We start from the raw sequence: 57671 nt of genomic DNA, 5'->3' as shown, positions 1-57671 counted from the left end.
GCGTTCCATCGAGCTTTTGGCGAGGCCGAGACTCGAACTGCTTTGCTCACGCTGCGCCAATGCCTGCGCGAGTTCCTGATCGATTTCCGGCGTATCCAGATCGGCGAGCAGTTGCCCCTGCTTCACGCGTGTGCCGATATCGGCATACCAGTGCAGCAGATAACCCGTGGAGCGCGCGTAAATCGGCGATTCGACAAAACCGCGCAAGGTCCCCGGCAACAAGGTGTTGCCGCCGCCGTCCGTTTGCGTCGGACTCACCACGTTCACATACTGCGTGGCGTTCTGCTTCGTCGTTTCAGCAACCGAGCGGCTTTGCAGAACATCCGCGATCACCGTGCGCAATGCGCCCACGGCGAGCAGCGCGAGCACGATCCAGATGGCGATTTTGGCGCGTTTCCATTCGCGACTACGCGGCGGCAAGGCGTGGCCGCCTTCGGTCTCTCGCGAGGGAATCGCCAGCGATGCATGAGTTTTTTCGGTCATCTCAGTCAGCCATCTCAGTCAGCCGTCATTTACATTTAATGTTACGCGGGTTTGCCTTCGCCGCCGTGGTCCGGCGCAGGGCTGTCGTTGCCGTGGCCGCCCGTCGTGTCTGCGTCGTCATCGTCGCGGTGGCTCCGCGCGAGCCGGGTATGAATGCCCGCGAACACCAGTGGCACGAAGAACAGCGTAGACACGGTGGCGAACAACAATCCACCGATCACCGCGCGGCCAAGCGGCGCGTTCTGCTCGGCACCCTCGCCGAGACCGAGCGCCATCGGAATCATGCCGATGATCATCGCGAACGCGGTCATCAGCACCGGCCTGATCCGGCTTGCACCGGCTTCGAGCGCGGCGGTGAGCGGCGGTGCACCGGCAGAGAGCCGCTGGCGCGCGAACGACACCATCAAAATACTGTTGGCGGTGGCGACACCCATCGTCATGATCGCGCCGGTCAAGGCGGGCACGCTCAAATGCGTACCGGTCAGGAACAGCATCCACATGATGCCTGCCAGCGCCGCGGGCAAGGCGCTGATGATGATCAGCGGATCGACCCACGACTGGAAATTCACCACGATCAGCAGGTACACCAGCACGATCGCCATCGCCACGCCGATCCCGAGACCGAAGAACGAACTGCGCATGGTCTGCACCTGCCCGCGCAAGATGATCTGACTACCGCGCGGCAGCGAGGCCCGCGCGTAGTTCACCAGTTTGTCGACCTGAGCGGCCACGCTGCCCAAGTCACGCTTTTCAACGCTCACGTACAGGTCGATCACCGGCCTGATGTTGTAGTGCGTGACTTCCGCGAACTGATTCTGCGGCGAGACCCGCACGAGGTTGCCGAGCAGTTGCGTCGGACCGTTGGCCGAGCCCGAGACAGGCGTGCGCAACAATTCATCGATCGACGACACCTGATACTGCGGCGTTTGCACCGCAACGCTGTATTCGACGCCGTTCTTGTTGTTGAACCAGAAACCCGGCGAAGTTTGCGAACTACCTGACAGGGAAATGAGCACATTTTGCGCCACATTGCTCGCGCTCAGATTGAGTTGTTGCAGCCGGGTGCGATCCATCTGAAGATTGATCGCCGGCTCGTCCAGCTTCTGCTGGATGTGGGTATCGACGGTGCCGGGAATCATCCGCACCTGTTTCAGCAGCTTGCGCGCAACGTCGAAGTTGCCCTGTTGATCCGCGCCGGAAATCTGCACGTCAACCGCGGCGGGCAGGCCGAAGTTAAGAATCTGCGTGACGATGTCGGCCGGTTGAAAGAAGAACTCGACGCCCGGAAAGCGCTGCGGCAGGATCGCGCGCAGCTTGTCCATATAGATCTGCGTCGGCTTGTGGTCCTCTTTCAAGGCCACCTGAATTTCGCCGTCGAGCGTGCCGATCGTGCCCGCGTTGCTATACGAGAGATTGATACCGCTATACGGCAAGCCGAGGTTATCGAGAATCGTGCCGAGCTCCTCGGCCGGCACGACCTCGCGGATCACGTTCTCGACCTGGTCCGCGAGACGCGCGGTTTCCTCGATGCGCGTGCCGGTCGGCGCACGCATGTGGAGACGAATGTCGCCCGCGTCGACGCTCGGAAAGAAGTCTTCGCCGAGCACGAAAACCAGTCCCATCGACACGACGCAGAAACCGAGGAACAAAGTGCCGAACCGCCCCCGGCGCACCAGCACGCTGCTGAGAATCATGATGTACGCGGCACGCATGCGCTCGAAACCGGCGTCGAAGCGATGATAGAGCCGCATGAACAGATTCGGCCTGGCACCGGCTTTGGGCTTGTGCGCGTGGCCCATCAACAGCATCGCCATAGTCGGCACCAGCGTACGCGACAGGATGTACGAGGCGAGCATTGCGAACACCACCGCTTCGGCGAGCGGCACGAACAGATAACGCGCGACGCCGGTCAGGAAGAACATCGGCACGAACACGATACAAATACATAACGTCGAGACGAGTGCCGGGATCGCAATTTCGCCGGCGCCGTCGAGAATCGCATCGTGCAGATTCGTGCCCATATGCAAATGCCGTTCGATATTCTCGATCGTCACCGTCGCATCGTCGACCAGAATCCCGACCGCCAGTGCAAGGCCGCCCAGCGTCATGATGTTGATGGTTTGCCCGAGCGCGTGCAGTGCGATCAGCGAGGACAGAATCGACAGCGGAATCGAAATCGCGATGATGCAGGTGCTGCGCCAATTGCCGAGGAACAGCAGAATCATCGCAGCGGTCAACGCGGCGGCGACCAGCGCCTCACGCACCACACCCTGCACCGCCGCTTTCACGAACACAGACTGATCGAACAAGGCCGTGATGTTCAGGTCCGGCGGCAACGCGGCGCGCGCGCTCGGCAGCAGGCCTTGCAGCGTATTGACGATCGAGAGCGTCGACGCACTGCCGTTCTTCAGCACCGATATCAACACACCTCGGTGTCCGTCCTGCCGCACGATATTGGTCTGCGGAGAGAAGCCGTCGCGCACGTGAGCCACTTCACGCAGATAGGTCGTCGCGCCATTGAGCGTGCGCACCGGAATGTCGTTGAGCCCTTCCACCGTAGCGGGCGAGCCGTTCATATTGATCGTGTATTCCTTCGGCCCGATCTTGGCCGTGCCGGTTGGCAGAATCAGGTTTTGCGCATTGAACGCGTTGACCACATCCGAAGGCGTCAGGCCTTTGGCGAGCAACGCGCGCGTGTCGAGGTCGACCGAGATCAGCCGCGATTTGCCGCCGTACGGATACGGCACGGCCGCGCCCGGAATCGTCACCAGTTGCGGGCGCAGGAAGTTCAGCGCAGTGTCGTTGAGCGCCTGCTCGGAGAGCTTCGGGCTCGACAAGCCGAGCTGGATCACCGGGATGCTGGAAGCCGAGTAACTGATCACCAAGGGCGGCGTCGCGCCCGGCGGCATCTGCTTGAGCTGTGCCTGCTCGACGGCCACCGTCTGCGCAATCGCGGTCTGGATGTTCGCGTTCGGCTGCAGGAACACCTTGAGGATCGTGATGCCCGCCAGCGACTGTGATTCGATGTGCTCGATGTCGTTGACGGTGGTGGTCAGACTGCGCTCGTTGACGGACGTGATGCGGTTGGCCATGTCTTCGGCCGACAAGCCCGTGTAATTCCAGATGATGCTGACCACCGGAATATTGATTTCCGGCAGCACGTCGACCGGCGTGGTCAACAGCACGAATGGCGTCGCCAGCAAGATCAGAATGGCCATCACGATGAACGTGTATGGCCGCTTAAGCGCAACGTTGACGATCCACATGAAACGCGCCCGAGAGAATGCCGATAAGGAAATGAACCGCCGTGACTGGAAGGTCGCGCTATTTCAGCATTCGAAATGCCGAAGCCGGCGAACATGAAGACATGTTGCCGGGGATAATACCCGCGCCTCTCCCGGTGAATCAGATCGTATGCTAGATCGGTAGCACCAACGCCTGCATGGCGCGAAAATGGCTAAATTGTCAGGAAGGCTAATGTAAGGATTGGCTACACTTCAAACACCCGCTGCCTCGGGAGACGCAAACGTTTGATGAAGTGTAGATAGGCGATTTTAAGGGGGCAATTAAAGGTATGCCTCGCCAAAGTAACGCGAGACACACCTTTATAATTTATTGCGCAATGCTAATACCTTACGCGCAGATTTGAGTCATGCAAATACCTTACGTTCGACTCGCGCCTAGGCGATCACCGTCCACTTGCCGTACTTCGCGACCTCACGCTCGTCGAAGTCGAAGCCGAGGCCCGGCGTCTGATGCAGCACGATGCGCCCGTTCTTGTGGTCGAGTTGGCGATCGATCAGGCGACGAAAATTGAGCACCTGATCGTTCCAGAAGTACTCGACATAGCGAGCATTAGGTGTGGCCGCAACCAACGGCGCATGCACGTCATGGAACCAGTGCGGGCACATCACCACGCCGTAGCTCGCGGCAGTCGCCGCAATTCGCCGCCATTCGCTGATGCCGCCACACACCACCGCATCCGTTTGCAGAATCGCCGCGCCGCCCTTGTCGAGCAGCTCCTTGTGATACCAGCGGCCATAGCCGATTTCACCCGTCGCCACCGGCACGCGCGTGAGTTTGGCGAGGCGCGCGTGGTTGTCGATATCGTCAGGGGAAAAAGGCTCTTCCACAAAGTAGGGATCGTATTGCTCGATCCGCCGCAGATGCTGCAAGGCCTGGGTGGTGTCGGTCCAGCCGTTGTTGATGTCGATCATCAGCTCGACATCCGGGCCGATCGCTTCGCGTGCGGCGCGCACGCGCGCTTCTTCTTCGCGTGGCGAGAGGCGGCCGCCCTTCATCTTCACAGCCTTGAAACCCATCTCGACGTAGCTCGCCATTTCTTCACCGAGCATGCCCGCGGACTTACCGTCGAGGTAATAGCCGCCGCTCGCATACGCGGGTACGGTATCGAGTTCGACCGCGCCGAGGTACTTGTGCAGCGGCACGTTGTGGCTGCGCGCATTCAGGTCCCACAGCGCCGTATCGAGAATACTGATTGCGCGCATCACGGTGCCGGCGCGGCCTTGCAGTAACGCCTCCTGATACATCGCCTGCCAGAGGCCCTCGACCGCATACGAGTCCTTGCCGATCAATACGGGCGCCAGCAATTGCTCGACGGCCACGCGCATGAGCTCCCCTCCCGCACTGCCGACATAGCAGAAGCCGATCCCTTCCACACCATCGGTCGAGCGCACTTTCACCAGACCATAGTGACGCGTCGAGACCGTGCGCGTCGCAAACGAGGTCACACGATCGAGCGGCACAACCGCCGCGCAAACCGACACCGATTCAATCTTAGGCATTTCCACACTCCTCCATGTTTGCTGGCCGTCCGCGTCTGATGCGGGTTCGGTGAGATCAAAGTGTGATAGCCGCGAGGCGTCAAAAACAGTATCCTTTGGCTTCTTCAAAAGATAAAAATTCTATTCGATGGACTCGCGCTATCTGCAGAGCTTTGTCTACGTGGTCGAACTCGGATCGATCGCTGAAGCCGCGCGCAGGCTCGATCTGACGCCTGCGGCGGTCGCGCAGCGCGTGAAGATGCTCGAACAGGAACTCGGCGCGAAGCTGGTGCGCCGTTCGGGCCGCACCGTGGGGACCACCGAGGCCGGCGAGCGCATTCTGGAGCGCGCCCGCGCGGTCCTGCACGATATCCGCGACCTGAAGTCCGACCTGAACGACGAATCGGTGCTCGCAGGTCAACTGCGGCTGGGCGGCACGCCCACCATGATGACGAGCCTGATTCCCGACGTACTGGCCGGGCTGCTTGCGCGGCATCCACAGATCGATATCTACCTGGAGCCGGGCAACTCGGTCGACCTCTATCGCAAGGTGGTGAGCGGCGATCTCGATGCGGCGATGCTGGTGCAGCCGCTCTTCGATCTGCCGAAAAGCTGCGATTGGCACACGTTTCGTGAAGAACCGCTGGTGCTGCTGACGCCCGCGTCGATGCAGGTAGACGATCCGCACGTCGTGCTGCAACGCGAGCCGTTCGTGCGCTACGACCGCAACGTGGTCGGCGGGCAACTGGCCGATGGGTATTTGCGGCAGCACGGTATCCAGCCGCATCAGCGCTGCGAGCTCGATGGGCTCGACGCAATCGCGGTGATGGTGGACCGCGGGCTCGGCGTGTCGCTGGTGCCGGACTGGTTGATGACGCGCTTCTCCGGGCTGTCGCTCGCGAAATGGCCATTGCCGCATGCGTTTCCGAAGCGCGTGGTCGGTTTGTTGTGGGGGCGCTCGTCGGCGCGCATGCGGCTCGTCCACGCGTTTCTCAAGGCCGCGCAGGAACTGAACGCCACGCCCGGCGAGACACAAAAATAACTAAGGTTTGAAGCAAGCGGCTCGCGCTTCTTCGCTGTTCACGGTCACGCAATACTGCCTCGGCGCCTGAGTGCCTCGCACCGGCCTGCCGGGCATTCAAGGACGCGACCAACATAAACATCGAAGGAGACATTCCCATGAGCACGCCCACGCCTGGCTTACGCGGCGTCCTGTCGCCGGTACTCACGCCGTTCAACGCCGACCGCTCGCCCTCGCCCGCCCATTTCGTCAAACATTGCCGCTGGCTGTTACGCCAGGGCGTGGGGCTGGCCGTGTTCGGCACCAACTCGGAAGCGAACTCGCTGACCGTGAGCGAAAAGCGCGCGTTACTCGACGCTTTGCTCGACGCCGGCTTGCCGCCCGCGCGAATGATGCCGGGCACGGGCGCATGCGCGCTGCCCGATGCGATCGAACTCACCCGCCATGCAGTCAGCGGCGGGTGCGTCGGCGTACTGATGCTGCCGCCGTTTTTCTACAAAGGCGTGAGCGATGAAGGTCTGTTTCGCGGCTTTGCCGAAGTCATCGAAGCGGTGGCCGATGCACGCCTGCGCGTCTATCTGTATCACATCCCGCCAGTCGCTCAGGTGGGTATCAGCTTCGGATTGATCGAGCGTTTGCTCACGCGCTATCCGGGCGTGATCGCCGGCATCAAGGACAGTTCCGGCGACTGGAATCACACCGCTGCGCTGCTGAAGGAATTCCAGAGCTCCAGCTTTGACGTCATCGCCGGCACTGAAACGCTGCTGCTGCCGACCCTGCAGAACGGCGGTGCCGGTTGCATCACGGCGACCGGCAACGTCAACGCGGCCGCAATCGTGCGTCTTGCGCAGACATGGCGCGAGGCGGACGCCGCCGATCAGCAGCAACGGCTCAACGACACGCGCGCGATATTCCAGCGCTACCCGATCATCGCCGCGATGAAGGCCGCGATCGCGTGGCAATCGGGCGATCCGCAATGGGCCACGATGCGCCCGCCGCTGATCGAGTTCGACGACGCACAACAGCACGAACTGCAACAAGCACTCACGCAGGTCGGCTTCGAAATCGAAGACGCTTCAACGCTCGCAGCCGACCCTCAGGAGACCAGCCCAGCCTAGCCATAGAAACGCGGGTTGCCTGCCCGTACACTCTCACATCGTTCGCCCGCCCCAGCCTTCAAAACAACCAGCACGGCGGGCCAGGAGACAAGCCTTGTTAACCCAAACGTCCTACCCTGCGACGGTCGATGCGAATCCGGCCGATCAACTATTCCGGCGTGTCGCGTGGCGCTTCATGCCGCTGCTGTTTGTCGGCTACGTGGTCGCTTATCTGGATCGCGTCAACGTCGGCTTCGCAAAGCTGCAGATGCTCAACAGCCTGCATCTCAGCGAAGCGGCTTACGGCCTCGGCGCCGGCTTCTTCTTCATCGGCTACTTCCTGTTCGAGGTGCCGAGCAATCTGCTGTTGCATCGCTTCGGTGCGCGGCGCTGGATCGCCCGCATCATGATTACGTGGGCGCTGCTGTCGATGGTCACCGCCTGGGTGGACACCCCTTTAATGTTCTACGTGGTGCGTTTTCTGCTCGGCGTCGCCGAAGCGGGTTTCTTTCCCGGCATGATCCTGTACCTCACCTACTGGTTTCCCTCGCACCGGCGCGGCAAGATGACCGCGCTGCTGATGGCCGGCATTCCGGTCTCCGGTTTGCTAGGCGGCCCGCTGTCCGGCTATCTGATGCACGCGTTCAACGGCACGTGGGGCCTCGAAGGATGGCAGTGGCTGTTCATCGTCGAGGCGCTGCCGTCGATCGTGCTCGGATTCGTCATCTATCGTTGCCTCGATGACCGCGTCGCTGACGCGAAGTGGCTCAGCAGCGAAGAAAAGCGCCTGATTCAGGACGAAATCGACGCCGACGCCGTGGTGCGCACACATGCTTCGGTGCGCGCGGTGTTCGGCTCGGCGCGCGTCTGGCTGTTGTGCCTCGTTCTGTTCGGCGTGGTGATGGGCTCGTACGCGATCGGCTTCTGGCAGCCCACCATCATTCGCGGCACGGGTATCGACGATCCATTGGTGATCGGCTTGCTGACAATGATTCCCTACTCGGTGGCGCTGATTTCGATGATCACGGTGGGGCGCCACGCGGACCGCACACGCGAACGGCGCTGGCATATCGTCGTGCCTGCGTTGGTGGCGGCGAGCGGTTTCAGCCTGTGCGCGGCCAACGGTGACAGTTCGCTGCTGTCGATGATCGGGCTCACACTGGCCGTCTCCGGCGTGGTCACCGCGTTGCCGATGTTCTGGGCGCTGCCCACCGCGTTCCTCGGCGGAAGCGGCGCGGCGGCGGGGATCGCGCTGATCAACTGCACCGGCAACCTGGCGGGCTTCATCAGTCCGACCGTGATCGGCTGGCTCAAGGGCTACACGCATACGCTGGCGTCCGGGCTCGTACTGACGGCGTGCACGCTGACCTTATCCGCGGTGCTCATTCTCGTGTTCATTCCGGCGCGGTTGGTGAATCGCTGAGGCGGTTTTGTTTGGGCCGGTTTTGTTGACGACGCTTTGTTTCTGGCGCGCTGGTTTCGGGCGCATCGGTTTGGAACAACAAAAAGGCCGGTCAACTGTCAAGGTTGACCGGCCTTCCTATTTGAAACCGCCGGCTTATTTAGCCAACCTGGTTCGCAATCCAATTCGCCGACATCGCGGCGCGCGCATTACTTCGCAAACAACGACGCCATATCCGCAAACGCCTTGAACTCCAGCGCGTTACCCGACGGATCGAGGAAGAACATCGTCGCCTGTTCGCCGACCTCACCCTTGAAGCGGACATGCGGTTCAATGATGAAGTCGATGCCGGCCTTTTGCAGCTTGTCCGCTGCCGCCTGCCATTGCGCCATCGAGAGCACCGCGCCGAAGTGGCGCACCGGCACCGCGTCGCCGTCGACCTTGCTGGTCTGCCGGTGACCGATCTCCTCCGGCGCGAGATGCGCGACGATCTGATGGCCGTAGAAGTTGAAGTCGACCCACTCCGGTGAGCTGCGCCCTTCCGGACAGCCGAGCAACTCGCCATAGAACTCGCGTGCGGCGGCGAGGCTATGCACAGGAAACGCCAGATGGAACGGCGGCAAAACGGTTTCGGCAACGCTCATGATGGGAAAACTCGCAGAGAGGAAAGTGGAATCACGCGTTGGTCCATGAAGTGGTCCATGAAGCAGTCCATGAAGGCGCACGCGTGAGGCCAATTCTAACCATGACCAAAAATGGTGGAAAACGATATATATTTGACCTGACCAACACCAAAATCGATCAATCGACCATGCTCAGCGAACTCAGAACCTTTATCGCCGTCAGCCAGTACGGCACGTTTTCCGGCGCGGGCGCGCGCATCGGCCTGACGCAATCCGCTGTGAGCGCGCAGATGCAGCGGCTCGAAGAGGAACTCGGTTTCGCGCTGTTCGACCGCACGGGCCGTTCCGCCACGCTCAACGACGCCGGCCGCGAAACGCTCGCACTCGCCGAAGAAATGATGACGCTGTACAACCGGCTCTCGGAACGCGGCGCAGGAGTGGCCGAAAGCGGGATGCTGCGGGTGGGTGCGATTGCCTCCGCGCAAGTGTCGTTTCTCGCCGACGCGCTGGCCCGCTTTCGCGACGACCGCCCCGGCTGGCGGATTCGCGTCGTGCCCGGCGTGTCGCTGGGTTTGCTCGGGCAGGTGGACTCGGGCGAGCTCGATCTCGCCGTCATTATCAAACCGCCGTTCGCGCTGCCGTCTGAACTGGAATGGCGCACGCTCGTCACCGAGCCGTTCGTGCTGCTGGTGCCCAAGGCGCTCGCGCGTGACAAGCGGTCCTGGCGCGATCTGCTCAGAAGCGAACCGTTCATCCGCTATGACCGCGGATCGTTCGGCGGCAGGCTGGTCGACCGCTTTCTACGGCGCGCGCGGCTGAATGTGCACGACGTGATCGAGCTGGACGAGTTGCAAGGTATCGCGCAACTGGTCGCGCGCGGCATCGGCGTGGCGCTGATACCGAATACGGTGGGACTCAGCAGGTGGCCCGCCAACGTCACCGCACTCGAACTAGGCGACGCGACGTTTCACCGTGAAATCGGGCTCGTGCAGCGTCCACGGCATAGCCGGCAGGCAGTGGCGGGGGCGCTGGCGGATTGCATCGGCGCAGCCGCGGAGCCCTGAGTTGGCTGAGTTGGCTGAGTTGGCTGAGTTGGCTGAGTTGGCCGGGTTGGCCGGGTTGCCTGAATGCCTGAGTGCCCGGCCTGATTTGCCGGCGTTACCCGGACGGCCCCGCAAACACCCGATTGTGCCGCTTCACAGGCCATCAACTGTATCTGTGAAATTGGCTCGTGGGCGAGCAGAATCGTTGTTCGCGCATCGATCCGCGCTATCCGCCAGTGCCGTAACGAGCGGCACGGTTTGCCTGCCTCCAAGGTTTATCAGCCCATGACCGCCAGCACATTCCTCACCGCCGATGTCCTGATCGCCTATAGCGCCTACTTCGTCGGCACGGCGAGTCCGGGGCCGAGCAATCTCGCGATCATGTCGCTCGCCATGAGCGCCGGCAGGAAATCCGCGCTGACCTTCGCGCTCGGCGTGGTGTCCGGTTCGTTCTTCTGGGCGTTACTGGCGTCGCTGGGTTTGTCGGCGGTGCTCGCCACCTACTCGGAATGTCTGGTGGCAATCAAAATTGCCGGCGGACTTTATCTGCTGTGGCTCGGCTTCAAATCCGCGCGCTCGGCATTCAGCGCGGAAAAGCTGCCCACGAATACCGCACGCGAAGGCGAACCGCTCAACCGGCTCTATCTGCGCGGCCTGCTCCTGCATCTCACCAATCCGAAAGCGATTCTGGTGTGGCTCTCGATCGTTTCGCTGGCTATGTCGCCGGCAAGCGGTCCGTCGCACACCGCGCCGGTGGTGCTCGGCTGCATGGTTATCGGCGTATCCGTGTTCAGCAGCTACGCGGTACTGTTTTCAACCGCGTCCGCACGGCGCATCTACGTCGCGATTCGCCGCTGGCTGGACGGGTCGCTAGCGATCATGTTCGGCATTGCGGGGGTCAAGCTGCTGACTTCGAAAAGTTAGCCGCGCCTTCAGGGTGCGCCCGCTCTGCGATACTGTCACCCTGATGACTCGAGCGGACACACGAACACGATGAGCGGTGGCAATGACCTGAATCCGGCAGCGAATCCAGCAGCAAAGCGCTCGCCATTGCAAAAGCGGCTTTATCTGGCAGGCGCCGTCGTGCTGCTCGCCAGTCTGATCGCCGCGGCGATCATCTATGCCATGGCTCCGGCGCCAGACAGCGCCGTCGCCATGTACAGCATCGCAGACCCGCGCTATCAGATCGAATTGCAGCGCATCGGCGGCAACGCGGCGGTGCTGATGGCCCAGCTTCATCAGTGGTTCGACGGTCTTTGGCACGGTACGGCGCTCGCTTATACAGTGGCCGCGCTTGGCATTGCGCTCGCCGGCGCATGCTTCTTCATCGGCCATTTCTTCGCCGATGAAGAACCGCAGGGCTAAATCGTTCCGCACGCCCGCGGCAAAAAACACGCATCTACGTCGCTTCTTTCACGTGTTTGCCAGGCTGCTCCACTCCTGCCGTGCGCAGCGCTTCATGCAGGGTGCTGAAAATACATCTTGCTTCAACGATCGGCGTAATCCCATGCCGATCCATATCCGAGCGCAAATACTGATTCACGCGCGCGAAGATCACTTCGATGCCGCTGCGCTTTAGCGTCTCGCACAACTCGCCGACTGAACGCGCCGCCGAATAGTCGAGGTCGGTGATCGCACTCGCGTCGATCACGAGCCACCGCGCCGCGCTCGGCGCATGATCGATCAGGCGGCGGACGTCTTCGACGAAAAAGTGGTCGTTCGCGTAGAACAGGTCGGCGCCAAAGCGATAGACGATCAGCCCCGGCGCGGTCTGGAGTCCTGGCGCGGCCGGCACCGGCACCCAGATGCCGTCTTCGCCGGGCGCGAGAATCATGGTGTGCGGCCGGTAGCTGTGCCGCACATGCCGCAGCAGCGATAACGCCACCGCCACCAGAATGCCGTGCTCGACACCGATCAATACCACGGCCGCCGCGGTGAACACGGCCAGCGTGAATTCGCCGGGACTTTCGCGGCGAATTGAAAACAGTGTCTTCAGATTGATCAGGCCGATGGCGATCGTAAACACGATGCTGGCCAGAATGCAGTGCGGCAGGTACTGCAGAAAACGGCTGAAAAACAGCAGCACCACGACCACCACCACCGCGAACGCAACCTGCGCGAACTGGCTGCGCGTACCGGCGCGATCGGCCATGGCGGTTTGCGTCGGACTGCCGTTCACCACGAAGGCGCCGGAAAACGCCGCCGCGGCATTGGCGGCGGCAAGCCCTAATAGATCGGCATTGGTATCGACGGTTTCGTGATAACGCTCGGCGAATACGCGGCTCGCGGCGGCGCTTTGCGCGACGATCATCACGAAACACGAGGCGGCGACCGGCAGCAGATCGAGCATCTGCTGCCACGTGACCGAGGGCATGCGCAGCGGCGGCAATCCGCCCGCTACCGGTCCCAGCACGGCAATACCGTGCGCGGCGAAACCGTAAACATCGCTTGCGGCGATACCCGCCACCACTGCGATCAACGGCACCGGCACACGGGGCAAAAAGCGCTTGCAAACCAGAATGGAGACCACCACCAGCGCAGAAATGGCGAGCGTCTGCAGATTGATCTGCGCCGAATCGCGTACCACGAGCGCGAGCTGGGCAATGCTGCTCGCGGCATGCCCGGACAAGCCGAGCATGTCGCCTAGCATGGCGATGCCGACCTGCACGCCGACGCCGGCAAGAAAGCCGACCAGCACCGTGCGCGAGAGAAAGTCTGCGAGAAAACCGAGCTTGAAGATTCGCGCGATGAACAGAAGCGCGGCGGTGAGCAAGGCGACCATCCCGGCGAGCGCCGCATATTCCACGCTCGATGCCGGTGCCATGGTCGAGAGCCGGCTGGCGAAAATGGTAGCGGTGGCGGAGTCGGCAGCCACCACGAGGTGCCGGGACGCACCGAAGAACGCGAACGCGATAAGCGGCAGAAAGACGGTGTAAAGGCCCGTAACGGCAGGCATACCGGCAATGCGCGCGTAGCCGAGCACCTGCGGAATATCCATCGACGCCAACTGCACGCCGGCCAGCGCATCGCGCGCCGCCGCAGCACGGCTCAAAGGAAGTACGCCTTTCAGTACGCCAAGGCGTGTGGTCATGTTTGCCAGAAAATCTCGCATGCGCGATGGCGCCCCAACTTAGGTTATCGCGCATCGTGCCGTGACTCGGCACAGAAAGGCAAGGATTGGGGCTTTGATCGGCTAAAGAAAATGGCTAAACCCGGCGATGGCTCCGAACCCACCGCTGAAACTGTCCCACTTTGGCTTAACGCCTGAACTGCCCCGTCAGCGGATCCACATGCCGCGCAAAACCGAAAAGCGCGGCGATGCAGATCGGACAAGCGATGATGAACACAGCCAACATCTCGCACCCCGTAACAATTTGTTACCGCCAAGTTTAAGCGATTGCCGTGCGAATTGAATGAGGGAAAACGCAAAACACTGTTGCTAGGCATTACAACGTCCCTACTGCCGTACGGCAGGCAGCTCGTGAAAAATACATCTGAAAACGCGGCAAATAACGAGGAAAAAGCGCGCTCGACAGGACGCGCTATGATGCGCAAACCTTTGCCCGCCTACCAACCCGTTACACCATGTACACGTCAACTTTCATCTTCGCGACCAGACAATTAGACGAACGCTTCTACCACCTCGACAAAACCATCGCCGCCGCCGCCAAGGGTATGCCCGGCTATCTCGGGGAAGAGGCATGGGAAAACCCGTCGACTGGGCTGACATCGAATGTGTACTACTGGGCGTCGCTCGACGCATTGCAGGCGCTGATGCAGCACCCCGCGCATCTGGAAGCGAAAGCCGCCCAAGCGAACTGGCTGAATGGCTATCAGGTGATCATCGCCGAAGTGCTGCGCACTTATGGCGATGCGGGTTTCCCACATCCCGCTGCGGCGCATGAAGCGCAGGATGGGCCAACTGCCCGAGCAGCGTCGCCCGCGCCGTGAAAATGCCGCCCTACTCGCCGTTGCAGTTGTATCTGCTGTCACCGCAAGAATCGCAACTGACGCGGCCGGCGGAGTATTTCGTCCACTGCGTCGAGCAGGCGCTCAGGCCGTTATTTAAAGGGGCGGCGGGGCATGCAGCGGTCTGAAGGACTGCACGCTGGTCGTTGCCCACTCTATTTGTACGATACTTTCGTCAAAAAACATATATTTGCCTAAAGTATCGTACAAATATCTCATTTTTATGATGCCGCCAGTACAGCGCAAGATAGCCCGAGCAGATTACTTGTCCGATACTTTTGACATTTTCAGCATCTGTGCCTAATCTATCGGACATGCCCCGCACCTTTCAACGTCCCTTTCCGTCGGTCGAGAAGCAGATGCGTGCTCTTGGCGAACGGCTGAAACTCGCCCGCCTGCGGCGCGAACTCCCGACCGTCCTGTTCGCCGAGCGGTTGGGCATTTCGCGCGACACGTTGAGCCGTCTCGAGAAAGGCGATCCGAATATCGCGCTTGGCACCTATATGCGAGCGCTTCGAGTGCTGGGGCTCGACAAGGACATGGACGCCATCGCCCGCGACGACGAGCTCGGCCGCAAGCTGCAGGATCGCAAGCTGCCGGGGCAGCGAAAACCGCGTACGAATACGCCCGGCGCCGCCCTCATCAAAGCGGAACCGCCGGCAAAAAAAACCAAGAAAACCGATGGTCAGCAATAAACCGCGAGATGCGTTCAAGGTATTTCTCGACGCGACAGAACTGAGCAGCATGCAACAGGTCGGCACCTTGTATCGTCAGACTGCACGCACCGACTTGCCCGCATCGTTTGCTTATGCGAAGAGCTGGGTAGACGGGCGCAATGCATTCATGCTCGATCCGCGCCTCGAGTTATGGACCGACGAGCAATACCCGCCTGCGAAGTCCGCCGCATTCGGCGTCTTCATGGACTCAGCGCCGGATCGCTGGGGCCGCGTGCTGATGGAACGCCGTGAAGCCGTGGCGGCAGATCGCGAAGACCGGCCCATGCGTAATTTGCAGGAAATCGATTTCCTGCTGGGCGTACACGATCTGACGCGAGTCGGCGCGCTACGGTTTCAGAACATGGAGGGGCATTTTCTCGACAACAGCGCCGACGCCGCGCCGCCAGTCACCGATCTCGCGACCTTGGCGTATATCAGCCTGCGCATTGAAGAGGCAGATATCGAAAAGCTGCCCGAGTACGAGCAGTGGCTCGCCATGCTGATCGCGCCTGGCACATCGCTCGGTGGCGCTCGCCCGAAAGCCAACTTCACCAGTCTGGGCAACGATCTCTGGATCGCCAAATTCCCCGCAAAAGACGACCGTTACGACATCGGCGCGTGGGAATACATCGCTCACCGGTTGGCGAGGAAAGCCGGCATCTGGGTGCCGCAGTCCGAACTCAAGTACGTCGGCGCACGTTATGGCACATTCTGCGTCGAACGATTCGATCGCCGTGCAGGCAGCAGGCGCATGTACACCTCCGCCATGACGTTGCTCGAACGTCAGGATGGCGAATCGGAAGCAAGCTATCTGGACATTGCCGAGTATCTCGCCGGCAACGGCGCGCAAGGTCATATCGACGAAGATCTCGCCCAACTCTTCAGAAGAATCGTTTTCAATGTACTCGTGGGCAACCGGGACGATCATCTTCGCAATCACGGCTTCATTCGCGAGGCCTCCGGCTGGCGGCTCTCGCCAGCGTTCGATATGAATCCAAACCCGGGCAAGCGGGAACACGCGCTCACGCTGGACGGCATGAGCGCCCTGCCGAGCCTTGAAACCGCGATCGAAACCGCTGAGTTTTACCGACTCGACGACACGCAAGCGCGCCGCGTCGTTACGGAAGTTCAAGACGCCGTCGACACATGGCGGGAAGAAGCCGCCGCACTGAATCTGTCCCGGCCCGAAATACAGCGAATGGAGAATGTCTTTCAGATTTGATGCCCTCGATTGGCAGCGAGGCGTACGAGGCGCGCCGGTCACATCTGGCGCCTTCACGCCGGCGTTCGGCACATGGCCCCGCACCCCGTATAATCCGGCATGATCCGAATCTCCCCCCATACGCTTTCGCAAGCGGCCACCCATAGCCGCCGCGCCGCCCTCCACCCCACGGCGGCCGCATGAAAACACCCAAACGTCTGCTCCCGCTGGTCGAAGAAGGCCTGATCGACGAAGTCATCTCGCAGTTGATGAGCGGCAAGGAAGCCACCGTTTACGTGGTCCGCAGCGGTGAATCCACGCGCTGCGCGAAGGTCTATAAAGACGCCAAACAGCGCAGTTTCCGCCAGGCCGCGTCCTATCGCGAAGGCCGCAAGGTCAAGAACAGCCGCCAGCAGCGCGCGATGGAGAAAGGCAGCCGCTATGGCCGCGAAGTGCAGGAACAGGCCTGGCAAAACGCCGAAGTGGATGCGCTGTTCCAGCTTGCCAATGCCGGCGTACGCGTACCGCAGCCATTCATCTGCACCGACGGCGTGTTGCTGATGGAATTGGTGACGGATGCGGACGGCAACGTCGCGCCGCGTCTGAACGATGTGGAGATGACTGAAGCACGCGCCCTCGAATTGCACGCGCTGCTGCTCAATCAGGTGGTGCGCATGCTGTGCGCCGGGATGATTCACGGCGACCTGTCCGAATACAACATCCTGCTCGCGGCAGACGGCCCGGTGATCATCGACCTGCCGCAAGCCGTGGATGCGGCCGGCAATCTGGAAGCACCGGCCATGCTGGAGCGCGACGTGAACAACCTCGCCACGTATTTCGGCCGCTTTGCGCCCGCACTGCTCGACACGAGCTACGGCAAGGAAATCTGGTCGCTGTACGAAGCGGGCGCGTTGCACGTGGATGCCGAGTTGACCGGCCGTGTCGAACTGGATACCACGCCGATCGATCTCGAAGGCGTGCTACAGGAACTCGAAGACACACGGCTCGACGAAGAAGCGCGCCTGCGCTATGAACAGTCGCTGCGCAGCGGCACCTAAGCAGCACCTAAGCAGCACCTAAGCGGAACCTGAGCAGCGCCTGCGCAATGCGTAAACGGTCAGTAAGCGGGACCCGGCACACCTGCGCACCGCTTCGAGAAGAGGCTACGACGCGCTACGCAAACTGGCCGCTTTGACCTTGATCGACGAAGCTGCCACACCGCGTGCCGGCCCCACCGACTCCCGCACCGTCACGCTCACCGGAAACTCGCGGAAGATCTCCCACGAAGTCCGGTAGCATTGATTGACCAGCCAGCGCACGGCATTCTGCGTCAACTCCGCCGTCGGGATATGCACCGAGGTGAGTCCAGGTGCGGCATAAGCGGCCGAATAGTCATCGTCGTAGCCGATCACGGAAACTTCGTCCGGTACGGCAATACCCGCCTGATGGAAGCGCGCCAGCGCGCTCACGGCCATCGTGTCGTTCGCGCAAAAGAGCCCGGTGAAGCGCCGCTTCGAATCGAGCAGCTTCTGCGCGGCAGCGTAGCCGCCTTCCGGCGAGAAGTCCGATTCGATCAGCGTGACATCCTCGCGTGCGATACCCTCGCGCAACAGTTCGGCAAAGAAGCCTTCGAGCCGGGCCTGATTGTCCGAAGCGCTGAACGGCCCGGATATCACCGCGATATCCCGATGCCCGTGATCGAGCAGCGTGCGCGCCGCCAGTTCGCCGCCGCGCCAATGATCCGCGCAAAACGACGCCTCCGGCAACTGATCGAACGCGCGATTCAGAAACACCATCTTCGGATGCATGCGATGCAGCATGTCCAGATCGTCGTCGTGCAGATCGTGGCTGATTACCACCACACCGTCGCAATCGCGGCCGATCAGAAAGCGCACCGCCTCGATGGCCTGCTCGCGCGGCGACGCTTCCCCGCAACCCGTCGCAACCACCACGTGGCGCCGTACCGCGCGCAGTTCGGCGTCGGTCTGCTTGAGAATCGTGCCGTAGTAGGAGCCGAAGAAGGTCGGCACGAAAATGCCGATCATGCCGAGCGATTGCGTCGCCATTGCCCGGCCGATGGAGGACGGCCGGAAGTTCAGTGCTTCGATAGCGGCCTTCACACGGGCGGCGGCATCGGCTGAAATGGGGCCTTTGCCGGAAATGGCCCGTGAGGCAGTCGACATGCCGACGCCGGCCAGTGCCGCGACATCTTTGAGTGTTGCCACGCGGTTCTCCGTCAAGCCTGTTGTATTCAACGCCACTGCGTCCCGTCACTATAGACGCGCGCCGCTTTCTTCCTCGAACAGCGAAATATGCGCGCCATCGAACGAGAATGCCGCGGCATCTCCTATCGCCACCGGTGTCTTCGTCTGGTCGATCGACGCGATTTGCACTCCATGATAGTCGAGCCAGACGACACGGTGGTTGCCCATCGGCTCGATCAGTGAAATGTTGGCATCCTCGGTCGTTGTCATGCCCGAGTCCTCGCCCACGTGCACGTCTTCGGCCCGGACGCCGAGCACGCACGGCAGACGATCCGCAGGCAGGCTTTTGAAAGGATATTGCGACACATCGAGCCGCACATGCGCTGTGCAAAAGTGTAGCGAGCCGTCGCGCGCCTCAAGCGTGCCCTTGAGCAGATTCATCGCCGGCGTGCCCAGAAACGTCGCGACGAACAGATTGTTCGGCCGCGCATAGACTTCGGCAGGCGTGCCGAACTGCTGGATCACGCCGCCGCGCATCACCGCCATACGCGTGGCGAGCGTCATGGCTTCCACCTGGTCGTGGGTCACGTAGATCATCGTCGCGCCCAGACGCTGGTGCAGTTGCTTGAGTTCGCGACGCAATTCGGTGCGCAATTTGGCGTCGAGATTCGACAGCGGCTCATCGAACAGGAACACGTCGGCCTCGCGCACGATCGCCCGGCCGATCGCCACGCGCTGCCGTTGCCCACCAGAGAGTTGCGCCGGCTTGCGTTTGAGCAGCGGGCCGAGTTGCAGCATCTCGGACGCCCGCGTGACGCGCCGCTCGATTTCCGCCTTCGGCGTGCCGTTGATGCGCAACGCAAACGACAGATTGCGCTCGACACTCATGGTCGGATACAACGCATACGACTGAAACACTAGCGCGATACGGCGATCTTTCGGGTCGGCCCAGGTCATGTCAACGCCCGCAATTTCGATGCTGCCGTCGGTCACGTCGATCAAGCCCGCAATGCTGTGCAGCAAGGTGGATTTGCCACAACCCGAAGGTCCGAGCAACACGACGAACTCACCCGCCCGCACGTCGAGATCGAGATTCTCGATCACCGTGTTCGCACCCAGCTGGATCTTCAGATTGCGCACCGATACGTTGGCCGGATTCGACAGACCCACAGCATCCGCCACATTGCCGAGGTTCGCCACTTCTGCCGGGTTAGCCGCGGCCGCCGCATTTGGCCCCGTATTTGCCACCGTATTTGCCACCGTATTTGCCGCCGTATTTGCCGCCGTATTTGCCGCCGTATTTGCCGCCGTATTTGCCACCGCATTTTCCGCCGTATTTGCCACCGCGTTTGCCACATTGGCCAGGTTTGCCATGCCTTATTGCCCTATCCCTTGACGGCGCCGGACGCAATGCCGCGCACAAACCAGCGGCCCGAAATGAAGTAGACCGCAAGCGGCACCATGGAGGTGAGAATAGTCGCCGCCATATTGACGTTATAGAGCCGCTCACCAGTCGTCGTGTTGATGATGTTGTTCAATTGCACCGTCATCGGCAGGTTTTTCGTGCCGGCGAACACCAGCCCGAGAATGAAGTCGTTCCAGATGCCCGTCACCTGCATGATGACCGCGACGACGATGATCGGCGTGGACATCGGCAGCATCAATTGCAAAAAGATGCGCCAGAAGCCGCCGCCGTCGATGCGCGCCGCCTTGAACAGCTCCTGCGGAATCGACGCGTAATAGTTGCGAAACAGCAGCGTCATTACCGGCATGCCGAAGACGGTGTGAATCACCACGATGCCCGGCAGCGAACTGAACAGATGCACGCTCGCGAGCACACGCACGAGCGGATAGACCATCACCTGCACGGGAATGAAGGCGCCCATCAGCAGCACGCCGAACAGCAACCCGGCCCCGCGCGGCCGCCAGAACGACAGCGCATAACCGTTCACCGCGCCGATCACGATCGACAACACCGTGCTCGGCACGACGATACGCACCGAATTCCAGAAGCCGACCTGAATGCCGTTGCAATCGAGCCCGGTACACGCGGATTGCCATGCGGCGCTCCATGCGTCGAGTGTGAAATGGGTGGGAAAAGCGAGCAGATTGCCGAGGCGAATCTCGCTCATCGGCTTGACCGATGTGACGAGCATCACATACAGCGGCAACAGGAAGAACAACGCGGCGGTCAGGAGAAATGCGTAGACGCCCATGCGTGCGGGTGTAAAAGCCCGCCGCCGCCGGCGGCTACGGCTCGGTGTGCCGCCTTTCAGTGGAGCACTGAGCGTGTTCATCACACCTCCTTGCGCAACGCAGCGCGGCTACGGGCATAGAAGAACGGCGCGAGAATCGCCAGCACCGTTGCCAGCAACACGATCGACGCTGCCGACGCGAGGCCGATATTCGCGCGGCCGAACAGGTAATCCATGATGAACTTCGCCGGCACTTCGCTCGCGGTGCCTGGGCCGCCTTGCGTCATCGCGACCACGGCGTCGTAGAGCTTCACGACCATCACGAAGAGCAGCACGAAGGCGGTGGACATGGACGGCCCGAGCATCGGCACGACAATGCTCACATAGACGCGCCAACGCGGAATCCCGTCGATACGCGCGGCTTTCCACAGTTCATCATCGATACCGCGCAAGCCGGCCAGCAGCAGCGCCATGACGAGGCCGGACGCCTGCCACACCGTCGCGATGACGATCGTGTAGATCACCCAGTCCTGATCGACGATCCAGTCGAAACGCGCATGCACGAAACCGAGCTTGTGCAACACGGCCTGCGCACCCAACTCAGGATTCAGGATCCACTGCCAGGCCAAACCGGTTGCGACAAACGACATTGCATACGGATAGAGAAACACCGTTCGCAAAGCGCCTTCGGCCACCACACGCTGATCGATGAAAATCGCCAGCAACAAGCCGATCACCATGCACGCGACAATAAAACATGCGCCGTAAATCACGATGTTTTGCAGCGACAGCAACCAGCGGTCGTTGTTGAAGAGCCGCGTGTATTGCGTGAGGCCCGCGAAGTCGCCGGAAGGAAACGTGCGCGAATTGCTGAGGGACACGCGCGCGGTCCAGACCATCGTGCCGAGATACGCGAACACGACGGTCAGGACCATCGGCAGCAACGCCACCCATGCTGCTATCGGCAAACGCTTTTTTAGCGGCTTTTTCAGCGGCCTTTTGCGAGGCTTCGAATCGGCGGCTTGCAGCTTGAGCGCGTGCATGGTGAGCCTAGCTCTTCAACGCACTGGCAAACGCCTTCTGCGCATCGTCGACCGACTGGTTCTTGTTCCAGAAGTTCGTAATGACGTCGATCAACGCGCCCTGCGTGTCGGGCGAGAGCAGCATCTCCGGATTCGGCAACTGCCGCGACTTGTCCTTCATGATCGCAATGCCCTCCTTCGCGCAGATGTCGAGACTGCTGGCGTCCACATCGGGACGAATCGGAATCGAACCTTTCTTCGCACTGAATGCGATTTGCGCGGCCGGCGAGGTCATCACCGTGGCAAGTAGATTTTGTGCCTTGATCGCGTTGGCGTTGTCGGTTTTCGGAAACACGAATACGTCGCCCGCGACCAGATACGGCGAGTGCGGACCGAAACCCGGGAAGCAGCCGAAGTCCTTGCCGGCAGTCTGGTTGGCCGCCGAGAATTCGCCCTTGGCCCAGTCACCCATGATCTGCACACCCGCCTTGCCGGAAATCACCAGCGCGGTGGCATCGTTCCAGTTGCGGCCAGGCGAGCCCGGATCGACGAAATCATGCAAGCGCTTGAACTGCGCGAGCACCTTCTTGAACGCATCCGACTTGACCGCGTTCTGGTCTCGATCGCGGTACACCTTCAGATAAAGATCGGGACCGCCGACGTCGGCGAATACCGCGTCGAACGTGATCTTTTCCTGCCACGGCTGACCGCCGAGTGCGAGCGGAATCACGCCCGCGGCTTTCAGCTTGCCGAGATCGGCGAGGAATTCGTCATAGCTCTTCGGCTCGGCGGCAATGCCGGCCTTCTGGAACACCGGCTTCGAGTAGAAGAACCAGGCCGGCATGTGAATATCGACCGGCGCGGCGTAGTAATGGCCCTTCACCTTGATACTGTCGATGATCGACTGCGGGAACACATTGTTCCAGTTTTCTTTCGCGGCGACGTCGTCGACGTTGTTCAGCAGGCCCTGATCGATCAGGTCGTGAAACTGTTTGGACGTATTGAACTGCGCGGCGGTGGGTGGATCGCCGCCGACGATCCGGTTGATCGCGGTGGAGCGCGCCTGATCGGCGCCGGCCACCGCGTTGTCGACCCACTGGCCACCGGCTTTGTTATATGCATCGGCGAACTGGCGGATTGCAGCCGATTCGCCGCCCGAGGTCCACCAGTGAATCACGTTGGCCTTCAAGGGTTCAGCGGCATGCGCGACGACGCCAATCAACGCGAGTGTTGCAACCACGCCTCGCAGGACCATTTTTTTGCTGTTCATTCCGTCTCCTTCAGGCTTTGCGCCCGTGTTCCAAGTCGACATACAAACCAGCTTCACCTGCCCTTAAACCCGCGCCTTCCGCTCCTTCAAAAATTTCGCCACTAGCTCCGCACTCCGTTTGATTGTGCGCTTCTGGGTACTGTAGTCGACGTGTACGACACCAAAGCGACGCTCATACCCGAACGCCCATTCGAAGTTATCCATCAGCGACCACAGGAAATAGCCGCGAATATCCACGCCGGCCTTGATCGCCTGATTGACCGCCGCGAGATGCAGCTTGAGGAATGAGATGCGCTGCGTATCGTCGACGTGGCCGTCGATCACCTTATCATCCGAGGCCATGCCGTTTTCAGTGATGTAGATCGGCGGCAGGTTGTGATACGTACTCTTGAAACCGGTCAGCAGATCGCGCAGTCCATCGGGATATACCTCCCAACCCATCTGCGTTCGCTCGACGCCTTCGAGCGGCACGTCCCGGAATCCATGCGCGCCGTCGCTCGCCACGTTGGTGCGGAAATAATAGTTGATGCCTAGGAAATCGAGCGGCGCGGAAATGGTCTGCATGTCGCCGTCGAGCACCAGCGGCTCGGTGCCCGGCCACAGTTCGAACAGGTCCTGCGGATACGCGCCCTTGAGCAACGGATCGAGAATCCACGCGTTGTGCTGGACTTCGAACAGATGAGCCGCGCGCTGATCCGCAGCGCTTGCGCTATTGGCCGTACCGCGGCCGATGTTGGCGACGATCCCTTTCTGCGATGCCGGATCGTTGGCGCGCAATACCGGCAGCGCGAGGCCGTGTGCCAGCAGCAGATGATGCATCGCCTGCGTCGCGAAGCGTCCATCGGCGAGGCCCGGCGCGTGATGCCCGTTGCCATAGCCGAGATAGGCCGAGCACCACGGCTCGTTGAGCGTCGCCCATGCGTCGACCGTGCCGGCCAGTTCGCGGCTCATCAGGTCGGCGTAGTCGGCGAAACGGTAAGCGGTGTCGCGATTGAGCCAGCCGCCGCGATCTTCCAGATGCTGCGGCAAGTCCCAGTGATAGAGCGTCACGAAAGTCGTGATGCCCTTCTCTTTCAGGCGGTTCAGGAGGCGCTTGTAGAAGTCGAGCCCTTTGCGATTGGGCAGGCCTGCCGCGTCCTTCACGCGCGGCCATGCAATCGAGAGCCGATAGCCTTCGAGGCCCAGCGAGGCCAGCATGTCGACGTCCGCTTCCCACCGGTGATAGTGATCGCAGGCGACCGCGCCGGTGTCGCCGGCTAGCACCTTGCCGGGCTTCGCCGAGAAGGTGTCCCAGATCGACGGCAGACGGCCGTCTTCATCCACCGCGCCTTCAATCTGATACGAAGCCGTGGCGGCGCCAAGCAGGAAGTTTTTGCGCCACAGCGAAGAGTCCGCGGGCGGGGTGAAGGGATCGGCGAGCTTGTCGTTGGAAACTGCTGGGGAGCGTGCGTCGGAAACTGCAGATGCGTCGTTTGCCACGGATTCTCTCCTGCGCTGAGGTCGTTGAACCGGGTACGGCGGAGGTCGAATGTGGAAGCGGGTTGGACGCCGCCTTCAAGCCAAAGTGGAAGCGCTTCCACACAGACCAGCGAACGATAGCAGTGGCGGATTCAACGGAGCAATCAGGGTTTGTCTGGAGAGCGGGATGGCATGCGCGACGCTGGGATGCGCCGCGCATGGGTCCCCCCTGCGCCATGACAGAGCGTCGGTCAGCCATGGCACTCGACCTTTAGCCATTTACTGTCCTGAAGGCCGGTCGATTGGCTCTTGCGTGACGGTCATGTATTGCTTGATGTCAGGCTGACCCAGCGCAATCGCATTGAGCATTGCGACGCCAAGCCGACGCGCGAACTCGTCGTCAAGTCTGAAATCGAATTCGTCTAGCAGGATCGGTACTGCGAAGTTCCCAGCCAGAAGCGGAGCCAGCTTGGCCGGTTCAACTAACTGTACATTCAACCGCTGACTGCCCTAGTCGTAGTTCAGAACCACGGAACGGGGTGGATCAATAGCCATCAATACTCCCTGCACTCTTGATAATCTAGGAATGCCTGCTGTTTGCACAGCGCGACACCACGCTTGTCGCCCATCGAGTCAGCAATCGAACCGCACAAATGCATGCGCGCGCGTGCGCCGCAAAGTTATCCCCAGTTTTTGTTCAGAAGGCTGTGGATAACACCGCCATAACCACCCCAAACCATTGATCTAAATGCATTCTGCCGAGTCGATGCAGCAGTGGTCTGCCAGACAAACGGCAATAACCTCTTTCTATCCGCTGTGGGCCGACAGACTAGGAACCAGCGCCGTCAGTCCAGGAGAACAAGGGGCACCGTCTAGCGATTTACCCAGCGCGACGCACCGCTAAGACTTCTTCGCCGACAAATTGAACGCGCCCCCGTCATAAGCCTCGCAATACGCTTTCCAGTCGGCGTTCACCTGCGCCTCACATTGCGTCGCGAGTTCGATCAACGGCAATTGCCAATCCTTGCGATTGCCGAACGCGATCAACTCGTCCGCAATTGACGACTTCTGCCGGCCGCCGCTGCGCAGTTGCGCCCACGCGCTCAATTGGGCCATGCTGTTGACCACTTCTTCGAGCCGCGGCAGCTTGCCGTCCCAGTCGCTCAACGCCACGCGGTCATCAGAAGGCTGCAAGCTGCGCAGCACATACGAGCACTGATTGAAATCGACCGCATGCAGGAACGCCTGCGAGACCGCCTGATTGCGCCGTTGAACTTCAACCACACGCTGCGCCTCGCTCTGCCACTTCGGCTGCGGCGTGCGTACATGGGGCGTCACCGAAGAAGGCAGGGCCTCTTTCAGATCGAGCAGATAGTTGCCATCCGGCGAGCCTTTACCTTCGACGAGAATCGCGTAGCGGTCCACGCCCAGGCTGCCCGTGCCGGCAATCCGCCGCGCCACGTCGATGATGCGATAGAAGTCCGGATTGGGTTGACTGGCGGCGAACTGATGCATGAACGCGGTGACCGCGGCGCGCGCCTCGTCACTGACCGGCAGCGCTTTCTTGCCGTCCACTTTCAGCACACGGGTCTTACCCCTGAGCGTGGTGCGCCGGTCGAGAAGCGCGACGCGCGTGCGGCTCGCCAGTGCGTCGAACAGATCGCGCACCATGCCGACCGACGTCTCCGCTTCGATCCAGCGCGATTTGCCGAAGGCGAGCGCCGCGCTATAAGCATCGACCGCGGTGTGGCAGAGCGCGAGTGCCTGCGCGCGGCTCAGCTTAAGGTCGCTCGCGCCGACCAGCACGCTCGTGAGGAGCCGCACCAGTTCGTAAAGACTCGGCGCGAGGCAGGCTTCATCGAAATCGTTGTTGTCGAAATAGATGAGGCGGTTGTCGCCCTTGTAGCTGCCGAAATTTTCCAGATGCATATCACCGCAAATCCACACCGGAGGCGCATCGTCGAGCACCTTGTCGCGCGGCAGACGCGCATAAAACAGATGACACGCGCCGCGCAGAAATACGAACGGCGAGCCGCGCATAAGCTTGTATTTCATCGCGAGCCGTTCGGGATCGCGGCCGGTATTGAAGCTTGCGATGGTCTGTCCGATATCCGACATGTGCTTCCCCTTCATACGACTCGATGCGGGTTCAGAACGGGTTCAATGCGAGCGGATCGAATCCGCTAGCACATGGAGATTTAGCGGCTTCACACGAATCACACCGCCGCGCGGGCTGTCGATATCGGCGACCAGCATGAACGACAGCGACACGATCAGCGGAACGATCAGCAACAACCCGGCTCCCGCTTTCAAACCGCGCGCGCCGTAGCCGACCAGCACGTTGGCGCACACCGAAATCAACACCATCAGCGCCCACGCCGCGGCGGGAATGCGATTCCACCATGCTGCCTGCGTGTAACCCTGCGTATTGAGCACGTCGTTCATTCCGGCGACGGCGAGTGCGACCACCGGCGTGGGCTGCGCGGCAGCGGCATTCTTCACTGTAGACCACATTGCGTCCTGCAGGCGCGATGTCTCGGCATTGACCCGGGCGAGCTCGCCGGCGTCGCGCGTCGTGTAGAACAGCTCGCGCTCGTCGAGATAGGTCTTCAGCAAGCCACGCACGCTCGCCGCATCGGCGGCGGGCAACAAATCGGCGCGGACGTATTCGGTGCCGATCGCGTTCGCCTCTTCTTCCTCGTAGTTCTTGCGTTGATCGTAACGGCCTACCGCCATCGAAAAAGTGAAACCGATGATCAGCGCGAGCAGCGTTAGCGTGGCGGCCTGAATCACGCTGAAGTCGTCGCGTGCATCCTCGTCGATCTTTCTGAATCGCCGCAACATCGACGCGCCGATGCGCGCCGACAACCACATCGCCACGAAGGAAAGGATGAACACGAGTCCCGGATAGTCGAGGAGGTTTTGCATGAGCGAGCGTTGTTCTTATCAGAGTTTTGTTAGCGGGAACGCTTTGGACGTTGATTAAACGTGCACGGCCACTGCATCATAAGAGACACCGCGCGGATGGGGAAGCATGCAGACGAAGCTGAACAGACGCGTGGCCGGGAGCATGCCGACCGTCAGGAGCCAGTCATCAGATAGTAACGTCCGTCCGCGCTGACATTGAAGCCGAACCCGCATTCTGTCGGCGAGCCATGCGTCTGTACATCGAGTGTCTCCGGTGCGGAGAGCTTGAACTCGATCAGGCATTTGTCCGCGTGTTTGTCCGACGGTTTGTCCGCTGGTTTGTCCGCCTGTTTGTCATAACGCGCGAGGTTGGTGATCCTCGCGGTGGCGTCGAGCGGGGCGTCACCGTTGCCATCGGTCATCGGCACGCGTGCCACACCGTCGTAAAACCGCACGTAGGCCGACAGGCTGCCCATATTTGCACCCGGTTGACCGTCGGCGCCAACGGTGGGATACACGAAGTCGCCGTCGATACGATAGACGCCGCGCCGCCCTTTCACTGGCTTCACCTCGACACTGTTCCAGGCGCCGAAAAACATATAACTGGCGAACCGCGCGCCGTTCGGCGGCACGCCGTTCACCACCGCTTTGCCGGCGATCGACTCGAGGCGCTGACGTGCGGCCGCCACGGCACGGCCGAGCAGCGCGTCGTTGGGATAGTCGTTGCCACGGCTCACCGCGGTCCGGTAGTACGCACGCGCGTCGGGGAGCGCGCCCAGCTTCAGTTGCACGTCGCCCTGGTGGACCAGCGCCATCGCCACGCGAGCCCGCGCCGAACTGGTTGCTTTCGGCGAGTTCTCCTCGTTCGCCTGCATGGCGGTGGCCTCAGCGAGCGCGGCCTCCATCTCGACCAGCGTTTGCGCTTCCTTGATGCGCCCGGCTTCAAGCGCGGCCACGCCCAACGCCGCGCATGACGCGTTCGTGCGGCACGGCACGTCCTTGCCCGCCAGCAGGTTGCGGCGATAGAGTTCGGCGCGCGAGTTGGCAGCTTCCGTTTGCGCCTCGACGAGCGCAGGCGTAAGCGCTGCAAGAGCAGCAGTGACGACAACGACGGCAGCAGCGGCGACGGCGGTTTTGACGTTCATGAGAAAGTGAGGACAGTGGCAATGACGCGCTTCAAAGTCACGCTTCAGGTAGCCGTATGCGCCACACGTTTGACGTGGGTTGCCACGGACGCTGGCCGTGATGCTGACAGAAAACCGGCGATTGCGCGAACCCTTGCATACCGCCGAAGCGAGCGGTCAGTCATGCGATTCAGTCGCAACGCCCGGCACGCGGCGCTCCGTGACTTTTGAGCAGGCACGGGGGCCTGCATGAAGCGCGTTCGACACGTCATGCGGCACGCATCGAACCGCTTGTCATGCACGAGCCGTGCATGATTTTGCACACCGGCAAGCGCTCGTTTGAAACGGTCCACGCATGTGAGAACGGCAAGACGGAAGTGACGCGCCTCTACCCGGCCGTCCGCACCACGGTCTGCACCCCGAACTTCTTACGATACGCGCCTGGGCTCGTCAATGCGATACGCCGGAAGTGCCGCCGCAGCGACTCTTCGGAACCGAAGCCCGCCAGCTCCGCAACGCGAGCCATCGGCAAAGGGGTCGGCGCTTCAAGCAATTCCCGCGCGATCCCCACGCGTTCACGCACCAGCCATTCGTAGGGCGCCATGCCGGTGGCGTCGTGAAACTGCCGTTGCAGCGTACGCGGACTCATCGCCGCCCGTTCGGCCAGCGAGCGCAAAGTGTGCGGCAACGCGGGATGGCGGCGCACCCAGTCCATCAGCTTCGCGAGGCGCCCGCCTTCGTCTTGCGGCATCGGCCGCGGCACGAACTGCGCCTGACCGCCCTCGCGATGCGGCGGCACCACGAGCCGCTGCGCGACCCGATTGGCGACAGCGCTGCCGTGATCGCGCCGTACCAGATGCAGCAGCATGTCGAGCCCTGCCGCCGATCCCGCCGAGGTGATGATCTGTCCTTCGTCGACGTATAACGCATCCGGCTGCACGCGCAATTGCGGATAGCGCTGTTGCAATTTGTCGGCGTAGCGCCAATGCGTCGTGACGGTCTTGCCGTCGAGCACACCCGAGGCGGCCAGCACGAACACGCCCGAGCAGATCGAACAGAGGCGCGCGCCGCGCTCATGGGCGGCGCGAATCTTCTTTAGCAGCGGTTCAGGTGGCGATTCGTCAGCGTCGCGCCAGCCGGGGATGACGATCGTGTCGGCGCGATCGAGCAGCTTGAGCGTGTACGGCGCGACGACGGTGATGCCGCCGGCTGCACGAATCGGACCGGGTTCGCTCGCGCATACCGCGAAGCGATACCAGTCCACGCCGAGTTCAGGACGTTCGAGCGCGAACAGTTCGGTCACGCAGCCGAATTCAAAGGTGCAGAGCCGGTCGTAAGCCAGCGCAACGACAAGATGATTGTGCATGGCGTGATGTTACCGGAGATTGACAATTACGCCACTTACCTGGCGGGTGCGGCGTCGCGACAATGAAGGCTCCAGAATCGCTTCGCCACGCAATCCCGCTCACTCTCCTATCGGAACCTTGCCATGCCGACCACCAACGCCACCAACGCCATCAATGCCGTTACCGCCATCCCCGCTGCCGATAGCGCCGCCGCCCTCGCCCACTTCCAGGCGTCGCTGCAATTCGAAACCGATTGCGCCGACGTTAGCGCGGCGCTCGCGAGTGGCACGCCCGGCTTCGTGCTGCTCGACGTGCGCAGCCCAGCGCTGTTCGAGCAGGGCCACGTGCCGGGCGCGCTGAACCTGCCGCACGGCAAGATCGTGGCGTCGAAGCTCGCGGAGTACCCGCAGGACACGCTGTTCGTCACCTATTGCGCGGGCCCGCACTGCAACGGCGCCGCGCGCGGCGCACTGTGTCTCGCGCAACTGGGACGGCCCGTGAAATTGATGATCGGCGGTGTCACGGGCTGGCTCGACGAAGGGTTCACCCTGGCATAAGCCACGGCCAAACGCGAGCCGCTCAACGCCCATGGCTAACATATTGAAAATCAATTAAATAAACGCCGCCAACTGTCGATAACAAGTTCAGCCGCTTCCCTCTCGCGGTTGGACTAAACATGCAGAGCTCATACAATTTTTGGCTGGTTGCAATCTCGTTCGTCGTCGCGGCGCTGTCGTCTTACACGGCGCTCGACCTGACGGGCCGCATCTTCCTGCTGGCGTCGGCACGTCTGCGGCACGCGTGGCGCCTGGGCGGCGCTGCGGCGCTCGGTGTCGGGATCTGGTCGATGCACTTCGTCGCCATGCTCGCCTTCTCGCTGCCGATTCCGCTCGGCTACGACTTCGCGACGACCGCTTATTCGCTGGGACTCGCGATTGGCGTGTCGTACCTGGCGCTGGTCGTGACGACCCACACGCGGCTCACGCCGCTTCGGCTCGTGGCCGGCGGCGTGCTGATGGGCTTCGGCATTGCCGGCATGCACTACACCGGCATGGCGGCAATGCAAATGGAGCCGGGCATCCACTATCAGCCGGTCTGGTTCGCCGGCTCGCTGGCGATCGCGATCAGCGCCTCGACCGCCGCACTGTGGATGGCGCGCGCGCTCAGTAACGACGACGAACGCCACGTGGTCCGCAAACGTTTCATCGCGGCGCTGGTGATGGGCGTGGCGATCAGCGGCATGCATTACACCGGCATGGCGGCCGCCGAGTTCCCGGTCGGCGCCGTGTGCGGCGCGGCCAAGGGCGTGAACGCGGCGTGGCTCGCGACTTCGGTGATTCTGTTCACGTTTGCGATTCTGATCGTCACGCTAATACTGTCGCGTTTCGATGCGCGCACCAGCTTTCTGATCGGCTCGGTGTCGAAACTGAACGGTCAGATCGTGCGGCTCGCCACGCTCGACACGCTGACGGGCCTGCCCAACCGCTCCACACTTACTAACCGCATAGAACGCGCGATCCATGGCGCGCGCCGGCAGCGTTCGCTGTTCGCCATCCTGTTCATGGATATCGACGGCTTCAAGACCATCAATGATTCGCTCGGCCACTCGGCCGGCGACGAAGTGCTGTCCGCGTTCGCACAGCGCCTTCTGCTGTGCGTGCGTGCGAGCGACACCGTCGCGCGTCTCGGCGGCGACGAATTCGTCGTGCTGTCCGAGAACCTGGATTCACGCGAAGATGCCGGCTCGATGGCCGAAGGCGTGCTCGACCGGATGCGCCAGGGCATATGGACCGATTCGCAACCGTTGCAGGTGATGCCGAGCATCGGCATCTCGCTCTATCCCTACGACGGCGAGACCGTCGACACGCTGCTGAAGCATGCCGACGCGGCCATGTACGAAGCCAAGCGCGCGGGCCGCAGCACCTATCGCTTCTTCGAGAAAAGCATGAATGAAGCCGCGACACGCACGCTGCAAATTCAAAGTGCGCTGCATGAAGCACTCAGCGCCGGACATTTCTCGCTGCACTTCCAGCCGAAGTTCCACGGCAACGGCAACTCGCTGGCGGGTGCCGAAGCGCTGATCCGCTTGCATCATCCGCAACTCGGCGCGCTGGCGCCGCTCGAGTTCGTTCCGATTGCCGAGCGCTCGGGGCAGATCGTGCAGATCGGCTACTGGGTCTTGCGCGAAACCTGCCGGCAGATTCGCCGCTGGGTAGAGCAAGGCCTGCCGTCGATGAAAGTGGCGATCAATCTGTCGCCGCGCCAGTTGTCGCAACCGAACCTCGTCGCAACGATGCTCGAGATTGTGAAAGCAGAAGGCGTGCAATGCGCACAGATCATGTTCGAAATCACCGAAACCGTGGCGATGCAGGACGCGCCGAAAACCATCGAAATGATCCGCGAGTTCCAGGCAAGCGGCTTTGAAATCGCCATTGACGATTTCGGCACCGGCTATTCCAGCCTCGCCTATCTGCAGCGCTTTCGCGTCAAGCAGTTGAAGATCGACCGCTTCTTCACCAACGGGCTCGACGAACACGGACCGGAAGGCAGTGCGATCGTTTCCGCGATCATTGCGCTCGCTCACTCGCTGGAAATGGACGTCGTGGCCGAAGGCGTCGAAACCGAATCGCAGCTCGACATGCTCAAGTCGATGATGTGCGACGAGATGCAGGGCTTCCTGCTAGGCAAGCCGCTCACCGCCGACGACTTCGGCGAGCTGCTCAGAGGAAGAATGGTGACCGCATAAGCATCCGGATCTGTTTGCAACGCATAGAGCTAAGCAATTCAGTTATTTATCATGGCGCGCCCCACTGCGTGACCTCGTATTACCGATAAGCAGGAACAGATAGATTGGCTGCTGGAGACTTGATGAAAATTGACGTGACGACGTTCCAAACGGTGTGGCTGATCACGTTTCTGTGCAGCGCCCTCATCTCAACGGCGCTGTCGCGCATGTTTGCGCAGGTGGGCGCCTTCCGCTTCTGGGCCGTCGGCTTTTATCTGCTCGCCACCGCCACGGCCTGCTTCACGTTGCATAAGATCTGGCACAACGATCTGCTGTTGGTGGCCACCGCGACGCTGGCTTTGCAAAGCCGCATTCTGATCTGGTCGGGCACGCGCGACCTGTTCGGCGCATCGGCGCCGTGGCGCGCCGGTCTTGTCGTCACTGCCGTGTTCTGCGTGCTGCATGGGGCCGCGCTGGCATGGAATGCGCCGCTGGTGGTCCGTGCCGTATTGCTGGCGCTGTTTTTTGCGCCGTGCCGCGCGGCAACGCTCTATGAAGTGTGCCGCCGGCGCCGTCCGCATCTCGGGACGGCACGTATGCTGGTAGCGGTGGGTAGCGGTATCGCGACGCTCAATGCCATCGTGCCGCTCGTGCTCGTGCTGCTCGACCGCGCCAACATGACGCTGCTATACGGCAATCCTCGCAGCACCTCGGTGCTTTACGCAGTGGTGTTTGCAGGTGATCTGTTGCTAACCATCGGCCTGATCGTGCTGGCCTTGCACCATCTGATCGTTGAGCGCGACATGCTCGCCACGCTCGACCGCGGCGCGCTTGAACGTCTCGCCGAAGCACGGGAAACGCGCGGATTGCGCGAATCGCAGCCGCCGCGCAGCGAGGTGCTCGGCCACGACACGTCCGCACAATGCCAGTCGCTACCGGGACCGGTTTGACGCAGCGCGCGGCCGCTTGGCCGATTAGCCGATTAGCCGGCCTTGCGCTCCTCGCGTGGGGTATCGGCCACGGAGACGAGAATCGGCGTCACCGTCTGCGCAGCTTCACGCTTGGTAAGCTTGCCGTCCACCGAGGCGCCGCAATCCATCCGCAACTGCTGGTAGTAGATGTTGCCGGTCACATGCGCATTGCTCTGCAATTCGACAAAGTGATCGGCGATCACGTCACCGACGATCCGGCCGTTGACCACCACGTCATAGCCATGCACGTTGCCCTCGATCGAGCCCCGGTCGCTCAATACCAGCAGCGTCTGGGCGCCGGGCTCGCCGCTGACGTTGCCCTTCACGTGGCCGTCCATGCGCAGGCCGTCGCTGAACAGAAGGTCGCCTGTAATCCGCACGTCATGTGCGATGAGTGTGGCGAGCTTGGTCTGCTGGATGCCCGCGTGCTTTTTCTTGCTGAACATAAGTACCTCATGGAAATGAAAATGTTCGTCGCGTGATGCTATCCGGGCGACAATCCGGGGGGGTTGCTGCTGGGTTGCTGGGTTGCTGGGTTGCTGGGTTGCTGGGTTGCTGGGTTGCTGGGTTGCTGGGTTGCTGGGTTGCTGGGTTGCTGGGTTGCTGGGTTGGTATTGCGCCTGCTGCTGGTTGGTGCTGCGTTGGCCCGGGTTCGACGCCGGGCTTCCGCACGCGGCGCTGCTCGCGCGGCAGTCAGGGGCGCGGCGCCGGCGGCTTCGCTTTGCTCTGGCCGCGCAGAAACTGCAGTTCGACGTTCAATCGCGCGACGTCGGCGGCAGCACCGTCCGCGGTTTTTTGCACCGCGGCGCGCGCCGCCGATTCCTGCGCCAGCGCAAGCCGCGTGCGGTCGAGCTCCGCCTGTTCGCTGCCTCCCTCCGCGGGCGCCGCGTTGCATTGATCAACCGGCGTGCCGGTGCGCTGCGTGTGCCACACCACAACGGCCGCCGCCCCACCTGCCGCGCTGAGCGCGCACACCAGCACCCATAGGATCATGCGAACGACGAGCGGCCGCGCCGGCTGCAACGTATAGGCGCGATGGGTCAGACGGCCCGCATCGCGGGAAAAACGTCGTTCAACCATGGGGCATGGGCGCAAATAGCGCGAGGTAGGCAGCCGGGTCGACCGGCGCACCGTTGACCAGCACTTCGAAATGCAGATGCGGTCCGGTGGAGCGGCCGGTCGAGCCGACATCGGCGACATACTGGCGCGGCAGCACCAGCTCGCCGACATGCACGACGATGCGCGACGCGTGGCCGTAACGGGTCACGAGACCGTTGCCGTGATCGATTTCGACCGCGTTGCCATAGCCCGATTTCTCGCCGGCAAAGATCACCCGGCCGCCCGCAGCCGCCAGAATCGGCGTACCGGTTTTGGCGACCAGGTCGATGCCCGGATGAAAACTCAAACGATGCGTGAACGGATCGGTGCGGTTGCCGAACGGCGAGCCGAAGCGCGCGCCGTCGGCGGGCATGCGGCCGGGGAAGGCGGCGTACGCGATCGCGTGGTCGGCGGTTTGTTGCTCGAGCGCGGACAGCGTCGCGGCGATGCAATCCAGTTGTTGCCGGGTACGCCCGGCATCGGCATGACCGGCCGGTTGCGGCATGACATCCGCACAGCGACGCGGCGGCAAGGAAGGGCCGCCCTCGCCTTCGCTGTCGGTCGCAGAGGTGTCGGGTTCAGAGGCGGCACCCGGCGTCGCTGGCATGGCCGACGTGGCCGGTGCGCGCGGCGCCGGCCGCGGTGTATTCAGACGGGCTTCGAAATCGTGCAACGCGCCGACCTGCATCGTCAGGCGCGCAATGCGCGGTTCGATCTGCGCCACGGACGCGTTCAGCTTGCCGAGTTGATCGATTGCATAGTCGTGCTCGACGCGGTTCGCCGCCTGATCGCCGGAGCCGCCGTGCGTCGGCCAATGCATGCCGATCGCGAGGCCCGCGGCGAGCGCCAGCGCGGCTGCGCCGAACGCCGTGGCAACCGCGATGGTCAGCGCGGTACGGCGCGTGACGAAGCTGACCGAGCCACTGGAGAGCTGACTGCCGGCGCGAAACACGGAGGACATCAGCGGCTCCCGGCGCGGGCCATGCGACCCGTGCAAGGCCGCGCACGGGCTGCGCAACGCACGTTCAGCTTGTGCGGCATGTTCGGCTTGTTGAACGCGCTGAGCGTGCTGAGCGTGCTGAGCGTGCTGAGCGTGCTGAGCGTGCTGAGCGTGCTGAGCGTGCTAAGCGTGCTGAGCGTGCTGAGCGTGCTGAGCGTGCTGAGCGTGCTGAACGCGCTGAGCGTGCTGAGCGTGCTGGAGCGGGAGAGGAAATCGGCGGACAAGACTAACTGCATGCGGCATCAACCGGACAACATACCGGCGGCGATAGTGGACAAAGGGCGCCGATTATCGCCTGGCATCACGAACCATCATCTCAAATACAAATAACGGGGCGAGACGCATAGCAACGTCTGCCAATTGCCACGGGAGAAATGCCATATGCCGGGCACGGCGCCACCGTGTCGCCGTGTCGCCGTGTCGCCGTGTCGCCGTGTCGCCGTATCGCCGTATCGCCGTATCGCCGTATCGCCGTATCGCAGCGTCGCAGGCAAAAAACCATGCGTTTCGTGCCCCGCACGCGTCCTAATTGCCGGGCGCATCATGCTGCGACGCGCACCGGCCGCCGTGAGTCAATCCGCACTCAAGCCGACAATGCCGCCGCGTGCACCGTTATCCGATCCAGCCCTTCCAGTTCCCTGAGCCGCTCGACCAGCGCATCGCCTGCACGCGTCATCGGCATGCGCAACTCGTCGCGTATCAGGCCTTGCGCGGCTAACAACGCTTTCACCGGCGCCGGATTCGGTTCGGCGAACAGCGCCTGGATCAGTGGCGCGAGCTTATTAAAAATACGCCGCCCTTCGTCGAGCCGGCCCGCGGACAACGCACGATACAGCGCGACGAACCGTTCCGGCCGCAGATGCGCCGAGGCCGCGATCGCCCCGCTCCCGCCCAGACACAAGGTGTTGAAAATATTGATGTCTTCGCCGGTCAGCACCTGCAAGCGGCCGTCGCGAATCAGCGCGAGCGTGGTGTCGAGCGAACCGGCGCAATCTTTCACCGCCTGAATTCGTGGATGCGCGGCGAGCGTCAGGAGCGTGTCGAGTTCGAGCCGCACGCCGGTTCGGTAGGGAATGTCGTACAACACGACAGGCTTGTCGCTCGCATCGGCAAGCGCCGTGAAGTGCCCGACGATGCCCGCTTGCGAAGGCCGGATGTAGTACGGCGCGGCCATCAGCACACCGGCTATCGGCAGTGTGTTCAGTTGCTCGATGCGCTCGCGCATGCTCGCCGTGTGATTGCCGGACACGCCGACCAGCACCGGCAGTGCTTGTGCGTCTGCAGCGCCGCGAGCGGCGGCATGCGCTTGCACTTCGTCGAGAATCGTCGCCAGTACGGCGTCCTGCTCGGCGGCGTCGAGCGCGGCCGGCTCACCGGTCGTGCCGAGCGCGACCAGCCCGGCAATGCCCGCGTCGGCATAGCGGCGCACCAGCGCGCGCAACGCGGCGTGATCCACCTCGCCGTCGGCGAATGGCGTGATGAGCGGAACCCAGATACCCGAAAAAATAGACATGTCTTTACCTCGATGACGACCGTATCGATTCCGATCAGCGGTGCGAAGGAGGAAAAACAGGGAGTGCCGCAGGCGGGCGTTGACCGGCTGTTCCGTCGCACATCTGACGGAACAGCTGCTCCGGTCAGATGAGCGGCTGTTTTTTGGCTTTGGCGCTAATGCTCGCGACATTCGCGCGTGCGACCACGGCGCTCGCAAAAGCGAGACGTGCAGTGATTGACGGGCAGAGTCGAAGCGTTTGGCCGGAATGCATGAAACGCAGTGTAACCGCGCCTGGCACAGGTTTGCAAAGTGGATTTGCAAACCTCACGCAAAATTGCTTGACTTCTGCGACAGGAAAACTAATATACGCACCGCGTACATAACCGGTGCGCAACCCTTTTCCGACAGGTGCCCGTATGAGCGTCCCGCAACAAGCCTTCCTACGCGATGCGATGCGTCGCCTGAACATGACCCGCGACACGTTCGCGAGCCGCATCGGCGTATCGCGCCGCGCGCTCGACACATGGCTGCTGCCGGACGATTCACAGGAATCGCGGGCCATGCCGGAGATCGTGGAGCGTTTCGTGTCGGAAATCGTGGTACATGGCGAGCCGGGCGAGAAGTATACGCAAAGCGTAGACTCACAGTCGCTTGCGAGCCAGATGCTCTTCGAGGGCAAGCCGCAACTGCTGTCGGTCGATCAGTTCTCGCGCGACTCGGTCGAGGCGCTGTTTCGCGTCGCCGACATCATGCAGCCGATCGCGCGGCGCCGGAAAATCTCCCGCGTGCTCGAAGGCGCGGTGCTCGGCAACCTGTTTTTCGAGGCCAGCACCCGCACCCGCGTGAGCTTCGGCGCGGCATTCTGCCGGCTCGGCGGCTCGGTGTGCGACACCACCGGCTTCACGTTTTCGTCGATGGCAAAGGGCGAGTCGATCTACGACACCAGCCGCGTAATGAGCGGCTATGTGGATGCGCTGGTGATCCGTCATCCGGAGCAAGGCTCGGTGGCCGAATTCGCGCGCGCCACCAACGTGCCGGTGATCAACGGCGGCGACGGTCCGGGCGAGCATCCGAGCCAGGCGCTGCTCGACCTGTACACGATCCAGCGGGAGTTCTCGCGGCTCGGCAAGATCGTCGACGGTGCGCATATCGCGCTGGTCGGCGACCTGAAATATGGCCGCACGGTGCATTCGCTGGTCAAGCTGCTGGCGCTGTATCGCGGCATCAAGTTCACGCTGATCTCGCCGCCCATGCTCGAAATGCCGAGCTACATCATCGAACAGATCTCACGCAACGACCATGTGATCGAGCAGACCCACGATCTGCCCGCCGGGCTGCGCGGCGCCGATGTGGTGTACGCCACGCGCATCCAGAAAGAGCGCTTCACCGACGAATCGTTCGAAGGCTATACGCCGGATTTCCAGATCAATCAGGCGCTGATGGACAGCGTATGCGGCCCCGACACGCTGATCATGCACCCGCTGCCACGCGACAGCCGACCGGGCGCGAACGATCTGAGCGTCGATCTGAATCATGATTCGCGCCTTGCGATTTTCCGGCAAACCGATAACGGCATTCCGGTGCGGATGGCGATCTTCGCGGTACTGCTGGGTGTCGAAAAACTGGTCCAGCATTCGATGCGCGACGCCGCGTGGCGCCCGCCCGTTTATCTTGGGCCGGACGACGCGGTGTTTCACGGCATCGATTGATCCGGATCCGATGCTTGAAAGACGGCCTTGCGGCTCACCCGCAAGGCCGCTTCGTTAACCGCAACACGATCTTCAGTACACACCCGATTAAATCCAGACTAGACTGAATTCGTCAGTTCCCTCCTGAACCGCACCATCAACGTGTCAGTCGCCTTAAAAGAAGTCGCTTATTGCAGTGCGTCACGGATCGATTCGATCCCGGATTCACCAACATACGAACAGGACGACTCATCATGGCCGACACGAGTTATATGGCGCGCAAATCCGTCGCGGATATTGTCGCAAGCGCGGAGGGCGGTGAACGCCACCTGTCGAAGTCGCTGGGCGCGCTCAGCATTACGGCGATGGGTATCGGCGCGATCATCGGCGCCGGCATCTTTGTTCTGACCGGCACGGCGGCGGCCCATTATGCGGGGCCGAGCATCATTCTTTCGTTTGTCCTCGGCGGGATTGCGTGCGCGTTTGTCGGACTCTGCTACTCCGAGCTGGCTGCCATGCTGCCGGTCTGCGGCAGCAGTTATACCTACACCTATGCCACGCTCGGCGAATTATTCGCGTGGATCATCGGTTGGGATTTGATCCTCGAGTATGCGATGGGCGCGGCGACCGTTGCGGTCGGTTGGTCAGGCTACATCGTGAGCCTGTTGCACAACGTCGGGGTCAACATTCCGCCCACCATGGCGGCTGCGCCCGGCACCACAGTGACGCTCGCCGATGGCAGCACGGTGGCCGGTATTGTCAATTTGCCGGCGGTCTTCATTATTGCCGTGCTGACCACCTTGCTCGTGCTCGGCACCAAGGAGTCGGCGCGGCTCAATAACATCATGGTGGCGATCAAACTGACCGTGGTGTTGGCGTTCATCGTCATCGGCGCCTTCTTTGTCCATCCGGCCAACTGGCATCCGTTCATTCCGCAGAATACCGGCGAATTCGGCAATTTCGGCGCGAGCGGCATTCTCCGCGGATCGGCCGTCGTATTCTTCGCGTTCATCGGCTTCGATGCGGTGTCCACCGCGGCCCAGGAGGCACGCAAGCCACAGATCGACATGCCGATTGGCATTCTTGGCTCGCTGGTAATCTGCACGCTGCTCTATATTGCGGTCGCCGGCGTGCTGACCGGACTCGTTCCGTATGCCGAGCTCAACGTCCCGGATCCGATCGCGAAAGGCGTCGATGCGATTGGCGTCACCTGGTTTTCCGTGCTCATCAAGATCGGCGCGCTGACCGGCTTGACGACCGTGATACTCGTGCTGCTGTACGGCCAGAGCCGCATCTTCTTCACGATGTCACAGGACGGCCTCCTGCCGCACCTGTTCGCGCGAGTCCACCCGCGTCTGCATACACCTCATCTGAGCCAGATGATGATCGGCGCCATCGTCGCGATTGTGGCAGCGTTCACGCCGATCAACGTGTTGGGCGAGATGGTCAGCATTGGCACCCTGTTCGCGTTCATTCTCGTCTGCGGCGCCGTGATCTATCTACGCCGCAGCGACGCTGACGCCACGAGGCCGTTCCGCGCGCCGGGCGTGCCGGTGATCCCGGTCCTCGGGATTCTGTTTTGCCTGCTGCTGATGGCCGGGTTGCCGCTCGTCACGTGGTTACGGCTCTTCGTCTGGCTCGTGATCGGGCTCGTCATCTATGGGATCTACGGTCGCAATCATTCGCGCCTTCGCCATCCGGAGCGGGCGCCCGACTGATAGCGCAGCGCGTCGCGCTCAACCCCACGCTTCGCGGGACTTGCCTTCCACGACCGTGCATTGCAGACCCGACATACGGCCGGCAGCGTCGATGGCCGCTTCGAGCTGGGCGAACGGATAGGACTTCAACTCGACCGCCTCGAGCGGAATCTGCCCGGACGTCACGAGCGAAACCAGCGCGAGATAGTCAGCGCGTGTGTACATGAAGTGGCCGATCAATTCCCAGTTGTTCAACAGCATCTCGCTGTACGGTATCGGCAAGTCCACTTGCATGCTGCCCATCAGCACGAGGCGCCCGCCGCGGCGCAGGCTGCGTAATGCGGCGAGGGTCGCGTTTGCGTCGGTAGCCTGCCCGACCATGTCGAACGCGAGGTCCGCTCCGCCACCACTAGCCGCGCGAATCGCCGCTGTGTCTTGCGCGGTGTCGCCAGTCAGCACGACGGGGATCACACGCCCGCGGCCTTGCTCAACCAGCGCTTGCAGCGGTTCCGGGCGCCGGCCGAGCGCGACTACCTTGCTCGCGCCGAGTGCCAGCGCGGCGAGCACGGCCGCCGAGCCGAAGTAACCGCTCGCGCCGTTGACTACCACTGTTTCGCCCGCCGACAAACGGCCGCGTCGCAAACCCCCGAAGGGCACCGCGAATTTGGCCAGCACCGCGAGACGTGCGGCATCGATCCCGTCCAGACCGTCCAGTGCGATCAGCGTCGATGCCGGGAATTCGGCCACTTCGCGCAATGTGCCGTGCGGAAACTCAGCCAGCAAAGCACCACTGTCGGCGCTGATGGCGGTGAGCCCTAGCAGCGCCTGCGCCGGTTCGCGCACCGTTTCGTCGGCAATCCAATACGGATTCACGGCGACCCGTTGACCGGCGCGAAATGCCACCACGCCCTCGCCCACCGCGACGATCCGGCCAACACCATTGGTGCCTGGCGAAAACGGTCCCGGTGGGTACGCGTACGGCAACTTCCCTTCGACATAGTCGCGCGTGTAACTCAGCAACGGTACCGCCTCCATCCTTACCAGCACGGCATTGCGGCGCGGCTCCGGTTGCGTCACGTCGCGCAAGGCCAGCGGCTTGCCGGGTTCATCGAGCATCCAGACTTTCATCTTGGTCTTCCTTCCGTTCGTTTCGGTGCTTGAACTGTAGAAGCACGGGACGTATTCTGGAAATCAATTACTCATATGCGACCCATCAACATGATTGATCTACGCGACATCGATTTGAATCTGCTGGTTTCGCTCGACGCGCTGCTCGCCGAGTCGAACGTCACGCGTGCGGCCGCGCGGCTGCATCTGACGCAACCGGCGGTCTCCACGCAACTCGCGCGTTTGCGGCAGATCTTCGGCGATCCGCTGCTGCTGCCCGCCGAAACGGGCCGCGGCATGACGCGCACGGCCCGGGCGCTGGAGTTGATGACGCCGCTGCATGCAGCGTTGAAGAACCTCGAAGCGGTGGTGCGTCACCAACCTGCCTTCGATCCACTAACCGACACGCGGCGCTTCGTGATCGCCGCGCACGACAACGCCACCGCGGTGCTCGGCATGCGCCTGATGGAGCGCTTACCGGCATTGTCGGGGCCAGGTGTGCGCGTGGCGTTTGTGATCGGCGATCAGCCCACTGCCGCGTCGCGGCTCGAAAGCGGCGAGATCGACCTGCTGCTCGGTTCCGACCGGATGATTCCGCCGTCGATGAAAGCCCGCAAGCTCTACGACGAGCAATTCGTGTTCGTGCAGCGCAAGGGCCACCCGCGCGGCACCGCCCCGCTCGATCTCGACACCTACTGCGCGCTCGACCACGTCCTGGTGTCGACCAGCGGCGGCAGCTTTCACGGCTTCATGGACGAGCATCTCGACGAACTCGGCCGCGAGCGGCGCGTCGCCTTGTCGGTCCAGCACTTCACGCTGGTGCCGGAGTTGCTGGCGAAAACCGACTACGTTTCGACACTGCCGTCGCGCTTCGCGGCACGCTATGCCGATCGGCTCGATACCTTTGCGCTGCCATTCGACGCGCGCGGCTTCACGTTGTACGCGGGATGGCATCCGCGCAACCAGGCCGATCCGGCGCTCGTGTGGCTGCGGGAGACGCTGGTCGAATTGGCGGCACTGTAAGAAATCGGGGCGGACGTAGTCCGTCTTTCGACCAGGAAGCACGTATTGCGCGCCGCGAGGCTACTCGTGCGGCGACAGCACGGCCATCACTCCCGCTACCAAAACCCTCCTTCGTCACCCATCATCCGCAATCTATGCGCCAATCCCTCGCATTGGCACACCCATGCAACGCCACGCCCGAAAATTTTTTGTTGAGAACGCTTCTCAATTACAAGCACATTGCATAGAATGCACCCCGAAATTACTTTGTAATAAATATGGAATGTCCGGGTAAGGAACGCATTCTCCGCCCGGCCGCCAGCACTTAACGACGGGGATAAAAATGAAGTTGCGGTCCGACGAACCGAAGCTCGGCAAAATCAGCACGACGCTGTGCAGCATGTTGGCTGCGGGTCCCGCTCTCGCGCAGGGCACGGCCGGCACGGCGCCGCCCGACAAGGAAAGTCAGCTCGCGCCGATCGCCGTGCAGGGTCAAGCAGACGACGGCTTCAAGACCGACCACTCAGCCTCGGTTAAATTCACGGCGCCGCTGATCGATACGCCGAAGTCGGTGACCGTGATTCCGCAGGAGTTGATCAAGAGCACAGGCGCCTCGACGCTGACCGAAGCGCTGCGTACGGTGCCGGGCATCACCTTCGGTGCCGGCGAAGGCGGCAATCCCCTCGGCGACCGGCCGTTCATTCGCGGCTACGACGCGCAGGGCAGCACCTTCGTCGACGGCATGCGCGACATCGGTGCGACCACCCGTGAAGTGTTCAATATCGAAAGCGTCGAAGTGACCAAGGGTTCGGACGGCGCCTACGGCGGCCGCGGCGGCGCGGGCGGCAGCATCAACCTGATCACCAAGACCCCGCATCTGGGCAATTCCGCCGACGGTAGCGCGGGCCTCGGCACCGACCGCTACCGCCGCTTCACCGCGGACGGCAACTGGCAAGTGGCCGATCACGCGGCATTCCGCCTGAACGTGATGAGCCACAACAACGACGTGGCCGGCCGCGATGCGGTCAACAACGAGCGCTGGGGCATCGCGCCGTCCTTCACCTACGGTCTCGGCACGCCGACCCGCGTCACGGCGAGCTACTACCACCTCTCGACCGACGACCTGCCCGACAGCGGTATTCCGTACTTCTACACGACCACCAACAAGCCGGCCAACGTCGACACGATCTATCCGGCCAATGTGGACCGTCACAACTTCTACGGACTGATCGACCGCGATTTCCGCAAGACAACCTCGGACGTCGGCACGGTGCGCATCGAACACGACATCAACAGCAACCTGACGATCCGCAACACCACGCGTTATACGAAGTCCACCCAGGACTACATCTGGACGCAGCCGGACGACAGCCAGGGCAACGTCGTGAACGGCATGGTGTGGCGCCGCGCGAATACGCGTGCCAGCGACGTCTACAGCCTCGCGAACCAGACCGAGCTGTTCGGCGAGTTCAAGACCGGCTTTCTGAAGCACAGCTTCACCACCGGCCTCGAACTGTCGCGCGAAACCAGCGTGAACGATTCGTACGCCGTGGCTGCAGCCACCGGCGCGATCTGCAAGACCAAGGGCATCGGCGCCGCGTCCGGCTATAACTGCACGAGCCTGTGGTCGCCGAATCCGAACGACCCGTGGGCCGGTTCGGTCAAGCAGGCGAACGATCCGAACGAACAGCGCACCACCACCAAATCGCTGTATGCATTCGATACGATCGAACTCACGAAGCGCTGGCAGGCCAACGTCGGCTTGCGCGTCGACGATTACTCGACGGATTTCCGCAACACGGTGGCCAACGGCGGCAAGCGCACCTCGCGCGACGACACGCTGTTCAACTACCAGTTCGGTCTCGTCTTCAAACCGGCTTCCAACGGCAGCGTGTATGCGTCGATCGCGACGTCGTCGACGCCGGCCGGCGCCCTGCTCGGCCAGGGCAGCGAAACGCAATCGCTGACGCCGGGCCGCGGCGGTGTCGGCGCGAACGCGGATCAACTCGCCCCGGAAAAGAACCGCAGCGTCGAACTCGGCACCAAGTGGAATGTGCTGAACAACCACCTCTCGCTGACGGGCGCGCTGTTTCAGATCGATACGACGAATGCCCGCGTCACGCTGCCGAACAACGAATACGCGATGGTCGGCAACAAGCGCGTACAAGGGTTTGAATTCGGCGTGGCCGGACAACTGACGAACAAGTGGCAGGTGTTCGGCGGCTACACGTACATGAAGAGCCAGTTGCGCGACAACGGCAAGACCACGTCGGATAACGGCCATCAGTTCCCGAATACGCCGAAGAACAGCATCAGCCTGTGGACTAACTACGATGTCCTGCCGAAGTTCACCATCGGCGGCGGCGCGTTCTACATGTCGCAGGTGTACGGCGACACGGCGAATCTGCGCGCGGTGCCGTCGTACTGGCGCTTCGACGGCATGGCGACGTACCGGATCAACAAGAAGGTCGATCTGCAACTGAACGTGCAGAACATCTTCAACCGGACGTATTACGACCAGGCGTATCCGGCGCACTACGCATCGATCGCAGCCGGCCGTTCCGCCTTCCTGACGCTCAACGCGCACTACTAAGCACGGCATGATGGAACAGGTGACGCTGAAGGCGCTGGCGAGCGTATCGCATGACGAGCTCGCCGCGATTCTCTCCGGGCCGCCCGCTAAAGCCGCCGCGTGGGTGGCGGCGGCCGCGCACAACGGCATCGTCGAAGCGCAGGCGGTGTACGGTCAGTATCTGCTCGACGGTCACGGCGTAGAACGCAACGCCGAAGAAGCGTTGACGTGGTTCAAGCACGCGGCACGGCAGGATCATCCGATGGCGATGAACATGTTGGGCCGATGCTATGAACACGGCTGGGGAACGGCGGCGTGCGCGCCAGTGGCGGTCTACTGGTACCGGCTCGCGGCGCGGGCCGGACTCGACTGGGGCATGTACAACTATGCATCGGCGTTGGCGCTCGGAAATGGTGTGGAGTGCGATCGTGCGCAGGCGCTGCAGTGGTTCCGGCGCGCCGCCGAAATGGGTCACGTGAAGTCGCTCAACTTTGTCGGCAGCTTTTACGAAGACGGCTGGGAAGTCGATGCCGACGCGAGCATCGCGCTCGACTATTACCGGCGCGCCGCGGTCGGCGGTGACTTCCGCGGCCAGTTCAACTATGCGCGGCTGCTGGCCGGGCGCGGCGAGATCGACGCCGCGCTGGCGTGGTTGCGGCGCGTGCCGCATTCGGCAACAGCGGCGTTCGTCGCAAAGATGCTGGCGTGGCTTGCCGCTTCGTCGGTTGGTGCGTTTCGGGTGCTGGCTGAGCAGTTGAGTGCAGACCTGCACGCGGGCATAGCGGCGAAAATGAGCGTTGATCCGGGCACGAATAGAAGCGCGGATCCGGGCATGGAGCCGGTCACGAATACAGGCACGACTGCAGGCGCGTTGATGCGCCACGCGCAGACACGCACGGCCGCAGGCGCGATGATGCCTCACGCTCAGGAGTCACGCGCATGATGCTGCATCTGCGAGGCGTACTCAGCAAACAACAGGTCACACAATGCCGCGAAGTCCTCGACGCGGCCCAGTGGACCGACGGCAATGCGACTTCCGGCGAACAGTCGGCGCAGGCCAAGCGCAACCAGCAATTGCCCGAAGGCTCCCCCGCCGCACGCGCGGTGGGCGACGCGATTCAGGACGCGCTCGGGCGCAATCCGCGTTTCTTTTCCGCTGCTTTGCCGCTGAAAGTCTTTCCTCCGCTCTTTAACCGCTATGCAGGCGGCGACGGTTTCGGCACGCATGTGGACAATGCGATCCGGCAGTTGCGCGGCACCGACTTCCGCATCCGCAGCGATCTGTCGGCCACGCTCTTTCTGGCCGAGCCGGACACCTACGACGGCGGCGAACTCTGTATCGAAGACACCTACGGCGTGCATCGCTCGAAGCTGCCGGCCGGCGACATGGTGCTCTACCCGGCTTCGAGCCTGCATCACGTGAACCCGGTGACGCGTGGCGTCCGGGTCGCGTCCTTCTTCTGGATTCAGAGCATGGTGCGCGACGACGGCGAACGCGCCATGCTGTTTCAACTCGACAACGACGTGCAGCGCCTCGCCGCCGAAAAAGGTTCGAACGATGCAACCGTGGTAAGTCTCACCGGCATTTATCACAATCTGCTGCGCCGCTGGGCTGACGCCTGATCTAGCGGACTCCTCGCGCCACGCAAAACAGTCTTTCTTTTTGCACCCAGAAAGAAGGCGCCTCCCCGTATTTACTTTCCTGTTCGTTAAGCGCAACGTCCATTGTTGATGCGCGCCACTACATTTTTAGTTGCGTTCTCCACGATTCGATCCGCTTCACCGCGACTCGCTGCCGGGTTACGGTGAATCCGGTTGCGCCGCGTCGACATAGCGTTGCGTTCGCAACGGCACCGAAATTGCTGAGTGATGAGTTAGACCGCGACGCTTCGGATGCCCGCGCATCGGTTAGCTGCATGTCGGTTAGCTGCATGTCGGTTAGCTGCATGTCGGTTACCTGCATGTCGGCTACCTGCATGTCGGCTACCTGCACGTCGGATACCGGCACGTCGCCAGCCTGCATTGACCTTTCAATGGAGCCAGCAAACCGTCATGTCCACGACAAACAAACGTCAGGATCCGGGCGACGAGCCCGCCGCCACGCCGCCCCAACCGTCGCGCCGCCGGTTTCTGCAATCGGCTGCCGCTGCCGCCACTGTCGGCGTAGCGCCGCATCTGCGCGCACAAACACAAACCCCGGCCGCGGCGCCGCCCGCCGAAGTTCATGCACCGGTGCCGGGCCGCCCGGTCACACTGACCGTCAACGGCCGCGCCTACACGCTGCAACTCGAACCGCGCGTGACCCTGCTCGATGCGCTGCGCGAGTACGCGGGCCTGATGGGCACGAAGAAAGGCTGCGACCGCGGGCAATGCGGCGCATGCACGGTGATCGCCGAGGGCCGCCGCATCAATTCCTGCCTGACGCTCGCCGTGATGCATGAAGGCGAGAACATTACGACGGTTGAGGGACTCGCCAGCAACGGCGTGCTGAGTCCGATGCAACGGGCCTTCATCGAACACGATGCGTTCCAGTGCGGCTACTGTACGCCCGGGCAGTTGTGTTCCGCGACTGCCCTGCTGAACGAATTCCGTAACGGCACGGCCAGTACCGTGACCGCCGACGTCCGCAGCCGTCCACCGCAACTCTCCGACGACGAAATCCGCGAACGCATGAGCGGCAACATTTGCCGCTGCGGCGCGTACGTGAATATCGTCGCGGCGGTGCGCGCCGTGCATGAGGGCGGCGCGCAGAACAGTGCAAGCGCCAGCAGCAACGGCCGCCATAACAACGGCAACGCCTGACGGAGCGACCAGCATGGATGCGATCTCTTACGAACGCGCCGGCGATGTCGCCGGCGCTGTGCGCGCGGTGCAGCAACCGGGTGCGGTGTTCATCGGCGGCGGCACCAATCTGCTCGACCTGATGAAAGGCGGCGTCGCGCGGCCGATGCGGCTAATCGATATCACGCACATCAGCGGGCTCGATACGATCACCACGCTGCCGAATGGCGGCATCCGCATCGGCGCCCTGGTGCGAAATAGCGATGCGGCCAATCACGCGCTGGTGCGCGAACAATACCCGCTGCTGTCGCAAGCATTTTTGGCCGGTGCATCGGCGCAACTGCGCAATATGGCGACTGTGGGCGGCAATCTGTTGCAGCGCACCCGCTGTGGTTACTTTTACGACACCGCCTTTACGCAGTGCAATAAACGCACGCCAGGCAGCGGTTGCGCGGCGCTCGACGGCCACAATCGCACGCACGCGATTCTCGGTGCGAGTCCGCAATGCATCGCCGTGAACCCATCGGACATGAACGTGGCGCTCGCCGCGCTTGACGCCGTCGTGCGCGTAAATGGCCCTGCAGGCGAGCGGATGATTCCGTTTGCGGACTTTCATCGGCTTCCCGCTGACCGGCCCGATATCGATACCACATTGCAGGCGGGCGAGTTGATCACCGCCGTCGATTTGCCACCCCCTTTGTTCAGCGCGAACGCCTACTACCTGAAAGTGCGTGACCGGGCCAGTTACGCATTTGCACTGATCTCCGTGGCCGCCGCTTTGCAGATGGACGGCAACCATGTGACAACCGCGCGCATCGCGTTAGGCGGCGTGGCGCACAAACCGTGGCGCGCGAGCGCCGCCGAACAGATGCTCAACGGCCAGCCGCTCACGCAGGCGACGTTGCATAACGCCGCAGCCGCTGCGCTACGCGATGCCAGGCCGCAGCACGACAATCGTTTCAAGGTGCAGCTCGCGCAACGCGCGATCGTGCGCGCAGTGAACCTGGCCGCGGGCCACGCGGGAGGTGTCGCATGAATCTGATCGGTCAACCACTCGACCGCATCGACGGTCTGTTGAAAGTCACCGGCGAAGCCCGCTATGCCGCCGAATTCCCCGAGGCACGCCTCGCGCACGCGGTACTCGTCACCAGCACGATTGCGAGCGGCACGATTGCGTCGATCGATGCGAGCCGCGCGCAGGCGCTGCCCGGCGTGCTGCTGGTGATGACGTACCAGAACGCGCCGCGTCTGCCGAACGGCGGCAAATCCACGTTGGCGCCGCCGGCCGGCCGCCGTTTGTCGCTATTGCAGGACAACCAGATTCATTACAACAACGAGCCGGTCGCAGTGGTGGTCGCCGATACGCTCGAACATGCCACCGACGCGGCGCACCAACTGCGCATCACTTATCAAAGCACGCCAGCGACACTCGATTTCGTGCAGGCCAAGCCGAACGGACACGCGCCTGATAAACCGCAAGGCCGCACAACCGACACGCAACGCGGCAGCTTCGAGGACGGTATGCGCAGCGGCACAGTACACGTCGACGCCGTTTACACGACGCCGATCGAGCATCACAACCCGATGGAGCCGCACGCCACGATGGCACGCTGGGACGGCCCGCAACTCACGCTCTATGACTCGACGCAAGGCGTCAGCGGTGCGGCGGAGGCGGTCGCCAAAACGTTCGGCATGCCGGTCAGCGACGTGCGCGTGATTTCACCGTTTATCGGCGGCGGCTTCGGCTGCAAGGGCTCGTCGTGGTCGCATGTGTCGTTGTGCGCGATGGCGGCAAAGCAGACCGGACGCCCGGTGCGGCTCGTGTTGGAACGGCCGCAGATGTTCGGCCCGGTCGGCGCGCGTCCACGTACCGAGCAGCATTTCGTGATCGCCGCCCAGCGCGACGGCACGCTGACCGCGATGCGCCACGACAGCATCTCTCATACGTCAATGATCGAAGACTGGACCGAGACCTGCTGCATGGTCACGCGCATGTTGTACGCGGTGCCCAATCAGGTGACCACGCACCGGATCGTGCCGCTCAATGTCGGCACGCCCACCTTCACGCGCGCGCCCGGCGAGACGACCGGTTCATTCGCGATCGAATCGGCGATGGACGAACTCGCGGTCGCGTTGCAAATGGACCCGCTCGCGCTGCGCCTCAAGAACTACGCCGAGGCCGATCCGCAGGAAAACAAGCCGTGGTCGGGCAAGTCCTTGCGAGAGTGCTATCAGATCGGCGCGGAGAAATTCGGCTGGTCGCGGCGCACCAGCGCGCCGCGTTCGATGCGCAATGGCAACACGCTGATTGGCATGGGCATGGCCACCGCGACCTATCCGGCCAACCGCAGCGAAGCCGCGGCCATCGCGCGGATTCTGCCGGACGGCAGCGCGATGGTCGCCTCCGGCACCCAGGACCTCGGCACCGGCACCTATACCGTGATGACCCAGGTAGCCGCCGACGCACTCGGCTTCGCGCCGGAAAGCATTCACTTCGCGCTCGGCGATTCGTCTCTGCCGAAGGCGCCGGGGTCCGGCGGCTCGCAATCGGCGGCGAGCGTTTCGCCGGCCGTGCGCGAGGCCGCGACTCAGGCGCGCAATCAGCTGATCGCGCTGGCGCTCGCCGACACTGCGTCGCCCGTGCACGGCATCGCGCTCGACGACATCACGGTTGAAAACGGCTGGGTCATGAGCCGCTCGCAACCCACGCGGCGCGATCCGGCGGCGGCGATCATCGCGCGCTCAGGCGGCAAGCCGATCGAAGCCACCTCGACGGTCAAACCGGGCGACGAGAAGCAGAAGTACTCGCTTCACTCGTTCGGCGCGGTGTTCGTCGAAGTGCATGTCGATGCGGACCTCGGCACGATTCGCGTGCCGCGCGTGGTCGGTGTGTATGACGTGGGACGCGTGCTGAATCAAAAGACCGCGCGCAGCCAGTTGATGGGCGGCATCGTATGGGGCGTGGGGGCGGCGCTACAGGAAGAGACCTCGCTCGATACACGCTATGGGCGCTTCACCAACGCGAATCTCGCCGAGTACCACGTGCCGGTGAATGCCGACATCAGTTCGCTCGACATCACGTTCATCGATCGGCCTGATCCGTACATCAATTCGCTCGGGGTACGCGGCATCGGCGAGATCGGCATCACCGGCGTGCTGGCGGCGATCGCGAATGCGGTGTATCACGCAACCGGCGTACGCGTGCGCGATCTGCCGGTGACGCTCGATAAGGTGATGGGGGTGAGGCAGGTGTGAATCAGGGCGCGCGTTCGCCAAGGCGTGTCACGGTGACGAGGCGTCTCTTTTGATGGGCGATACGCAAGCTGTTGCACGGGACAGGAAGGCGCAAGCGCCAAGCCCTACGTATTGGCGCTTGCCTGCCGATGCGTTGCACCGCACAATCGGTCTTATCCTTTCTACCGGTGCCCGTCCATGGCCTATGCCTCGCTTGCCACTGGCGTGTTGCTCGCCGCCGGCTTCGGCTCGCGCTTCGACCCGGACGGCCTGCACAACAAACTACTCGCACGCATGCCGGACGGCACGCCGGTCGCGCACGAAGCAGCGCACCGACTGCTGCGGGTCGTCACCCGCGTATTGGCCGTGGTGCGGCCCGGCTCGGACACACTGGCGCGCTTGCTGAACGACGCCGGTTGCGATGTGGTGTTCTGCGCCAACGCCGAACGCGGCATGGGCGCGAGCCTCGCCGCCGGCATCGAGGCCAGCGACGACGCCGAGGGCTGGCTCGTCGCGCTGGCCGACATGCCGCGCATTGCCACCACGACGATCGAAGCGGTGGCGCGCGCGCTCGACGGCGGCGCTTCGCTGGTCGCACCGTTTTATCAGGGACAGCGCGGTCATCCGGTCGGCTTCGGCATCGACCATCGGGACGCCCTGATGACACTGGACGGCGACACCGGCGCGCGCGCGCTGTTGATGTCGCAGCGTGTGACGCGGCTGGAGGTCGACGACCCCGGCATTCTGCGCGACGTGGATACGCCGGAAGATCTTCGCAACATTTAGCTTGAGCGCGACCGAGCCGCCCGCGAACCGGGAGACTTGATCCAGTCGGGTGTTTGGGCGCATACTGTATATCCATACAGTATTTTGGCCGCATAGGTACGCGCATCACGCTGTGCGCATCCACGGCGCGTCAGCATGAAACGCATTCCGATCGAACCATCTTTCGCCGCATGGCGGCGCGCCGCGCGAGCGCTGCTGCGGCAAGGTGTCGAGCCCTCGCAGATCGAGTGGGTTGAGTCCGGAAATAAGGCGGCGGCCCACAGTGGTGACGATGGCAATGGTTCGGCCACGGGGCAAGTCGTGCAATCTTCGGCAGCGTCCGCAGCTGAAAGGGTCTCCAGCGCAACCGCTGCCGACGTGCCAAACGCCGAGCCCGCTTGCACTGCTGCGGGCAGCGTCGGCACAGGTGCCTCTGCCGCGCCCGCGATTCCCCGCGAACTGCTCTCCTGGCTGAAAACGGCCGCGTGCGTCCGCGCGGCGGACCGCTGGGCACTGCTGTACCGCGTCCTATGGCGCTGGACGCGCGGCGAGCGCACCGTCCTCGATCTGAACGACCCCGACGGCTCGCTGCTGGATCAACGCATCCGGGCTATTGAGCACGAAACCGAGGATCTGCTGACACTCACGCTGTTCAGACGGCGTGATCCGTCGATGGGGCCACCCGAATTCGTCGGCTGGTACGAGCCGCATCATGACTTGCTGGAGCGCGCTGCCGTGCGCTTCGCCGCTCGCATGGGCGATTCCACGTGGATGCTCGCCACGCCGCACGGCGCGGTGTTCTGGAACGGCATGCTGCTGCGCATCGACCAACCGGGCGCGGAGGAATACGAGCAGACTACGCAGGCGCTACCGGCAAGCGCCATGACCGGCGAAGCTGTCACCAGCATGCCCACGGAAGCGCTCTGGCTCGCCTATTACGCCAGCGCCTTCAATGGCGCGCCGTTGCCCGTGCCGTTGCGCTACTGGAGAATGCCGCCCGCGGGCCCACCGCTGCCCGCACGCCTCGCGCGCGAGCGCAGTCGTCTGGGGGCGCAAAGCGCCGCCGTCACCGTCCCGCCCACGCCGCCCGTCGAGTATTCGGCGATGACGCCGCCCTTGATTGAGCCCACTGGCCCGCTCGCCACTTGCAGGCGCTGCGCGTTATGGCGCAATGCGAAACAGGCGGTTGCGGGCATCGGGCCCGCCCATGCGGCGATCATGGTGGTCGGCGAACAGCCGGGCGAGTACGAGAACCAGCACGGGGAGCCCCTCACCGGCCCGGCCGGTCAACTGCTGGACGCCGTACTTGCGCGTGCCGGTCTGAAGCGGGAGACGCTGTATCTGACCTATGCCGTCAAACATTACAAGTGGGAAACGCTCGCCCAGCAGCGCATCCACCGCACGCCCGTGCGGCGCGAAGTGGAGGCTTGCCAGTACTGGCTGGAAAAAGAACTGGCGCGGATCGCGCCGCGCGTGGTCGTCACACTCGGCGCGACCGCACTGAAAGCGCTGACCGGCGCGCACATCAATCTGTCCGAATACCTCGGTCAAACCATCGCTCACGACGGACGCCTGATCGTGCCGGCCTGGCATCCGTCGTATGCGCTAGGAATGGCCGACGCCACGTTGCGCGACGACGTCGTGGCGGCCATTGTGACGGCGTTCAGCCGTGCGGCAGCGCTGGCGGCTGACGGCTGACGGCTGACGGCTGACGGGGCGTAGCCTTCTCGCTCGAGGCGCCGCGCACCTTTTACTCAGAGCAGTGTCGCCGCCACTTCCATTTGCTCGTTCTCGAACGCCGGTGCAAAAGCACCGAGGTCGTCGTCGGTCATACCAACCGGTGCCGACTTCGCGACCCGTTTCCAATCCCTGGCCGCGTTGTAGACCTCGCCGAGGACACGCTTAGCCTCGTCGGCGCCGAGCCTGAAGTAGCCGGCTGCGCTCACCACGGCCTCAATTGAGTCGACCGGGCCGTAGTCCTCATTCAGCCATAGCTTCAACTCGGGATCCTTATCCGGGAACGGGTTGATGTCGAACGCAGGCGCAAGCCGCCATTGACCATGCTCGACGTGCAGGAAACCATGGTTCCGCACGTGGTCGTCCACATTGGTGATAAGCAGATTGAACACTAGTCGCCGCCACAACTCCTCGAGGTCGCGCTTCGGGTCGGCGCAACGCGCGACGATGCAGTCAGCTATCTGCGAGTAGGCGTGGTCGTCTTGCCGGGAGGCCTGAAGCATGGATCGTGGTAGGCAAACGTTGAGCTTTCTCGTGTACCGTCCTTGTTGAAAGTCAGGACGCCGACCGGAAGCGCGGCCTGACCGAGTGCCACCTTGACGCTCTGCTGCACAACCGGCCGCTTCATAGCCCCCCCGATTCAGGCGTGACGCGTTTTTTGCGAACGCGTTGCGGTAACTGCTGGTTCATAAGCGTCAGTCCAATGCCGTCGGCGGCCGTGTCGAGCAGCCCGTTGATTTTATCCAACTCGCCGAGCACCAGAAACGCTTGTGCAATGGTTCCAATAGCGATGCGTTCGTCCCCGTGCTCCATGCGGCGCAGCGTGGCCACCGACGTCTGGATGCGCTCAGCCAGCGACGCCTGCGTGAGCCTTCTGCGACGCCGCGCCAGCGCGAGGTCGGCACCCAGCTTTTCCAGGGCGCGTGCAACGGGCATAGGAAGCGGATCTCGCGAACGTTTAGCGCTCACCTGTGAGCGCTTTTCTGGTTTAACAGTGTCCATGTGAGCGGTTATGGCCCATTCAGGTAATGACGTCATTATCCGCGCGCACAGGTTACCAGGTCAATAAAGAATCGCCTAACAGCTCGGATGTGAGCGGTTAACCTACCTTATCACTCACAGGTAAGCTGTAAGCGCTACTCCAAGCATTCCGCTCGCTTTTGCACGCATCTGAGCTGATAGAGTTGGTTGAGCAAACAGGTTAGCTCGCGACCACCAAACAACAGCTTAATAGCTCACACGTGAGCTATTAAGCTAATTAACCAATCACCAAGGAGCGGTTAATGGCACACGAACGCGCACCACATGCGTCTGTCGGCCCGCCGGTAGAGGGTGAGTAAGTTCGGGAGCCGCAGAAAGCTGGACGGTGAGCCTCTACGAGAAGCCACGACCGAACCAGCCCGTCCAGGCACGCGGCTTGCATCCCTCACAACGCTTACACAAGCCGCGCCGAATCCGCCTAAGCTGATCTGACGCCGCCAATCCAGAAAATTTGTCTCGCGCAATATTGAAGCGTCGAATGCGGCGCCGCGCGTTTCAAAACCACCACATGTCCTATGAGCGAAACCAGCCCACGCCTTTTCATCGTCTCGCCCCATTTCGACGACGCCGTCTTCAGTTGCGGCGCATTACTCGCCGCCCATCCTGACGCCGCGGTCTGCACGGTGTTTGCCGCGCCGCCCGAGCAGGAGATGTCTACCGAATGGGATGAAAAGTCGGGTTTCACGAGCGCCCATCAGGCAATGCACGCCCGCACGCTCGAAGACAACCTTGCGCTAGAGGTGCTCGACGCGATTCCGCTGCGCATGCCGTTTCGCGACGACCAATACCTGGACTCGCCGTCGATCGCCAGATTGGCGGCGGCGCTTGAAGAGACCATCTACCGCACGACCGCGAACACGCTGCTCATGCCGCTCGGCCTGCATCACGAGGATCACGTACGGGTGTTCGAAGCCTGCTGCGAAATCCTGCCGCGCCTGTCGCATCTCACGTGGTTCGCCTATGAGGACGCGATTCACCGCCGCACACCCGGTGTCGTGCAGGCGCGCCTCGCCGACCTCGCGCAACGCGGCATCGTTGCCACACCGGCCTATCCGAGCGCGAGCCATACGATTGATCTGCCGCGCCGCACCCAGCTCAAACGCGAAGCGGTCAACGCCTACGAAAGCCAGCTGCGCGCTTTCGGCGCGGACAATTACGACGACGTTTTCGCCGCCGAACGCTACTGGCAATTGAGCGTGGGCCGCCGCGGGAAAAAGTAAGAGGCGCAGCGTGCTGGATCGCCTACGCTAGAAGGAAACGGCCCCCGCCTGCAGGTGGATTCGACCGCCAGCGGCCGTACCCCCGCTTTCAGCTCGCTTCTCAACGAAAAGGTGATGCAATGAGCTACGACATGCATACCAGCCCGATTCCCGACCCGAACGCCGATCCGAACCGCGACCCGGAAGCCGATCCGCTAGTGCCGCCGTCGCCCGGTCATCACGCCGAGGAGCCGCAGCGGCCCGATGGACCGCCGGACAAAGACCCTGTGTGAACGCGCGCGGCGAGTCAAATGGACGGTGCGCGTCCGGAACACCGGCGCCCGTGAGTCAGGGCGGCGGCGTGCACGCGCGAGCGCCTCAGCTCGCTAAATAAACCCGCGGCGAACCGGGGGTGCGCGTGCTTTAGCGCGTCAGCTCGGTAAATCCTTGCAGGAGACGGTCGATGTCGGCTGCGTGGATGTTGCCCATCGTCGAGATGCGGAACAGCTCGGCCGACAACCCGCCTTGACCGGCATAGATGACGAAACCGCGCGCCTTCAGCGCGTCGTGCAGTTGCGGATACGCCACGCCGTCCGGCAAGCGATACGCGCGCAGCACCACCGACGACTGCTCCGGCGGCAACACACTGCCGACGCCCCGCTCAGCCAGGCCCGCGCGCGCCCGCTCGGCAAGCGCGGCGTAACGCGCGTGGCGCGCACGCCAGCCGCCTTCGTCGGCGAGTTCGCGCAGCGCTTCGACCAGCGCGTAGTACGCATGGACCGACGGCGTGAAAGGCGTATTGCGCTGATCCTGCAAACGCGCGAGGCGCCCGAGGTCCAGGTAATACGTGCGGCTCGCCGCCTGCGCGAGCGCCTCGCGCCGCACCAGCACGAACGACGCGCCGGGCACGCCATGCAGACACTTGTTCGCGGTCGCCGCGACGGCGTCGAGACTGGCGTCGGCGAAATCGATCGCTTCCGCGCCGAAGCTGCTGACGCCGTCCACCAGCAAACGCAGACCGCGTTCGCGGCACAGCGCGCCGAGCGCCTGCAGATCGTTCAGACGGCCTGTGGTTGTTTCGTGATGAATCACCGCGACGTGAGTGAACGCTTTGTCCGCGTCGAGGCGTTCGGCGATCTTCGCGAGATCCGGCGCCTGCATCCAGTCGTGTTTCAGCGACTCATGCGCGATGCCGTATTGCGTGGCGATCTGCGAAATACGCTCGCCGTAGACGCCATTTTCCACGACCAGCAGCTTGCCGTTTTGCGGCACCAGCGCGGCGGTCATGCTTTCAACAGCAGCCGTGCCAGAACCGGTCATCAAGACCGCCTGCCATTCGTTTGCGTCGAGGCCGTACAGATCGACCAGACGGGTGCGCGCCTCTTCCTGCAAGTCGAAAAATTCGCTTTCGCGGTGGCACAAATCCGTTTGCAGCAGGCTGTTACGGACGCGTTCGGTGAGCGTCACCGGGCCGGGATTGAGCAGCAGCATGAGCACACTCCTTAAGCGGCGCCGATGTGGCGCATCAGGCGCGTCTTCACATCGGGCGGGGTGATAGTGGGACGCGGCAGGCCATCGGGCGTGCCGCGGCGAATCGCCAGTCGCGCGAAGCGCGGGCCATGGGGCGACGGCGCGGCTTCGAACAGCTCATCGATCACATTGATGTCGTCGCTTTCAACCGCCGACGCGTAACC

The 57671-nt window shown here is 62.6% G+C and carries 52 protein-coding genes and 1 pseudogene (2 of these 53 cut by a window edge); 27 read left to right on the top strand and 26 right to left on the bottom strand.

Going from position 1 to position 57671, the window contains the following annotated elements; genetic code table 11:
* The 3 genes from HHL24_RS28335 to HHL24_RS28325 form a co-directional block, all read right to left on the bottom strand.
* Positions 1-483, bottom strand: partial view of an efflux RND transporter periplasmic adaptor subunit gene (locus tag HHL24_RS28335; protein ID WP_169488656.1) — the 5' end (the start) only. Its footprint begins 741 nt before the window's first position; the window shows 483 of its 1224 coding nt (coding positions 1-483); its start codon is at positions 481-483; its stop codon lies off the left edge, out of view.
* A 41-nt stretch (positions 484-524) separates the two neighbouring features.
* Positions 525-3749, bottom strand: a complete 3225-nt coding sequence (locus HHL24_RS28330) for an efflux RND transporter permease subunit (RefSeq protein ID WP_169488655.1) — start codon at positions 3747-3749, stop codon at positions 525-527.
* 414 nt (positions 3750-4163) lie between these two features.
* Positions 4164-5288 carry a mandelate racemase/muconate lactonizing enzyme family protein gene (locus HHL24_RS28325; protein ID WP_169488654.1) on the bottom strand — a complete coding sequence of 375 codons (1125 nt, stop codon included), beginning with the start codon at positions 5286-5288 and terminating at the stop codon, positions 4164-4166.
* 127 nt (positions 5289-5415) lie between these two features.
* Between HHL24_RS28325 and HHL24_RS28320 the strand changes: the two genes are divergently transcribed.
* The 3 genes from HHL24_RS28320 (at position 5416) to HHL24_RS28310 (ending at position 8808) form a co-directional block, all read left to right on the top strand.
* The gene (locus HHL24_RS28320) at positions 5416-6309 is read left to right on the top strand and encodes a LysR family transcriptional regulator (RefSeq protein ID WP_169488653.1); all 894 of its coding nucleotides are present in this window, start codon (positions 5416-5418) and stop codon (positions 6307-6309) included.
* Between the two features lie 137 nt (positions 6310-6446).
* Positions 6447-7406, top strand: coding sequence for a dihydrodipicolinate synthase family protein (locus HHL24_RS28315; protein WP_169488652.1), 960 nt, complete (start codon positions 6447-6449; stop codon positions 7404-7406).
* A gap of 94 nt (positions 7407-7500) precedes the next feature.
* The gene (locus HHL24_RS28310; RefSeq protein WP_230417600.1) at positions 7501-8808 is read left to right on the top strand and encodes an MFS transporter; all 1308 of its coding nucleotides are present in this window, start codon (positions 7501-7503) and stop codon (positions 8806-8808) included.
* Positions 8809-8996: 188 nt separating this feature from the next.
* On the opposite strand, the gene HHL24_RS28305 is transcribed toward HHL24_RS28310, so the two are convergent.
* Positions 8997-9431 carry a VOC family protein gene (locus HHL24_RS28305; protein ID WP_169488651.1) on the bottom strand — a complete coding sequence of 145 codons (435 nt, stop codon included), beginning with the start codon at positions 9429-9431 and terminating at the stop codon, positions 8997-8999.
* A 167-nt stretch (positions 9432-9598) separates the two neighbouring features.
* Here HHL24_RS28305 and HHL24_RS28300 point away from each other — a divergent pair, with 167 nt between their 5' ends.
* The 3 genes from HHL24_RS28300 to HHL24_RS28290 all read left to right on the top strand — a co-directional run bounded on the left by HHL24_RS28300 (position 9599) and on the right by HHL24_RS28290 (position 11818).
* Positions 9599-10474, top strand: coding sequence for a LysR family transcriptional regulator (locus tag HHL24_RS28300; RefSeq protein ID WP_169488650.1), 876 nt, complete (start codon positions 9599-9601; stop codon positions 10472-10474).
* A 264-nt stretch (positions 10475-10738) separates the two neighbouring features.
* The gene (locus HHL24_RS28295) at positions 10739-11377 is read left to right on the top strand and encodes a LysE family translocator (protein WP_169488649.1); all 639 of its coding nucleotides are present in this window, start codon (positions 10739-10741) and stop codon (positions 11375-11377) included.
* A 69-nt stretch (positions 11378-11446) separates the two neighbouring features.
* Positions 11447-11818 carry a hypothetical protein gene (locus HHL24_RS28290; RefSeq protein ID WP_169488648.1) on the top strand — a complete coding sequence of 124 codons (372 nt, stop codon included), beginning with the start codon at positions 11447-11449 and terminating at the stop codon, positions 11816-11818.
* A 34-nt stretch (positions 11819-11852) separates the two neighbouring features.
* On the opposite strand, the gene HHL24_RS28285 is transcribed toward HHL24_RS28290, so the two are convergent.
* Positions 11853-13565, bottom strand: a complete 1713-nt coding sequence (locus HHL24_RS28285) for a SulP family inorganic anion transporter (protein ID WP_169488647.1) — start codon at positions 13563-13565, stop codon at positions 11853-11855.
* A gap of 473 nt (positions 13566-14038) precedes the next feature.
* Here HHL24_RS28285 and HHL24_RS28280 point away from each other — a divergent pair, with 473 nt between their 5' ends.
* From HHL24_RS28280 to HHL24_RS28265, 4 genes are all read left to right on the top strand, one after another.
* Positions 14039-14404, top strand: a complete 366-nt coding sequence (locus tag HHL24_RS28280; RefSeq protein ID WP_169488646.1) for an antibiotic biosynthesis monooxygenase family protein — start codon at positions 14039-14041, stop codon at positions 14402-14404.
* Between the two features lie 377 nt (positions 14405-14781).
* Positions 14782-15117, top strand: a complete 336-nt coding sequence (locus tag HHL24_RS28275; RefSeq protein WP_230417599.1) for a helix-turn-helix domain-containing protein — start codon at positions 14782-14784, stop codon at positions 15115-15117.
* Positions 15104-16360, top strand: a complete 1257-nt coding sequence (locus HHL24_RS28270; RefSeq protein WP_169488644.1) for a type II toxin-antitoxin system HipA family toxin — start codon at positions 15104-15106, stop codon at positions 16358-16360. The genes HHL24_RS28275 and HHL24_RS28270 overlap by 14 nt, the downstream gene beginning before the upstream one ends.
* Before the next feature lie 179 nt (positions 16361-16539).
* Positions 16540-17397, top strand: coding sequence for a PA4780 family RIO1-like protein kinase (locus HHL24_RS28265; RefSeq protein WP_169488643.1), 858 nt, complete (start codon positions 16540-16542; stop codon positions 17395-17397).
* Between the two features lie 105 nt (positions 17398-17502).
* On the opposite strand, the gene HHL24_RS28260 is transcribed toward HHL24_RS28265, so the two are convergent.
* The 11 genes from HHL24_RS28260 to ftrA all read right to left on the bottom strand — a co-directional run bounded on the left by HHL24_RS28260 (position 17503) and on the right by ftrA (position 29885).
* On the bottom strand, positions 17503-18564 hold the full coding sequence (locus HHL24_RS28260; protein ID WP_169488642.1) for a LacI family DNA-binding transcriptional regulator: 1062 nt from the start codon (positions 18562-18564) through the stop codon (positions 17503-17505).
* 48 nt (positions 18565-18612) lie between these two features.
* Positions 18613-19791, bottom strand: coding sequence for an ABC transporter ATP-binding protein (locus HHL24_RS28255; RefSeq protein WP_407947533.1), 1179 nt, complete (start codon positions 19789-19791; stop codon positions 18613-18615).
* 137 nt (positions 19792-19928) lie between these two features.
* Complete coding sequence (locus tag HHL24_RS28250) at positions 19929-20840, bottom strand: carbohydrate ABC transporter permease (RefSeq protein ID WP_169488640.1); 912 nt, start codon at positions 20838-20840, stop codon at positions 19929-19931.
* The gene (locus HHL24_RS28245) at positions 20840-21781 is read right to left on the bottom strand and encodes a carbohydrate ABC transporter permease (protein ID WP_169488639.1); all 942 of its coding nucleotides are present in this window, start codon (positions 21779-21781) and stop codon (positions 20840-20842) included. Before HHL24_RS28245 ends, HHL24_RS28250 begins: the two co-directional genes overlap by 1 nt.
* A gap of 7 nt (positions 21782-21788) precedes the next feature.
* Positions 21789-23030, bottom strand: coding sequence for an ABC transporter substrate-binding protein (locus tag HHL24_RS28240; protein WP_169488638.1), 1242 nt, complete (start codon positions 23028-23030; stop codon positions 21789-21791).
* Between the two features lie 63 nt (positions 23031-23093).
* The gene (locus HHL24_RS28235; RefSeq protein ID WP_169488637.1) at positions 23094-24509 is read right to left on the bottom strand and encodes a GH1 family beta-glucosidase; all 1416 of its coding nucleotides are present in this window, start codon (positions 24507-24509) and stop codon (positions 23094-23096) included.
* A 258-nt stretch (positions 24510-24767) separates the two neighbouring features.
* Positions 24768-24986, bottom strand: a complete 219-nt coding sequence (locus tag HHL24_RS28230) for a hypothetical protein (RefSeq protein WP_230417598.1) — start codon at positions 24984-24986, stop codon at positions 24768-24770.
* Between the two features lie 402 nt (positions 24987-25388).
* Entirely contained in the window at positions 25389-26606 is a 1218-nt protein-coding gene (locus tag HHL24_RS28225; protein ID WP_169488636.1) for a DUF2252 domain-containing protein, read from the bottom strand.
* A gap of 42 nt (positions 26607-26648) precedes the next feature.
* Positions 26649-27416, bottom strand: a complete 768-nt coding sequence (locus HHL24_RS28220; RefSeq protein WP_169488635.1) for a bestrophin-like domain — start codon at positions 27414-27416, stop codon at positions 26649-26651.
* A gap of 152 nt (positions 27417-27568) precedes the next feature.
* Complete coding sequence (locus HHL24_RS28215; RefSeq protein ID WP_169488634.1) at positions 27569-28540, bottom strand: hypothetical protein; 972 nt, start codon at positions 28538-28540, stop codon at positions 27569-27571.
* Between the two features lie 367 nt (positions 28541-28907).
* Positions 28908-29885 (bottom strand): transcriptional regulator FtrA, encoded by a 978-nt coding sequence (ftrA, locus tag HHL24_RS28210; protein WP_169488633.1) that lies wholly within the window; start codon positions 29883-29885, stop codon positions 28908-28910.
* A 123-nt stretch (positions 29886-30008) separates the two neighbouring features.
* Between ftrA and HHL24_RS28205 the strand changes: the two genes are divergently transcribed.
* The 3 genes from HHL24_RS28205 to HHL24_RS28195 all read left to right on the top strand — a co-directional run bounded on the left by HHL24_RS28205 (position 30009) and on the right by HHL24_RS28195 (position 33540).
* Positions 30009-30422, top strand: a complete 414-nt coding sequence (locus HHL24_RS28205; RefSeq protein WP_169488632.1) for a rhodanese-like domain-containing protein — start codon at positions 30009-30011, stop codon at positions 30420-30422.
* Positions 30423-30541: 119 nt separating this feature from the next.
* Positions 30542-32611, top strand: a complete 2070-nt coding sequence (locus HHL24_RS28200; protein ID WP_169488631.1) for a putative bifunctional diguanylate cyclase/phosphodiesterase — start codon at positions 30542-30544, stop codon at positions 32609-32611.
* Positions 32612-32733: 122 nt separating this feature from the next.
* The gene (locus HHL24_RS28195; protein WP_169488630.1) at positions 32734-33540 is read left to right on the top strand and encodes a hypothetical protein; all 807 of its coding nucleotides are present in this window, start codon (positions 32734-32736) and stop codon (positions 33538-33540) included.
* 32 nt (positions 33541-33572) lie between these two features.
* Here the strand turns inward: HHL24_RS28195 and HHL24_RS28190 are convergent, their stop codons facing one another.
* From HHL24_RS28190 to HHL24_RS28180, 3 genes are all read right to left on the bottom strand, one after another.
* Positions 33573-34007: a bactofilin family protein gene (locus tag HHL24_RS28190; protein ID WP_169488629.1), complete on the bottom strand. Its 435-nt coding sequence runs from the start codon at positions 34005-34007 to the stop codon at positions 33573-33575.
* 247 nt (positions 34008-34254) lie between these two features.
* The gene (locus HHL24_RS28185) at positions 34255-34641 is read right to left on the bottom strand and encodes a hypothetical protein (protein WP_169488628.1); all 387 of its coding nucleotides are present in this window, start codon (positions 34639-34641) and stop codon (positions 34255-34257) included.
* Positions 34634-35620: a M23 family metallopeptidase gene (locus tag HHL24_RS28180; protein WP_169488627.1), complete on the bottom strand. Its 987-nt coding sequence runs from the start codon at positions 35618-35620 to the stop codon at positions 34634-34636. The genes HHL24_RS28185 and HHL24_RS28180 overlap by 8 nt, the downstream gene beginning before the upstream one ends.
* A gap of 21 nt (positions 35621-35641) precedes the next feature.
* Between HHL24_RS28180 and HHL24_RS28175 the strand changes: the two genes are divergently transcribed.
* Positions 35642-35989, top strand: a complete 348-nt coding sequence (locus HHL24_RS28175) for a hypothetical protein (protein ID WP_169488626.1) — start codon at positions 35642-35644, stop codon at positions 35987-35989.
* 253 nt (positions 35990-36242) lie between these two features.
* Here HHL24_RS28175 and dapA read toward each other — a convergent pair whose 3' ends face one another.
* Positions 36243-37172, bottom strand: a complete 930-nt coding sequence (gene dapA / locus HHL24_RS28170) for a 4-hydroxy-tetrahydrodipicolinate synthase (protein WP_169488625.1) — start codon at positions 37170-37172, stop codon at positions 36243-36245.
* A 398-nt stretch (positions 37173-37570) separates the two neighbouring features.
* On the opposite strand from dapA, the gene HHL24_RS28165 reads away from it, so the two are divergent.
* Together HHL24_RS28165 and HHL24_RS28160 are read left to right on the top strand one after the other, a co-directional pair.
* A complete protein-coding gene (locus HHL24_RS28165; protein WP_169488624.1) occupies positions 37571-38863 on the top strand; it encodes an aspartate carbamoyltransferase in 1293 nt (430 codons plus the stop codon).
* 233 nt (positions 38864-39096) lie between these two features.
* On the top strand, positions 39097-40560 hold the full coding sequence (locus tag HHL24_RS28160) for an amino acid permease (RefSeq protein ID WP_169488623.1): 1464 nt from the start codon (positions 39097-39099) through the stop codon (positions 40558-40560).
* 18 nt (positions 40561-40578) lie between these two features.
* Here HHL24_RS28160 and HHL24_RS28155 read toward each other — a convergent pair whose 3' ends face one another.
* Positions 40579-41667 carry a zinc-binding dehydrogenase gene (locus HHL24_RS28155; RefSeq protein ID WP_169488622.1) on the bottom strand — a complete coding sequence of 363 codons (1089 nt, stop codon included), beginning with the start codon at positions 41665-41667 and terminating at the stop codon, positions 40579-40581.
* A gap of 90 nt (positions 41668-41757) precedes the next feature.
* On the opposite strand from HHL24_RS28155, the gene HHL24_RS28150 reads away from it, so the two are divergent.
* The 4 genes and pseudogenes from HHL24_RS28150 to HHL24_RS28135 all read left to right on the top strand — a co-directional run bounded on the left by HHL24_RS28150 (position 41758) and on the right by HHL24_RS28135 (position 46843).
* Positions 41758-42669 (top strand): LysR family transcriptional regulator, encoded by a 912-nt coding sequence (locus tag HHL24_RS28150; RefSeq protein ID WP_169488621.1) that lies wholly within the window; start codon positions 41758-41760, stop codon positions 42667-42669.
* A gap of 322 nt (positions 42670-42991) precedes the next feature.
* Positions 42992-45241 carry a TonB-dependent receptor gene (locus HHL24_RS28145; protein ID WP_169488620.1) on the top strand — a complete coding sequence of 750 codons (2250 nt, stop codon included), beginning with the start codon at positions 42992-42994 and terminating at the stop codon, positions 45239-45241.
* 10 nt (positions 45242-45251) lie between these two features.
* A pseudogene (locus tag HHL24_RS28140) lies at positions 45252-45977 on the top strand (tetratricopeptide repeat protein); the annotation flags it as partial.
* Positions 45978-46159: 182 nt separating this feature from the next.
* Positions 46160-46843 carry a Fe2+-dependent dioxygenase gene (locus HHL24_RS28135; protein WP_169488619.1) on the top strand — a complete coding sequence of 228 codons (684 nt, stop codon included), beginning with the start codon at positions 46160-46162 and terminating at the stop codon, positions 46841-46843.
* Between the two features lie 118 nt (positions 46844-46961).
* Here HHL24_RS28135 and HHL24_RS28130 read toward each other — a convergent pair whose 3' ends face one another.
* Positions 46962-47243: a hypothetical protein gene (locus tag HHL24_RS28130; protein WP_169488618.1), complete on the bottom strand. Its 282-nt coding sequence runs from the start codon at positions 47241-47243 to the stop codon at positions 46962-46964.
* A 29-nt stretch (positions 47244-47272) separates the two neighbouring features.
* Here HHL24_RS28130 and HHL24_RS28125 point away from each other — a divergent pair, with 29 nt between their 5' ends.
* The 5 genes from HHL24_RS28125 (at position 47273) to HHL24_RS28105 (ending at position 53698) form a co-directional block, all read left to right on the top strand.
* On the top strand, positions 47273-48022 hold the full coding sequence (locus tag HHL24_RS28125) for a 2Fe-2S iron-sulfur cluster-binding protein (RefSeq protein WP_169488617.1): 750 nt from the start codon (positions 47273-47275) through the stop codon (positions 48020-48022).
* A 13-nt stretch (positions 48023-48035) separates the two neighbouring features.
* Positions 48036-49037 carry an FAD binding domain-containing protein gene (locus HHL24_RS28120; RefSeq protein WP_169488616.1) on the top strand — a complete coding sequence of 334 codons (1002 nt, stop codon included), beginning with the start codon at positions 48036-48038 and terminating at the stop codon, positions 49035-49037.
* On the top strand, positions 49034-51256 hold the full coding sequence (locus HHL24_RS28115) for a xanthine dehydrogenase family protein molybdopterin-binding subunit (RefSeq protein WP_169488615.1): 2223 nt from the start codon (positions 49034-49036) through the stop codon (positions 51254-51256). Before HHL24_RS28120 ends, HHL24_RS28115 begins: the two co-directional genes overlap by 4 nt.
* A gap of 177 nt (positions 51257-51433) precedes the next feature.
* Positions 51434-52021 (top strand): nucleotidyltransferase family protein, encoded by a 588-nt coding sequence (locus HHL24_RS28110; protein ID WP_169488614.1) that lies wholly within the window; start codon positions 51434-51436, stop codon positions 52019-52021.
* Positions 52022-52156: 135 nt separating this feature from the next.
* Complete coding sequence (locus HHL24_RS28105) at positions 52157-53698, top strand: UdgX family uracil-DNA binding protein (protein WP_169488613.1); 1542 nt, start codon at positions 52157-52159, stop codon at positions 53696-53698.
* A 56-nt stretch (positions 53699-53754) separates the two neighbouring features.
* Here HHL24_RS28105 and HHL24_RS28100 read toward each other — a convergent pair whose 3' ends face one another.
* Both HHL24_RS28100 and HHL24_RS28095 read right to left on the bottom strand, forming a co-directional pair.
* Positions 53755-54240: a type II toxin-antitoxin system HipA family toxin gene (locus HHL24_RS28100; protein WP_230417597.1), complete on the bottom strand. Its 486-nt coding sequence runs from the start codon at positions 54238-54240 to the stop codon at positions 53755-53757.
* A gap of 121 nt (positions 54241-54361) precedes the next feature.
* On the bottom strand, positions 54362-54775 hold the full coding sequence (locus HHL24_RS28095; protein WP_329606756.1) for a helix-turn-helix domain-containing protein: 414 nt from the start codon (positions 54773-54775) through the stop codon (positions 54362-54364).
* A 518-nt stretch (positions 54776-55293) separates the two neighbouring features.
* Between HHL24_RS28095 and HHL24_RS28090 the strand changes: the two genes are divergently transcribed.
* Together HHL24_RS28090 and HHL24_RS28085 are read left to right on the top strand one after the other, a co-directional pair.
* Positions 55294-55998 carry a PIG-L family deacetylase gene (locus tag HHL24_RS28090; RefSeq protein WP_169488612.1) on the top strand — a complete coding sequence of 235 codons (705 nt, stop codon included), beginning with the start codon at positions 55294-55296 and terminating at the stop codon, positions 55996-55998.
* A 119-nt stretch (positions 55999-56117) separates the two neighbouring features.
* The gene (locus HHL24_RS28085) at positions 56118-56270 is read left to right on the top strand and encodes a hypothetical protein (protein ID WP_166618176.1); all 153 of its coding nucleotides are present in this window, start codon (positions 56118-56120) and stop codon (positions 56268-56270) included.
* Between the two features lie 130 nt (positions 56271-56400).
* On the opposite strand, the gene HHL24_RS28080 is transcribed toward HHL24_RS28085, so the two are convergent.
* Both HHL24_RS28080 and aepY read right to left on the bottom strand, forming a co-directional pair.
* Positions 56401-57468, bottom strand: a complete 1068-nt coding sequence (locus HHL24_RS28080; RefSeq protein ID WP_169488611.1) for a 2-aminoethylphosphonate aminotransferase — start codon at positions 57466-57468, stop codon at positions 56401-56403.
* Positions 57469-57479: 11 nt separating this feature from the next.
* Positions 57480-57671 carry the 3' portion of a phosphonopyruvate decarboxylase gene (gene aepY, locus HHL24_RS28075; RefSeq protein WP_169488610.1) on the bottom strand. Its footprint extends 975 nt past the window's final position, so 192 of the gene's 1167 nt are visible here — the last part of the coding sequence; its start codon lies off the right edge, out of view; it ends in the stop codon at positions 57480-57482.

This window comes from Paraburkholderia polaris (genome assembly GCF_012927345.1).
In the GTDB taxonomy this organism is placed as follows: Bacteria; Pseudomonadota; Gammaproteobacteria; order Burkholderiales; family Burkholderiaceae; genus Paraburkholderia; species Paraburkholderia polaris.
This window is presented reverse-complemented; position numbering and strand designations above follow the sequence as displayed.

Coding starts and splice junctions, on each gene's coding strand:
- HHL24_RS28330 (WP_169488655.1), bottom strand. CDS start 3,749: ATGTGGATCGTCAACGTTGCGCTTAAGCGGCCATACACGTTCATCGTG.
- HHL24_RS28325 (WP_169488654.1), bottom strand. CDS start 5,288: ATGCCTAAGATTGAATCGGTGTCGGTTTGCGCGGCGGTTGTGCCGCTC.
- HHL24_RS28320 (WP_169488653.1), top strand. CDS start 5,416: ATGGACTCGCGCTATCTGCAGAGCTTTGTCTACGTGGTCGAACTCGGA.
- HHL24_RS28315 (WP_169488652.1), top strand. CDS start 6,447: ATGAGCACGCCCACGCCTGGCTTACGCGGCGTCCTGTCGCCGGTACTC.
- HHL24_RS28305 (WP_169488651.1), bottom strand. CDS start 9,431: ATGAGCGTTGCCGAAACCGTTTTGCCGCCGTTCCATCTGGCGTTTCCT.
- HHL24_RS28300 (WP_169488650.1), top strand. CDS start 9,599: ATGCTCAGCGAACTCAGAACCTTTATCGCCGTCAGCCAGTACGGCACG.
- HHL24_RS28295 (WP_169488649.1), top strand. CDS start 10,739: ATGACCGCCAGCACATTCCTCACCGCCGATGTCCTGATCGCCTATAGC.
- HHL24_RS28290 (WP_169488648.1), top strand. CDS start 11,447: ATGAGCGGTGGCAATGACCTGAATCCGGCAGCGAATCCAGCAGCAAAG.
- HHL24_RS28285 (WP_169488647.1), bottom strand. CDS start 13,565: ATGCGAGATTTTCTGGCAAACATGACCACACGCCTTGGCGTACTGAAA.
- HHL24_RS28280 (WP_169488646.1), top strand. CDS start 14,039: ATGTACACGTCAACTTTCATCTTCGCGACCAGACAATTAGACGAACGC.
- HHL24_RS28275 (WP_230417599.1), top strand. CDS start 14,782: ATGCGTGCTCTTGGCGAACGGCTGAAACTCGCCCGCCTGCGGCGCGAA.
- HHL24_RS28270 (WP_169488644.1), top strand. CDS start 15,104: ATGGTCAGCAATAAACCGCGAGATGCGTTCAAGGTATTTCTCGACGCG.
- HHL24_RS28265 (WP_169488643.1), top strand. CDS start 16,540: ATGAAAACACCCAAACGTCTGCTCCCGCTGGTCGAAGAAGGCCTGATC.
- HHL24_RS28250 (WP_169488640.1), bottom strand. CDS start 20,840: ATGAACACGCTCAGTGCTCCACTGAAAGGCGGCACACCGAGCCGTAGC.
- HHL24_RS28245 (WP_169488639.1), bottom strand. CDS start 21,781: ATGCACGCGCTCAAGCTGCAAGCCGCCGATTCGAAGCCTCGCAAAAGG.
- HHL24_RS28240 (WP_169488638.1), bottom strand. CDS start 23,030: ATGAACAGCAAAAAAATGGTCCTGCGAGGCGTGGTTGCAACACTCGCG.
- HHL24_RS28225 (WP_169488636.1), bottom strand. CDS start 26,606: ATGTCGGATATCGGACAGACCATCGCAAGCTTCAATACCGGCCGCGAT.
- HHL24_RS28220 (WP_169488635.1), bottom strand. CDS start 27,416: ATGCAAAACCTCCTCGACTATCCGGGACTCGTGTTCATCCTTTCCTTC.
- HHL24_RS28215 (WP_169488634.1), bottom strand. CDS start 28,540: ATGAACGTCAAAACCGCCGTCGCCGCTGCTGCCGTCGTTGTCGTCACT.
- ftrA (WP_169488633.1), bottom strand. CDS start 29,885: ATGCACAATCATCTTGTCGTTGCGCTGGCTTACGACCGGCTCTGCACC.
- HHL24_RS28205 (WP_169488632.1), top strand. CDS start 30,009: ATGCCGACCACCAACGCCACCAACGCCATCAATGCCGTTACCGCCATC.
- HHL24_RS28200 (WP_169488631.1), top strand. CDS start 30,542: ATGCAGAGCTCATACAATTTTTGGCTGGTTGCAATCTCGTTCGTCGTC.
- HHL24_RS28195 (WP_169488630.1), top strand. CDS start 32,734: ATGAAAATTGACGTGACGACGTTCCAAACGGTGTGGCTGATCACGTTT.
- HHL24_RS28190 (WP_169488629.1), bottom strand. CDS start 34,007: ATGTTCAGCAAGAAAAAGCACGCGGGCATCCAGCAGACCAAGCTCGCC.
- HHL24_RS28185 (WP_169488628.1), bottom strand. CDS start 34,641: ATGGTTGAACGACGTTTTTCCCGCGATGCGGGCCGTCTGACCCATCGC.
- HHL24_RS28180 (WP_169488627.1), bottom strand. CDS start 35,620: ATGTCCTCCGTGTTTCGCGCCGGCAGTCAGCTCTCCAGTGGCTCGGTC.
- HHL24_RS28175 (WP_169488626.1), top strand. CDS start 35,642: ATGCGACCCGTGCAAGGCCGCGCACGGGCTGCGCAACGCACGTTCAGC.
- dapA (WP_169488625.1), bottom strand. CDS start 37,172: ATGTCTATTTTTTCGGGTATCTGGGTTCCGCTCATCACGCCATTCGCC.
- HHL24_RS28165 (WP_169488624.1), top strand. CDS start 37,571: ATGAGCGTCCCGCAACAAGCCTTCCTACGCGATGCGATGCGTCGCCTG.
- HHL24_RS28160 (WP_169488623.1), top strand. CDS start 39,097: ATGGCCGACACGAGTTATATGGCGCGCAAATCCGTCGCGGATATTGTC.
- HHL24_RS28155 (WP_169488622.1), bottom strand. CDS start 41,667: ATGAAAGTCTGGATGCTCGATGAACCCGGCAAGCCGCTGGCCTTGCGC.
- HHL24_RS28150 (WP_169488621.1), top strand. CDS start 41,758: ATGATTGATCTACGCGACATCGATTTGAATCTGCTGGTTTCGCTCGAC.
- HHL24_RS28145 (WP_169488620.1), top strand. CDS start 42,992: ATGAAGTTGCGGTCCGACGAACCGAAGCTCGGCAAAATCAGCACGACG.
- HHL24_RS28135 (WP_169488619.1), top strand. CDS start 46,160: ATGATGCTGCATCTGCGAGGCGTACTCAGCAAACAACAGGTCACACAA.
- HHL24_RS28130 (WP_169488618.1), bottom strand. CDS start 47,243: ATGCAGGCTGGCGACGTGCCGGTATCCGACGTGCAGGTAGCCGACATG.
- HHL24_RS28125 (WP_169488617.1), top strand. CDS start 47,273: ATGTCCACGACAAACAAACGTCAGGATCCGGGCGACGAGCCCGCCGCC.
- HHL24_RS28120 (WP_169488616.1), top strand. CDS start 48,036: ATGGATGCGATCTCTTACGAACGCGCCGGCGATGTCGCCGGCGCTGTG.
- HHL24_RS28115 (WP_169488615.1), top strand. CDS start 49,034: ATGAATCTGATCGGTCAACCACTCGACCGCATCGACGGTCTGTTGAAA.
- HHL24_RS28110 (WP_169488614.1), top strand. CDS start 51,434: ATGGCCTATGCCTCGCTTGCCACTGGCGTGTTGCTCGCCGCCGGCTTC.
- HHL24_RS28105 (WP_169488613.1), top strand. CDS start 52,157: ATGAAACGCATTCCGATCGAACCATCTTTCGCCGCATGGCGGCGCGCC.
- HHL24_RS28100 (WP_230417597.1), bottom strand. CDS start 54,240: ATGCTTCAGGCCTCCCGGCAAGACGACCACGCCTACTCGCAGATAGCT.
- HHL24_RS28095 (WP_329606756.1), bottom strand. CDS start 54,775: ATGACGTCATTACCTGAATGGGCCATAACCGCTCACATGGACACTGTT.
- HHL24_RS28090 (WP_169488612.1), top strand. CDS start 55,294: ATGAGCGAAACCAGCCCACGCCTTTTCATCGTCTCGCCCCATTTCGAC.
- HHL24_RS28085 (WP_166618176.1), top strand. CDS start 56,118: ATGAGCTACGACATGCATACCAGCCCGATTCCCGACCCGAACGCCGAT.
- HHL24_RS28080 (WP_169488611.1), bottom strand. CDS start 57,468: ATGCTGCTGCTCAATCCCGGCCCGGTGACGCTCACCGAACGCGTCCGT.